The sequence below is a fragment of the Saccharothrix syringae genome (assembly GCF_009498035.1).
Lineage (GTDB): Bacteria > Actinomycetota > Actinomycetes > Mycobacteriales > Pseudonocardiaceae > Actinosynnema > Actinosynnema syringae.
Genome location: NZ_CP034550.1, coordinates 9,118,907 through 9,176,577 on the forward strand (window position 1 = coordinate 9,118,907; position 57,671 = coordinate 9,176,577).

45 protein-coding genes, 1 tRNA gene, 3 pseudogenes, 2 CRISPR repeat arrays and 2 riboswitches (1 of these 53 cut by a window edge) are annotated in these 57,671 nt (G+C 71.7%); of the genes and pseudogenes, 20 read left to right on the forward strand and 29 right to left on the reverse strand.

Annotated features, from left to right (window positions below):
- From EKG83_RS38065 to EKG83_RS38075, 3 genes are all read left to right on the forward strand, one after another.
- On the forward strand, nucleotides 1-201 hold the end of the coding sequence (locus tag EKG83_RS38065) for a pentapeptide repeat-containing protein (RefSeq protein ID WP_063741319.1). It extends 723 nt beyond the left edge of the window; 201 of the gene's 924 nt are visible here — the last part of the coding sequence; its start codon lies beyond the left edge, outside the window; the stop codon is at nucleotides 199-201.
- A 341-nt stretch (nucleotides 202-542) separates the two neighbouring features.
- The gene (locus EKG83_RS38070) at nucleotides 543-1,433 is read left to right on the forward strand and encodes a helix-turn-helix transcriptional regulator (RefSeq protein ID WP_051765530.1); all 891 of its coding nucleotides are present in this window, start codon (nucleotides 543-545) and stop codon (nucleotides 1,431-1,433) included.
- A 120-nt stretch (nucleotides 1,434-1,553) separates the two neighbouring features.
- Nucleotides 1,554-2,390 carry a dioxygenase family protein gene (locus tag EKG83_RS38075; protein ID WP_033430599.1) on the forward strand — a complete coding sequence of 279 codons (837 nt, stop codon included), beginning with the start codon at nucleotides 1,554-1,556 and terminating at the stop codon, nucleotides 2,388-2,390.
- Nucleotides 2,391-2,658: 268 nt separating this feature from the next.
- On the opposite strand, the gene EKG83_RS38080 is transcribed toward EKG83_RS38075, so the two are convergent.
- Both EKG83_RS38080 and EKG83_RS38085 read right to left on the reverse strand, forming a co-directional pair.
- Nucleotides 2,659-3,054 (reverse strand): TerB family tellurite resistance protein, encoded by a 396-nt coding sequence (locus EKG83_RS38080; protein ID WP_033430600.1) that lies wholly within the window; start codon nucleotides 3,052-3,054, stop codon nucleotides 2,659-2,661.
- Nucleotides 3,055-3,173: 119 nt separating this feature from the next.
- Nucleotides 3,174-3,323 carry a hypothetical protein gene (locus tag EKG83_RS38085; protein ID WP_153278703.1) on the reverse strand — a complete coding sequence of 50 codons (150 nt, stop codon included), beginning with the start codon at nucleotides 3,321-3,323 and terminating at the stop codon, nucleotides 3,174-3,176.
- 405 nt (nucleotides 3,324-3,728) lie between these two features.
- Nucleotides 3,729-4,489: a CRISPR direct-repeat array (repeat unit 28 nt; unit sequence GTCTTCCCCGCGCGAGCGGGGGTGGTCC).
- 237 nt (nucleotides 4,490-4,726) lie between these two features.
- Between EKG83_RS38085 and EKG83_RS38090 the strand changes: the two genes are divergently transcribed.
- From EKG83_RS38090 to EKG83_RS38100, 3 genes and pseudogenes are all read left to right on the forward strand, one after another.
- Nucleotides 4,727-5,014 carry an EF-hand domain-containing protein gene (locus EKG83_RS38090; RefSeq protein ID WP_051765533.1) on the forward strand — a complete coding sequence of 96 codons (288 nt, stop codon included), beginning with the start codon at nucleotides 4,727-4,729 and terminating at the stop codon, nucleotides 5,012-5,014.
- 72 nt (nucleotides 5,015-5,086) lie between these two features.
- Nucleotides 5,087-5,260: pseudogene (locus EKG83_RS38095) on the forward strand (IS630 family transposase); the annotation flags it as partial.
- Between the two features lie 278 nt (nucleotides 5,261-5,538).
- Complete coding sequence (locus EKG83_RS38100) at nucleotides 5,539-8,229, forward strand: phospholipase A2 (protein WP_033430602.1); 2,691 nt, start codon at nucleotides 5,539-5,541, stop codon at nucleotides 8,227-8,229.
- 103 nt (nucleotides 8,230-8,332) lie between these two features.
- Here the strand turns inward: EKG83_RS38100 and EKG83_RS38105 are convergent, their stop codons facing one another.
- From EKG83_RS38105 to EKG83_RS38130, 5 genes are all read right to left on the reverse strand, one after another.
- Nucleotides 8,333-8,947, reverse strand: coding sequence for a CHAP domain-containing protein (locus tag EKG83_RS38105; RefSeq protein WP_211269069.1), 615 nt, complete (start codon nucleotides 8,945-8,947; stop codon nucleotides 8,333-8,335).
- 105 nt (nucleotides 8,948-9,052) lie between these two features.
- Nucleotides 9,053-12,067, reverse strand: a complete 3,015-nt coding sequence (locus tag EKG83_RS38110; RefSeq protein WP_051765535.1) for an AfsR/SARP family transcriptional regulator — start codon at nucleotides 12,065-12,067, stop codon at nucleotides 9,053-9,055.
- A 734-nt stretch (nucleotides 12,068-12,801) separates the two neighbouring features.
- A CRISPR array of direct repeats spans nucleotides 12,802-13,073; the repeat unit is 28 nt; unit sequence GTCTTCCCCGCGCGAGCGGGGGTGGCCC.
- Between the two features lie 1,098 nt (nucleotides 13,074-14,171).
- A complete protein-coding gene (locus EKG83_RS38115) occupies nucleotides 14,172-14,444 on the reverse strand; it encodes a hypothetical protein (RefSeq protein WP_033430604.1) in 273 nt (90 codons plus the stop codon).
- A gap of 223 nt (nucleotides 14,445-14,667) precedes the next feature.
- Nucleotides 14,668-15,153, reverse strand: coding sequence for an IS3 family transposase (locus EKG83_RS38125; protein WP_153278704.1), 486 nt, complete (start codon nucleotides 15,151-15,153; stop codon nucleotides 14,668-14,670).
- A gap of 87 nt (nucleotides 15,154-15,240) precedes the next feature.
- Nucleotides 15,241-15,474 (reverse strand): transposase, encoded by a 234-nt coding sequence (locus EKG83_RS38130; protein ID WP_033430605.1) that lies wholly within the window; start codon nucleotides 15,472-15,474, stop codon nucleotides 15,241-15,243.
- 215 nt (nucleotides 15,475-15,689) lie between these two features.
- On the opposite strand from EKG83_RS38130, the gene EKG83_RS38135 reads away from it, so the two are divergent.
- Nucleotides 15,690-18,065 (forward strand): tetratricopeptide repeat protein, encoded by a 2,376-nt coding sequence (locus EKG83_RS38135; protein ID WP_084716330.1) that lies wholly within the window; start codon nucleotides 15,690-15,692, stop codon nucleotides 18,063-18,065.
- A gap of 154 nt (nucleotides 18,066-18,219) precedes the next feature.
- Here EKG83_RS38135 and EKG83_RS38140 read toward each other — a convergent pair whose 3' ends face one another.
- Nucleotides 18,220-18,519: a tyrosine-type recombinase/integrase gene (locus tag EKG83_RS38140; protein ID WP_322746694.1), complete on the reverse strand. Its 300-nt coding sequence runs from the start codon at nucleotides 18,517-18,519 to the stop codon at nucleotides 18,220-18,222.
- 6 nt (nucleotides 18,520-18,525) lie between these two features.
- Nucleotides 18,526-19,732: pseudogene (locus EKG83_RS49895) on the reverse strand (IS3 family transposase).
- A gap of 1,005 nt (nucleotides 19,733-20,737) precedes the next feature.
- Between EKG83_RS49895 and EKG83_RS49900 the strand changes: the two are divergent.
- A pseudogene (locus tag EKG83_RS49900) lies at nucleotides 20,738-21,982 on the forward strand (recombinase family protein); the annotation flags it as partial.
- Nucleotides 21,983-22,138: 156 nt separating this feature from the next.
- On the opposite strand, the gene EKG83_RS38170 reads toward EKG83_RS49900, so the two are convergent.
- The 3 genes from EKG83_RS38170 to EKG83_RS38180 all read right to left on the reverse strand — a co-directional run bounded on the left by EKG83_RS38170 (nucleotide 22,139) and on the right by EKG83_RS38180 (nucleotide 22,985).
- Nucleotides 22,139-22,420: a hypothetical protein gene (locus tag EKG83_RS38170; protein ID WP_153278707.1), complete on the reverse strand. Its 282-nt coding sequence runs from the start codon at nucleotides 22,418-22,420 to the stop codon at nucleotides 22,139-22,141.
- Between the two features lie 146 nt (nucleotides 22,421-22,566).
- Nucleotides 22,567-22,640 (reverse strand) — tRNA-Leu (locus tag EKG83_RS38175).
- A gap of 63 nt (nucleotides 22,641-22,703) precedes the next feature.
- On the reverse strand, nucleotides 22,704-22,985 hold the full coding sequence (locus tag EKG83_RS38180) for a metal-sensitive transcriptional regulator (RefSeq protein ID WP_033430610.1): 282 nt from the start codon (nucleotides 22,983-22,985) through the stop codon (nucleotides 22,704-22,706).
- A gap of 272 nt (nucleotides 22,986-23,257) precedes the next feature.
- Here EKG83_RS38180 and EKG83_RS38185 point away from each other — a divergent pair, with 272 nt between their 5' ends.
- Complete coding sequence (locus EKG83_RS38185; protein WP_033430611.1) at nucleotides 23,258-23,599, forward strand: histone-like nucleoid-structuring protein Lsr2; 342 nt, start codon at nucleotides 23,258-23,260, stop codon at nucleotides 23,597-23,599.
- 66 nt (nucleotides 23,600-23,665) lie between these two features.
- On the opposite strand, the gene pabB is transcribed toward EKG83_RS38185, so the two are convergent.
- From pabB to EKG83_RS38200, 3 genes are all read right to left on the reverse strand, one after another.
- Nucleotides 23,666-25,798, reverse strand: coding sequence for an aminodeoxychorismate synthase component I (gene pabB / locus EKG83_RS38190; protein WP_033430612.1), 2,133 nt, complete (start codon nucleotides 25,796-25,798; stop codon nucleotides 23,666-23,668).
- A 72-nt stretch (nucleotides 25,799-25,870) separates the two neighbouring features.
- A complete protein-coding gene (locus tag EKG83_RS38195; protein ID WP_051765539.1) occupies nucleotides 25,871-26,794 on the reverse strand; it encodes a hypothetical protein in 924 nt (307 codons plus the stop codon).
- On the reverse strand, nucleotides 26,791-27,294 hold the full coding sequence (locus EKG83_RS38200; protein ID WP_033430613.1) for a SigE family RNA polymerase sigma factor: 504 nt from the start codon (nucleotides 27,292-27,294) through the stop codon (nucleotides 26,791-26,793). Before EKG83_RS38200 ends, EKG83_RS38195 begins: the two co-directional genes overlap by 4 nt.
- 432 nt (nucleotides 27,295-27,726) lie before the next feature.
- On the opposite strand from EKG83_RS38200, the gene EKG83_RS38205 reads away from it, so the two are divergent.
- The 4 genes from EKG83_RS38205 to EKG83_RS38220 all read left to right on the forward strand — a co-directional run bounded on the left by EKG83_RS38205 (nucleotide 27,727) and on the right by EKG83_RS38220 (nucleotide 31,208).
- Nucleotides 27,727-28,626, forward strand: a complete 900-nt coding sequence (locus EKG83_RS38205) for a metallophosphoesterase (RefSeq protein WP_322746619.1) — start codon at nucleotides 27,727-27,729, stop codon at nucleotides 28,624-28,626.
- Nucleotides 28,627-28,724: 98 nt separating this feature from the next.
- A complete protein-coding gene (locus tag EKG83_RS38210; protein WP_033430615.1) occupies nucleotides 28,725-29,909 on the forward strand; it encodes a type III PLP-dependent enzyme in 1,185 nt (394 codons plus the stop codon).
- 49 nt (nucleotides 29,910-29,958) lie between these two features.
- Nucleotides 29,959-30,369, forward strand: a complete 411-nt coding sequence (speD, locus tag EKG83_RS38215) for an adenosylmethionine decarboxylase (RefSeq protein ID WP_033430616.1) — start codon at nucleotides 29,959-29,961, stop codon at nucleotides 30,367-30,369.
- Nucleotides 30,366-31,208 carry a spermidine synthase gene (locus tag EKG83_RS38220; protein ID WP_033430617.1) on the forward strand — a complete coding sequence of 281 codons (843 nt, stop codon included), beginning with the start codon at nucleotides 30,366-30,368 and terminating at the stop codon, nucleotides 31,206-31,208. The genes speD and EKG83_RS38220 overlap by 4 nt, the downstream gene beginning before the upstream one ends.
- An 800-nt stretch (nucleotides 31,209-32,008) precedes the next feature.
- On the opposite strand, the gene EKG83_RS38225 is transcribed toward EKG83_RS38220, so the two are convergent.
- On the reverse strand, nucleotides 32,009-34,069 hold the full coding sequence (locus EKG83_RS38225; RefSeq protein WP_033430741.1) for a S9 family peptidase: 2,061 nt from the start codon (nucleotides 34,067-34,069) through the stop codon (nucleotides 32,009-32,011).
- Nucleotides 34,070-34,149: 80 nt separating this feature from the next.
- Between EKG83_RS38225 and EKG83_RS38230 the strand changes: the two genes are divergently transcribed.
- Complete coding sequence (locus EKG83_RS38230; protein WP_033430619.1) at nucleotides 34,150-35,754, forward strand: hypothetical protein; 1,605 nt, start codon at nucleotides 34,150-34,152, stop codon at nucleotides 35,752-35,754.
- Between the two features lie 87 nt (nucleotides 35,755-35,841).
- Complete coding sequence (locus EKG83_RS38235; RefSeq protein WP_033430620.1) at nucleotides 35,842-36,474, forward strand: COG4315 family predicted lipoprotein; 633 nt, start codon at nucleotides 35,842-35,844, stop codon at nucleotides 36,472-36,474.
- Nucleotides 36,475-36,540: 66 nt separating this feature from the next.
- Here EKG83_RS38235 and EKG83_RS38240 read toward each other — a convergent pair whose 3' ends face one another.
- The 9 genes from EKG83_RS38240 to EKG83_RS38275 form a co-directional block, all read right to left on the reverse strand.
- Nucleotides 36,541-37,134 (reverse strand): malonic semialdehyde reductase, encoded by a 594-nt coding sequence (locus tag EKG83_RS38240; protein ID WP_033430621.1) that lies wholly within the window; start codon nucleotides 37,132-37,134, stop codon nucleotides 36,541-36,543.
- An 83-nt stretch (nucleotides 37,135-37,217) separates the two neighbouring features.
- Entirely contained in the window at nucleotides 37,218-38,483 is a 1,266-nt protein-coding gene (gene glyA, locus EKG83_RS38245; protein ID WP_033430622.1) for a serine hydroxymethyltransferase, read from the reverse strand.
- A gap of 18 nt (nucleotides 38,484-38,501) precedes the next feature.
- Nucleotides 38,502-39,602 carry a glycine cleavage system aminomethyltransferase GcvT gene (gene gcvT, locus EKG83_RS38250; protein WP_033430623.1) on the reverse strand — a complete coding sequence of 367 codons (1,101 nt, stop codon included), beginning with the start codon at nucleotides 39,600-39,602 and terminating at the stop codon, nucleotides 38,502-38,504.
- A gap of 108 nt (nucleotides 39,603-39,710) precedes the next feature.
- Nucleotides 39,711-39,798: riboswitch (glycine riboswitch) on the reverse strand.
- 1 nt (nucleotide 39,799) lies between these two features.
- Nucleotides 39,800-39,891: riboswitch (glycine riboswitch) on the reverse strand.
- A 62-nt stretch (nucleotides 39,892-39,953) separates the two neighbouring features.
- Entirely contained in the window at nucleotides 39,954-40,256 is a 303-nt protein-coding gene (locus EKG83_RS38255) for a DUF3817 domain-containing protein (RefSeq protein WP_033430624.1), read from the reverse strand.
- Between the two features lie 15 nt (nucleotides 40,257-40,271).
- Complete coding sequence (locus EKG83_RS38260; RefSeq protein WP_033430625.1) at nucleotides 40,272-40,697, reverse strand: hypothetical protein; 426 nt, start codon at nucleotides 40,695-40,697, stop codon at nucleotides 40,272-40,274.
- A gap of 393 nt (nucleotides 40,698-41,090) precedes the next feature.
- Nucleotides 41,091-41,576, reverse strand: a complete 486-nt coding sequence (locus tag EKG83_RS38265) for a hypothetical protein (protein WP_033430626.1) — start codon at nucleotides 41,574-41,576, stop codon at nucleotides 41,091-41,093.
- A gap of 191 nt (nucleotides 41,577-41,767) precedes the next feature.
- Nucleotides 41,768-41,929, reverse strand: coding sequence for a hypothetical protein (locus EKG83_RS47270; RefSeq protein WP_170191822.1), 162 nt, complete (start codon nucleotides 41,927-41,929; stop codon nucleotides 41,768-41,770).
- 722 nt (nucleotides 41,930-42,651) lie between these two features.
- The gene (locus EKG83_RS38270; protein ID WP_033430627.1) at nucleotides 42,652-43,779 is read right to left on the reverse strand and encodes a CaiB/BaiF CoA transferase family protein; all 1,128 of its coding nucleotides are present in this window, start codon (nucleotides 43,777-43,779) and stop codon (nucleotides 42,652-42,654) included.
- Nucleotides 43,779-44,927, reverse strand: coding sequence for an acyl-CoA dehydrogenase family protein (locus EKG83_RS38275; RefSeq protein ID WP_084716337.1), 1,149 nt, complete (start codon nucleotides 44,925-44,927; stop codon nucleotides 43,779-43,781). Before EKG83_RS38275 ends, EKG83_RS38270 begins: the two co-directional genes overlap by 1 nt.
- Before the next feature lie 175 nt (nucleotides 44,928-45,102).
- Here EKG83_RS38275 and EKG83_RS38280 point away from each other — a divergent pair, with 175 nt between their 5' ends.
- Both EKG83_RS38280 and EKG83_RS38285 read left to right on the forward strand, forming a co-directional pair.
- Nucleotides 45,103-46,305, forward strand: a complete 1,203-nt coding sequence (locus tag EKG83_RS38280) for an acetyl-CoA C-acetyltransferase (protein WP_033430629.1) — start codon at nucleotides 45,103-45,105, stop codon at nucleotides 46,303-46,305.
- Nucleotides 46,305-48,368, forward strand: a complete 2,064-nt coding sequence (locus tag EKG83_RS38285) for a 3-hydroxyacyl-CoA dehydrogenase NAD-binding domain-containing protein (RefSeq protein WP_033430630.1) — start codon at nucleotides 46,305-46,307, stop codon at nucleotides 48,366-48,368. The genes EKG83_RS38280 and EKG83_RS38285 overlap by 1 nt, the downstream gene beginning before the upstream one ends.
- Nucleotides 48,369-48,538: 170 nt before the next feature.
- Here the strand turns inward: EKG83_RS38285 and EKG83_RS38290 are convergent, their stop codons facing one another.
- The 3 genes from EKG83_RS38290 to EKG83_RS38300 form a co-directional block, all read right to left on the reverse strand.
- Nucleotides 48,539-52,075: a phosphodiester glycosidase family protein gene (locus tag EKG83_RS38290; RefSeq protein WP_228122366.1), complete on the reverse strand. Its 3,537-nt coding sequence runs from the start codon at nucleotides 52,073-52,075 to the stop codon at nucleotides 48,539-48,541.
- Nucleotides 52,076-52,179: 104 nt separating this feature from the next.
- Complete coding sequence (locus EKG83_RS38295) at nucleotides 52,180-53,169, reverse strand: AraC family transcriptional regulator (RefSeq protein WP_033430743.1); 990 nt, start codon at nucleotides 53,167-53,169, stop codon at nucleotides 52,180-52,182.
- A gap of 244 nt (nucleotides 53,170-53,413) precedes the next feature.
- Nucleotides 53,414-53,977 carry a DM13 domain-containing protein gene (locus EKG83_RS38300; RefSeq protein ID WP_033430631.1) on the reverse strand — a complete coding sequence of 188 codons (564 nt, stop codon included), beginning with the start codon at nucleotides 53,975-53,977 and terminating at the stop codon, nucleotides 53,414-53,416.
- 120 nt (nucleotides 53,978-54,097) lie between these two features.
- Between EKG83_RS38300 and EKG83_RS38305 the strand changes: the two genes are divergently transcribed.
- Nucleotides 54,098-54,493, forward strand: a complete 396-nt coding sequence (locus EKG83_RS38305) for a hypothetical protein (RefSeq protein ID WP_153278708.1) — start codon at nucleotides 54,098-54,100, stop codon at nucleotides 54,491-54,493.
- 470 nt (nucleotides 54,494-54,963) lie between these two features.
- Here the strand turns inward: EKG83_RS38305 and EKG83_RS38310 are convergent, their stop codons facing one another.
- Nucleotides 54,964-55,248, reverse strand: a complete 285-nt coding sequence (locus EKG83_RS38310; protein ID WP_033430633.1) for a hypothetical protein — start codon at nucleotides 55,246-55,248, stop codon at nucleotides 54,964-54,966.
- Nucleotides 55,249-55,349: 101 nt separating this feature from the next.
- Here EKG83_RS38310 and EKG83_RS38315 point away from each other — a divergent pair, with 101 nt between their 5' ends.
- Complete coding sequence (locus tag EKG83_RS38315; RefSeq protein ID WP_033430634.1) at nucleotides 55,350-56,438, forward strand: GNAT family N-acetyltransferase; 1,089 nt, start codon at nucleotides 55,350-55,352, stop codon at nucleotides 56,436-56,438.
- Between the two features lie 82 nt (nucleotides 56,439-56,520).
- Nucleotides 56,521-57,510, forward strand: coding sequence for a LacI family DNA-binding transcriptional regulator (locus EKG83_RS38320; protein WP_248782378.1), 990 nt, complete (start codon nucleotides 56,521-56,523; stop codon nucleotides 57,508-57,510).
- Nucleotides 57,511-57,671: the final 161 nt, after the last annotated feature.

The following is a 57,671-nucleotide window of genomic DNA, read 5'->3' on the forward strand; positions in this document are numbered from 1 at the left end:
GGCGCGTTCTACCTCACCCAGGCCCAGCTCGACTCGGCCCGCGGCGACCGGTCGACCCGCCTGCCCGCCGGTCTGGCGCACCCCGCCCACTGGGGCGGAGCACCAGCCCGGCAGGAAGCACGCCGGGAAGCCCCACCGCGAGGCGTCACCGCGTCCCGAGGCCGCCCGGCAGCGCGTCGACCGGGGCGACCCCGGCGTTGACGCGGCCCGGCTCCCGCTCCGCCGCCAGGTAGCCGCCCGGCGCCCGGCCCACCACCCGCGGTCCGGCGTCGCGCGCGCAGAGCGGCGCGGTGGGCGTCGAGCGGCGCCACCTGGAGGGCGGCTCCGTCCCTGCCGCGTCGCGAAGGAGCACCCGACCGGAAGCCCGCCGGTCGAGGTCGTGTCCGGGTTGACGACACAGCGTAACTTTCTGCTCATGTGCAATGACGGAGGGTCAGTGAACGCCTCCAGCCGTTCGACGCGTTCCGCGCCGGCACCCGGCGTGGCAAGGTGAAGATTCGATAATTGGTCTGGACCTCATTCCCCGGAGAGGACCTTCGACGATGCGCGGCACCACCGTGTTACCGGGAACCCCCTGCCAGGCACCGCGCGAGGGCGAGCTGCCGATGCACCGGCTGGAGGTGCCGGTGCCCGACGCGCCGCCGTTCGCCGTGGGCACGTTCGACGCGATGGGCCCGATGTCGCGGGCGGCGTTCCCCCACCGGCACACCTTCCACGAGATCGTCTACGTCACCGACGGCACCGGCGCGCACGTGGTCGACCTGGCCCGCTGGGAGCTGGCGCCGCCGCACCTGTGCGTCATCTCGCCCGGCCAGGTGCACCACTGGGTCGACGTGCGCGGCCTGGACGGTTTCGTCGTGCTGTTCACCGACGACTTCCTGCTCGACCACCCCGCCGACCGCGACCTGCTGCGCCGGCTGAGCGGGCGGCCGTGGCTGACGCCCGACGAGCACGCCCACCACCGGATGCTGGGGCTGCTGGCCGAGCTGGAGGAGGAGTACCGGCGCGGCGCCGACGGCGCGGGGTCGGTGCTGCGCGCCCTGCTGCACGTGCTGGTGGTGCGCGCCGGCCGGCTGTCCGCGACCCCCGCCGCCGCGCCCGCGCCCGCCGGGGCGGTGGCCGGCGAGTTCGCCCGGCTGGCCGACCGCACCGACCACGGGCTGTGGTCCGTGCGGGCCTACGCGGAGCGCATCGGCGTGACCCCGGGCTACCTGACCGAGGTGGTCAAGGCGGCCACCGGGCGCACCCCGTCCGCGCTGGTCCGGGAGGCGCGCACGCGCGAGGCCAAGCGGCTGCTGGCCAAGACGGACCTGGCCGTGCGGCAGGTCGCGGCCCGGGTCGGGTTCGCCGACCCGGCCTACTTCTGCCGGTTCTTCCGCCGCGAGACCGGCATGAGCCCGGGCGGCTTCCGCCGCGTCGCCGACGACCGTTAACACCTGGCAACAGCGCCCCCGAGGATCACCACGACGGGCCGGTTCCGTCCATCGTCCGCAGGTGAGCGGCCCTCGTAGGTTCGAGGTGATCCCCGAACAACGCCCCCACGAGGAGCAGTCATGGATGCATCCGCGGACGGCACCGACGAGCGCCGGTTCAGCCGTAAATCGGTGCTGCGCGCCGCGGTCGCGGCCGGCGTGGCGCTGCCCGTCGCGATGATGGGCGTGCCCGCCCTGGCCCGCACCGTCGGCCAGGAAGGCGGTCTGCTGGAGCCGACGCCCATGTGCGACGACGGTGACGACCCGACGCCGCCGCAGACCGAGGGCCCGTACTTCAAGCCGAACTCGCCCCGCCGCACGTCACTGGTCGACGCCGGCACGCCCGGCACCCGCCTGACCGTGACCGGCTACGTGTTCGGCCTGGCGTGCCAGCCGATCGCCAACGCCCTGCTGGACTTCTGGCAGGCCGACGTCAACGGCGTGTACGACAACACGGGCTTCCGCTTCCGCGGCCACCAGTTCACCAACGCCAACGGCGCCTTCACCCTGTCCACCATCGTGCCGGGCCTGTACCCGGGGCGGACGCGGCACATCCACGTGAAGGTGCAGGCCCCCGGCCGCCCGGTGCTGACCACGCAGCTGTACTTCCCCGGCGAACCGCGCAACCAGACCGACACGATCTTCGACCCGCGGCTGCTGATGACGGTGCGCAGCGTCGGGAGCGGCCGGGAGGCGGCGTTCGACTTCGTGCTGAACGTGCCGCAGAGCAGCACCAACCCCACGACGACGACCACCACCACCCCGTCCCAGCCGGGCGGCACGTGGGCGTCGGGCACCAACTACGTGGCAGGCGACCAGGTCACCTACGGCGGTGCCGGGTACGTGTGCCTCCAGGCGCACCTGGCCCAGCCGGGCTGGGAGCCGCCGAACGTCCCCGCCCTGTGGCGGGCGGCGTAGGCGCGCCCTCCGAGAGCGACCCCCGCGTGAGTCCTCGCCACGCGGGGGTCGCCGCGTGAACAGCGGGCGAACCCGGCTCTCCCGTGCCCGCGAGAACTACCGCGCCCGGTGTGACCGGGTGGTTGGTGACCGTCGCGGTGGGCGGCCGGTGGCTGTTCCGGGCGCCGCCGCCCAGCCGCGAGGAGGCTGAAGGTCTACGGCACGCTCCTGCCGGCAGCCAAGGCGGTGTCCGCGGGGTGTCCAGCGCGCCACGGGCCGACCGCCCGCTTCACCGTGCCGTCGTGAGCGCGGCCCGCACCTTGTCCAGCACCGCGTTCTCCGCCCGACCGACACGCCCGTCGGCCGAGGCGACCTCCCGGCACATCGCCACGACCGCGTTCGCGAACGCCTGCGCCTCCGCGGTCGACCGCGCGGACACCAGCGCGACGGACTCGCGCAACGCCTCCAGCACACCGATCTCCACGTCGGCCATCGAACCCGCCGGCAACTCGGGCGCACCCGCGTCCACCGCACCGCGAACCGCCGGCGGCAACATGGCCATGGCCCGGATGCCGGCGTGGCTCTCGCGGTCCACTTCCCCCTCGTCGGCGACCGAGACGAGGACCATCGCGCCGTAGACGGCCGTGCGCAGCGTCTTGCCCTCGGCGTCCGTGTAACCACCCATGTGGATCACCCTAGATGCCGCCGGGCGCGTAGGTCAGGTTCACCGGGCCGGACGGTGAAGCTGCCGTACACCACGATGTCCTTGCCCGGCCACTGCTTGGGCGCGGCCACGTCCCTCGATCACGCGCGCGTTCCCCCAGCGCGGGTGGTGGCCACCACCTTGGGCATGCGGTGCAGCAGTTCGGCGTACTCATCGGTGTTGCCGGACCAGGCACGCGCGAACGCCTCGTGGGACACGCGCCCGCACAGGAACAGGTCGCTGCCCCGCAACGCGTCAACGGCACCGCGCCTGCTGGTTCCGCCGCGGGTCGAGACCTGATTTGCGGCTGGGAGGAATCGCCGGGCACCACGGGCCCGACGGGGGAATGGGCGGGCGGCGCACCGTCCACAACGGCCGCACGCCCCCTGCCCGCCCGGCGGGACAGGAACGCGGTCCGGCGCGGTGCTGAGCGTGCCCCCGGTGCGACCTGTACCGCATTGACACCGGATTATCGGGCCGGTGACCTGGTATTTCGCGTCCGTCTGCCGCTCGACAGGACATCCCACCATCCGGTGACCAAATCATAAGTCGTCGGCCAGTGCTCTGGTGTGACGTCGCCTCACCGGAGCAGACTCCAGGCGGACAAACTGAAAGAAAAACGACGATCGGGCCTATATTGTGCCTGGTCAAGAAGTGTCTTCCCCGCGCGAGCGGGGGTGGTCCCACGTTGTCGTCGGCCCACTCGTCGGGGCGCAAGTCTTCCCCCGCGCGAGCGGGGGTGGTCCGGCGCAGTGCCAGAACTCCCGCCACGCCCGGTCGTCTTCCCCGCGCGAGCGGGGGTGGTCCGACCGCGCGCACACGCTCGCGGAACCCGGCCATGTCTTCCCCGCGCGAGCGGGGGTGGTCCCCCGCACGCGTCGCGACTGCCCGGCGGCGGTCGGTCTTCCCCGCGCGAGCGGGGGTGGTCCCGCCATGGGCGAGCTGAACGGAACTCCGGTGACGTCTTCCCCGCGCGAGCGGGGGTGGTCCGACCGCGCGCACACGCTCGCGGAACCCGGCCATGTCTTCCCCGCGCGAGCGGGGGTGGTCCCCCGCACGCGTCGCGACTGCCCGGCGGCGGTCGGTCTTCCCCGCGCGAGCGGGGGTGGTCCCGCCATGGGCGAGCTGAACGGAACTCCGGTGACGTCTTCCCCGCGCGAGCGGGGGTGGTCCGTTCACGTGGCACGTCACGCACGGCCCGTCCGTGTCTTCCCCGCGCGAGCGGGGGTGGTCCGGACACCACCCGCGACGCGGAGTCCCGGCTCAAGTCTTCCCCGCGCGAGCGGGGGTGGTCCAAGGTGAACTTCGCGGCCCGTCAGACCTGGGAGGTCTTCCCCGCGCGAGCGGGGGTGGTCCCTACAGCTATCAGATCGACGAGCGGGTTGCATCGTCTTCCCCGCGCGAGCGGGGGTGGTCCGGCGCCACCGGCCCCACCGGGTCAAGCGGTGCGCCCCTGGTGCTGTTGGTCACATGGGCGGAATGCCGGTCGAGCTGCGCCGCTGCCCACGCCGGGTCACCGCGATCATCGTGGCCGTCCTCGTCCTGCACCACGCCGAGACCCGCCGCCAACCACGGTGAGAGCACCTCGCTGCGGCCCACCCCGCGCCCCGTGCCGGTTCGGCAGGCACCACCACCGCAGATCACGACTACGCGGTTGACGTCGGTCCTGCCGGGCGCGTGGTCACTCATCGCAGCCGACAACTCCCGGAAGGACTGGTTTCGGCGAACGGACGCCGACGACATGATCAGCAAGGAGGAGTTCGGCAGGTTCCTGCGGGAGGTCTGGGGTACTACCGCACCCGAGGCGGTGGAGGTGTTCACGGATCTGGACGAGGACGAGGACGAACGCATCACCCGCCAGCAGTTCCTCCAGTCGGTTCGGGAGTTCTACCACTCCACGGACCCGGGTGCGTCGGGCAGCAAGTATTTCGGGCGACTCTGACACGGACGTGGAATCCATGTGACCCGATCGTGGCGTCGAGTCCGCCCTTGATCGTCGCGATATGTCGGGTGGATGAGGTATGCGCGGGGTAGAGGCATGACACCCCGCCAACAGCAGGCCCGGGAGCGCATCCGGCTGCGGGCCGGTGAGCGCTTCGCCCGGGACGAGAAGACCGCGGTGGTCGCCGCGGAGCTGCGGGTGGGTGTGCGGCAGGTGGAGAAGCGGCGCCGCAGCCGGCGCGAGGGCAGGTCTGTAACGACAGAACCGAAGTTATGACACCTGACGTGGACATCGACGCCTGCATACGGGCCAAGCCCCCGATGAGACCCGAGGTACGAGCGAGGAAATCCCGGCCCACTGGGGCCTGGGGTCGACCACCAGTGCACTGGCCACCACCCCTGAACCTCCTCGCCGGTTCCCGTTCAAGAATTGCCCAAGTCTTCCTCACGTCCCGCTGCGGAGCATCACGGAAATCCGGACACGGACAGAGGGGGAACGAGTTGTCAGCAAGATCGCGATTTCTGTTGTCCGCGCTCACCACGACCGTCCTGGCCGCTTCCGGCCTGTCGGTCGCCCCGGAGGCGACCGCGTCGGTATCGGAGGTGGACGCAGCGCTTGAGCAGAGCCGGCGCTCGGGTGAACCGGTCGTCCTGCCGTCGCGGACCACCGCGACGTCGGTCACCGCCGTCACCCCGGACGGGCGGTTCGTCACCGACATCACCGCTGCTCCGGTGCGGGTGCGGGCCGCGGACGGTACCTGGCGGGACGTCGACACCCGGTTGGTCGAGTCGGGCGGCGCGCTTCGCCCGAAGGCAGCCGGCCCGGACGTCCGCTTCAGCACGGGTGGCTCCGGTCCGTTCGCCGAGATCGGTTTCCATCCCGGGACGTCAGTGGCGCTGCGGTGGCCCGGCGCGCTGCCGCGGCCCGTGGTCGAGGGCGATAAGGCGGTCTACCGGGACGTGGCCGGGGCGGGCGGAGACCTGGTGGTCACCGCCCTGCCGGCCGGCATGCGGTTCGACCTGGTGCTGCGCGAACGTCCGGCGGCGCCGGTCGAGGTCAGGGTGCCCGTCACGGCAGTCGGCGCGGACGTGCGCACGAGCGGTGGCCGGTTGCAGGTCGTCGACGGTGACCAGGTGATCGTGGCCTCTTCCAAGGCCGCCATGTGGGACGCCGGGTCACCGATGCACCCCGACAAGACCGGCGACATCACCTCGGAGGTCCAGGACACCGCCGACGGCAAGACCCTGGTGCTTCGGCCGGCGATGTCCTTCCTCACCTCCCCGGCGACGGTCTACCCGGTCACCGTCGACCCGTCGATCGTCCTCCCCCTTACCGGGGACACGGACGTCAACAGCGTCTTCGACGGGAACAACGTCAGCGGTGAGTACCTCAAGGCGGGCACCGAAGCCGACGGCGAGAAAGCCCGCGTCTACCTCAAGTTCGACACCCGCGGCCTCACCACGCCCACCAAGGCCGAGCTCAAGCTCACCAACGTGGACGCCCCGCGGTGCGGCACCGCTGTCGGTGCGGGCCTTGAGGCGAGGAGGATCACCGATTTCTGGAGCCCCGAGACGCAGACGTGGACGCCCCAGCCGTCCAGCACCGGTGAGGACGCAGCGCTGAGCACCGAGGGATCCCAGCTCGGCAGCTGCGGCAGCGGCCGGATGACCTGGGACCTCACCCGCATGGTGACCAACTGGGCCGCCGGTGCGGCGAAGAACCACGGCATAGTGATCCAGTCACCGGCCGAAACGGCGACCGCCAACTACCGGGTCTTCACCTCGTCCGAGAACACCGAGGAATTCGGTACTCCGCCCACGCTCACCGTAACCACCGACATCCCGTTCATCCCCGGCGAAGGCGACGATCCGGCCGACCCCGGCCCCTCGCCGGCCGACCAGTGGCCGGGACGCGTGGAGCCGGAGACCGGCGCCTGGGTCACCAGCGGCACCGACGTGACGGAAGCCGGCCTGCTCGTCACCCGCAGCCACAGCGCGGGCCGGCGCGTCGACGTGACACGCCCCAACGAGAACGTACTGGGGCCCCACTGGCGGATGGAACCGCTGGGCGGAATGCTGGGCGACCGGCTGAAGGACTTCAGTGCCAACGGCTACGTCCAGATCAACCTCTCCAGCGGCACGGAGTCCAATCGCTACCTCGCCGATCCGGCCAGGCCCGGCACGTTCACCGCGGAGGACGGCAGCACCGTCGTCAAGAACGCGGACGGCACGTTCACCGAGCAGGGCACCGCGGACACCGGGCTCGTGCGCACCTGGACCGGGGTCGGGGCCGAGTACCTGATCACAGGCGTGACGACTGCGGAAGGTGGCACCACGACCATCACCTATGACGCTCAAGGGCGAGTCAGCGGCATGGCCTCCGCCGATGATCCCGCAGTCACGTGCACCGGCTCACCGGCTTGCGATTCGACGGTACTCCGCTACGCGACGACGACGACCGCCACGGGGACCCAGTTCGGGGATGTGGCGGGACAACTGAAGGAGATCGTCCACGACGCGGCAGGAGATGCGGCGCCCATCACGATCGTCAGCTACGCCTACGACAGCACCAAGCGCCTTCGCCAGGTCAACGACCTGCGCAGGATCGACGGAGAACCGGTCGCCACGTCGTCCTACACCTATGACGCGGCGGGAAACATCACTCAGCTGAGCACCCCGGCAGAAGGGGCGTGGACCCTCACCTACGCAGCGCCCGGGAAGCTGAGCAGCGCCACCAAGGCTCCGACGGCCGAGCTCCAAGCCCACTGCAAGTACGCGTCCCAGTACCTGTGGGGCAGGAACGGCTGCTGGGCGGGCCCGGTTCCCATGGAGTACGGCGGCAGAGGGCTCCAGCCGCGGTGGAAGAGGACGCCGGGCAACAAGGCGGTCGTCGGCGTCAACAATGACAACTGCACGTCACCGACCGGAAGCCGACCCAAGGGCTTCAACTTCGCAGTCGCCTGCGACATGCACGACTACGGCTACGGGATCATCTACCTGAAGACCAGGACGTGGGACAAGTCGAAGAAGCATGCCGTCGATTCGGTGTTCTACACCACGCTGCGTGATTACACGTGCAACGCCTACCCGGCCATTAAGCGCTACCCCGGGACCGTCTGGAGCTACCGACAGCTGTGCCGGAACTGGGCATACGCCTACTACACCGCCGTCAGGGTCAGTGGCGGTTTGAGCATGAAGTACTGGCGGGACTACTGATGTGACGCGGCCCGGCCGCCACCGCAGGCCGAGCCGCACCCACCTGCCGCACCTCGGACCGGTGCCACGCCACGGGGCGTGGCACCGGTCCGAGGTGATCGGCTCAGGAAACCGGGGACGCGTACCCCGAGACGGAGCCGTCGGGAGTGAACGTGCGGCTGGAGACCTGCTTCGAGTTCACGCCGCTGTTGCCCGAGATCACCGTGATCTTGCCGGTCTTGGTGCTCACCCCCGTCACGATGCCCACGTGCCTGGCCCAGGTGCCGGAGTTCTTCAACTCGTACACCACCGCGTCACCGACCTTCACGCCCTTGATGCTCGACCCGCTGTTCCAGGTCTTGTTGTTCTTGCCGTACGCGTACAGGCTCGCGGCCGCCGGGGTGATGCCGGAGGTCTTGGCCCCCGCCTGCTTCCACACGTACTTGAGGAAGTCCGCGCACCACGCCTCGGCCCGCCACCCCTTCGGGCAGCCCTTCGTCGAGCCCGAACCGGCCTTGCCGCTGTAGAAGTTGCAGTTGTTCGCCCCCTTCTCGTGGTTGCGGTCCTCGTTCGCCAACTCGCGCTTCGCGATCGCGGCGACCTTGGCCCCCAGTGACGCCTCGGCCTCGGCCGTCGACTCCTCGGCCGCCGACACCTGGGCCGTCGCGACCGCAGCGCCGGACGTGACGGCGAACAGCGCCGCGACCAGCGCGAACACCCTGATAACCCGTGACAACACCGTTGTCTCCCCCCTTGTCCTCGTGTTGCGTGGTCGTCGTTGACCAACGCCACCACTCTCGGGGGAGCACCGTGGGCGATCTTTGAGCGAACCTGGAACCACTGTTCAAGCCGGTACCCGCGCCGCCCGGTCCGTGTCGCCGATGCGCAGGTACACCTCGCGCGCCTCGGCGAACGCCCGCCGTGCGGCTACCGGGTCCACCTGCTCATACGCACGACCGAGCGATTCCAGCGCTGCGGCGTGGTAGGAGTGCCATCCCCGCGTGCGCCACAGCGTGACGGACTCCTCCAAGTGCACGACGGCGTCCTGCGGCCGTCCCTCCCCCAGCATGAGCAGCCCCAGCAGCTCCAGTCCCTGCGCGATGTGGTGGGTCATCCGGTAGCGGCGGCTCAGCGCCAGCGAGCGCTCGGCGTCGGCGCGGGCCCGGGAGGGGGCGACCTCCAGGTGCAGGCGAGCGGACGCGAGCAGGGACAGCACCTCGGTGTAGGAGTCCCGGTGGGCGCGGGCGATGACCAGCGACTCGTCCAGCATGCGCTTGCTGGTCCCGAACTCGCCCGCTTCCCCGTACCCGATCCCCGCGAACTGCAGCGCCGTCGCCACCACCCGCGGATTGCCCAGTCCGCGCGCGTGCCGGAGTGCCCGATGGGTGTGCCCGATGGCGGTCTCAAGCCGGCGGCTCTCGAAGAACGCCAGGGCCAGCGCGAGTTCGGCGCGGGCCGACCCGCCGACGTGGCCTGAGCGCTCGGCCAATGCCAGCCCGGCTTCGGCCACGGTGATCGCCTCGTCGTACCGACCCATGGCGGTCGACGCCCAAGAGTGCATCACGGCTGCGTCCGCGGCACCCTCGTCGTGGCCGAGTTCGACGAACAGGTCCCACAGCACGCGCGCCTCGACGCGCATCCGCTCCATCGCATCGCCCGGCCCGGTGGCGATCCAGGTCGTGACGTCGAGCAGCCCGCGCCGCATCACGGCTTCGCCGAGCCGGTTGCCGTGCTCGACGCACACGTCGAGCACCTCGCGACCGACGGCGAGCCAGTCCGCGTACATGCCGCGCAGGTCGAAGTACTTCTCCAGGCAGCCGGCGAGGTCGAACGCGAGGTCGGTCCACCCCAACCCGCACGCCTGGCGCACGGCGGCGATCAGTGCCGACCGCTCCGCGTCGAACCAGGTGTCCGACCACTCGGGGGACAGATCCGGAACCAGGTCGTCGACCGGCGGGCGGTGCGCGCCGCCACTGATGCGCGCGTAGCAGGGACCGGGTACGAACGCGGTCAGCCGTTCGGCGAGTGCCAGCCAGCCGCCGAGCGCCCGTTCGACGGCGCGCACGCGCTCGGTGGTGCTCTCCTCCTGGTCGGCGCGTTCGGCCGCGAACAACCGGATGAGGTCGTGGCAGCGGTACCGGTACTGCCCCACCGGATCGGCGTCGGACACGGTCAGCAGGTACGCGTCGACCAACGCCTCAGCGTGCCCGGTGGCCTCGTCGATGGGCAGTTCGAGCAGCACGGCGGGCAGCCACGGCGGGAAGTCCGGCACCGCGACCAGCGCGAGCAGGCGCAGCAACTGCCGCTCCGGCTCGGCCAGGCCCGCGTAGCTCATCGCGAAGGACGCGCGCACCTCCAGGTCGCCAACGGCGAGCCGGTCGAGCCTACGGCGCTCGTCGCCGAGCAGCCCGACCAGGTGGTCCAGCCGCCACGTCCGCCGCGAGGCGAGCCGGGCACCTGCGATCCGCACGGCGAGCGGCAGTCCGCCGCACAGCGCGACGATCCGCTCGGCCGCGGCGGGTTCCGCCGCGACGCGCCCGGCGCCAGCAAGCTTGCTCAGCAGCGCCATGCCCTCCTCGGCGCTGAACACGTCCAGCTCGACCCGCTCGACCCCGTCCAGCCGGAACGTCCCGGCCCTGCTGGTGATCAGGACCGCGCACTCGCCCACCCCAGGCAGCAGCGGGTGGACTTGGCGGGCCGTCGCGGCGTTGTCCAACACGATCAGCACCGCCCGACCGCGCAGCAGCGTGCGGAAGACATCACCGCGCTCGGCCTGGTCGACCGGAATGGCGCGGTCCGGGACGCCGAGCACGCGCAGCAGCCGGGCGAGCACGTCACCCGGCTCCGCGTCACCGAGGTCCACCCACAGTTGCCCGTCGGGAAATGAATCGGCGATCCGGTGCGCGACGTGCCGAGCGAGTGCGGTCTTGCCGATACCTCCCATGCCGAGCACCACCACGGCCCTCGCCCCGGTGACCAATCGCTCGGCCAGCAGCTCGACCTGCCCCTCCCGACCGGTGAAGTCGTGCACGTCCGGGGGCAGCGACGCGGGCGCGGACCACGTGATGGTCTCGACCGGCCCCGGCCCCGTCGTGCCCGCCTCGATGCGCAGCAGCTCCGGATCGCCGGCCAGCACGCGTCGGTGCAGCTCGACCAACGCGGCACCGGGGTCGACACCCAACTCCTCGGCCAGCAGCCTGCGGGTCCGGTCGAAGCACGCGAGCGCGTCGGCCGTGCGGCCCAGCCGGTACAGGGCCAGCATCACCTGACCCGCGACCCGCTCGTCGAGCGGGTCCGCCGCTGCCCGTTCCGAGGCGATGGTCAGCGCGTCCGCGTCACGGCCGCAGCGCAGCAGAAGGTCGCACAGGGCGAGTCTGGCGGCGACGTGCTCACGCTGCAGCGTGTCGCGGTGCGCGGTGAACCAGGAACTGGTGGCACCGCTGAACGGCTCGCCCCGCCACAACACCAGCGCCTGCTCCAGCAGACCCGCCATGTCGCCCGGGTGCCCTGTCGTCGACCGCGCCTGCGCGACCAGGCGCCGGAACCGGTGCACGTCGACGAGGTCCGGGTCGACCCGCACCGCGTATCCGCCCGGGTGCCGCTCGATGCGCACACTGTCGGCGACCGGCGCCAACAACCGGCGCAACCGCGACAGGTAGCTGTGCAGCGTGCCCTGCGCACCCACCGGAACCTCTTCACCCCAGATCCGCTCCAGCAGCCGCGCCGCGGGCACCACCCGGTCGGCGTCCACGAGCAGCGCCGCGAGCACGTGCCGCTGCCTCTGATGCCCCAGATCAATCGGTCGCGAACCGAACCACGCCTCGACCTGGCCCAGCAGGTTGAACCTGATCTCCTCCACCGCACCTCCCCCGTAAAGGCCAGGCTACTCATGTACCGCGAACATCCCACAGTATTTATGGGCATAGTTCAGGTCCTCGCCACGGGGAATAAAGGCAACCGGCACCCCGCAGTGCTCATCACCCCCGACACCGCTTACTCAAAGCAGTACGGTCATGACCCCATGACATGAATGCAGGCAATCTTAGAGCACGAGCGAAGCTTGTCTCCTGCTTTAGACCACGGCACGGACGGACGAAAAATAAACTGTAGTTTACATTTACCACCAGTGCGTATTATGGCGCACTAAGCGGCCGTTTCCGAGCTTGAGCAGGTGAAGGCCGTTTGGTGCGCAGACGGGGGAACTCATGGTGGATCGGACGTTGCCTAAGCGCCGCTCTGCCAGGAGTTCTGTTGTTATCGTGCCCCTGATGTCCGCGGGCGGCTCCACTGCGGGTAACCGTGTTGCCGTTTGGCCGCCTCCCACCGGCCCACCCTGCACACGGCTCGGTGTCCCACCAACGTCACCGACGCCCAGTGGTGCGACATGTACCGCATTGACACCGGATTCTCGGGCCGGTGACCTGGTATTTCGCGTCCGTCTGCCGCTCGACAGGACACCCCATCGTCCGATGATGGATGCATAGATCGATGGTTGGTCGCCGTCACCGCGCCGGAACCGATTCGCAGCACCTCCACGCGAACAAACTGAATGAGAAACAACGACCAGACCTGTAACGTGCCTGGTCAGCAAGTGTCTTCCCCGCGCGAGCGGGGGTGGCCCCCCGCGTTGCGGCCGGGCGGGCTTGGCCGGCTGGTCTTCCCCGCGCGAGCGGGGGTGGCCCGAAGGCGTCTACATCAGCGTGCCCGCAGGCAAGGTCTTCCCCGCGCGAGCGGGGGTGGCCCCCAGACGGCCGCGCGTCCGCGCTCCGTGTCCTCGTCTTCCCCGCGCGAACGGGGGTGGCCCGCGCTGCGCGACCCGGCCCGCTTCACGCCCGCCGTCTTCCCCGCGCGAGCGGGGATGGCCCCGTGGTGACCTGGCCCTTGGTGTTGCTGGCCGCGTGCTTCTCGCGCGAGCGGGGAGTGGTCCGTACTACCGAGTGTTGGCGATCGGCGTGGACAGGTCTTCCCCATGTGAGCGGGGGCGGCCCAACAACGGGCTCAGCCCCCGGAGAATTGACCATGGAGTCTTCCGGGGATCACGCCTACAAGGTCCAGCCCGGTCACGATGACGTGGTGTGGTGCGCCTGCCAGCCAAGGGAAGAGGACGTCCAGATTGACCCATACCGACGCGAGGACCGGTCTGCTTCCGTAGACGTTGTCGCCCTCCCGCATGAACGGGCTGTTGATCACGATGCGCCTGCCTACCTCGCACCGGCCGTCGTCCGCATGCGGTGGAGGATGAGTTCGCCGCAGGGTTCGTCGTCGAGTTCGGCACGGTCGGGGCTTGGGCGGCCGCTGGTCAACTTCGTGGAAAGGAGTGTTCAGCTGGAGTTCGGCCCTGTGAACACTTCATGACGACCTCGATCACGCTCTAGTTCACCCCTGATGCCACCGGCCTGATCATCGGCACCAACCGACTCCATGAACTTCGAGTAGGGCAGGCGAGTCACTGGCCTCCGCCTACCAAAGTCGACCGGAGTGCACAGGCCGTCGAGCCGCCACAGTACAACCGATACCGTCTCCTTTTAATTAACTTGCGATGGACCGCCGGTCCGCTACCGCGACAGTATCACCGATCCGGGGGAATGTTTCTCGAGCCATTTATCGGCATATCTGCACGCCGTCCGACACCGTCATGACGGTGCGGTGAACGGGAAAGGATTGTGATGACCGTGCGGAGGTTGCGTCCGGCATGCGCTCCGATATCGAACGAGTCGTCTCGGCGCCGGGTGGTGGCTGATGCCGACGAGGCGTCGGTGTACGGCCCGGGGCGGGCATCGGTGTTCCTCGCCGCCTGCGTCGAGCGCCTGGGACCGGACGCGTCGTGGTCGTCGGTGTCGCCGCTGGTCGACGCGGCGGGACGTCGGTTCAACGCCCGTCTGCTTGACGCTGCGAACGCATCCCGACACGGTGGGCCACACCTGTCGATGAGCGATCGAACGTCGGGTGCCGTGGTGCGTCGACTACCGGTTCGTCCCGGCCTGTCCGGTGGGGTCGGGGGCTTTCCCGGTGGGTTGTTCCACGATTTCGAACAGGTCGTCGAAGGACAGCGGGGCCAGGGCGGTCAGTGCGCCGGCGATGAAGGCGGTGCCGGGTTGCAGTGAGCCGGCGACGACCCGGGTCACGGTGGAGCGGTTGAGGCCCATGGCCCTGGCCAGGGCGTAGTGGGACGCGAAGTCCGCCACTTCGGTGATCTTGACGAAGGTGGTGGTCTTGAGTTTGACGGTGTGGGCCATGGCGTTCCCGTTTCTCGAGCGGCGATGTCCTTCTCGGCCTCGCCGCGGGTGCGCCAGGAGCGGCGGTAGACCAATTCGATCTTCAACGTGGAGAAGAAGTTCTCCATCAGGGCATTGTCATACGAGTCGCCGACCGACCCCATGGAAGGCAGAATTCTGTTGTCCGCCAACCGTTTTGCGAACCGGAAGGCCGTGTAGGTCGACCCGCGGTCGCTGTGGTGGATCAACTGGCCGTCGCGTACGTCGCGGGACCAGATCGCGTACTCCAGGGCACCGAGCACGAGGTCGGTGTCGCAGTACCTTCGCTGGTCTTCCAACCCACGATCCGGTTGGAGAACGCGTCGCGCACCGCCGCGAGCCAGAACACGCCCTCACCGGTCCGGATCCGGGTCGCGTCGGCCCCCCACAACCGGTCCGGCGCCGGCGCGGTGAAGTCCCGGTTCACCCGATCAGGGGCCGGTGCCGCTCGTGGATCCTGCCTGGTCGACGGTGTCCGCCAGGGTTTGCGCAGGAAGGCGCCCTGCAGGCCGGCCTGGCGCATCAACCACTCGACCCGCTTGCGCGACACGCGGATACCCCGACGCCGCAGCACCTGATGAACCCGCGGACTGCCGTAGGTCCCGCCGAAGACGGCGTGGATGTCGGTGATCTCGGCAGTAATCGCCTCGTTCTCGCGCTCACGGCGGGACGGGTCGGCCTGGCGGGCCACCCAGCCGTGATAGGTGGAGGAGGCGACACCGAGGACCCGGAGGACGAACTCGACCGGAGAAGCGGCCGCGAAGCTGCTCGACCAGCTTCACGACCGTCGCCGGGTCGGGTCGGGTTCCGCCGCGAAAAACGCGGACGCGGCCTTGAGGATCTCGTTGGCCCGCTTGAGTTCCGCGTTCTCCATGCGCAGCCGGCGCAGCTCCTCGGACTCGGTGGTCGAGGGCCGGTCGCCACGTTCGCCGCGGTCGGCCTCGTCCTGCCGAATCCAGTTCCGCAACGCCTCCGGGTGCACGCCCAACTGCTCGGCCAGGCGCCGGATCACTGGCTTGAGGTCCGACTCCCTTCAGGCCCTGTCGGACCATGCTTGGAAAGACTCCGGGCTACCGTGGGAAGCTCATGGCGATCTGCAGGAGTGCTCATGTCCCATGGGCGTCCGCTCGTAGCCAATGAAAGAGGACTATTCCGCGCAGAGCTTTCGCCAGGTGATCTGAGGTCATTCACCGTCATCGCCGTCGCTTCACCCGGCGGTGAGCCTTGGTGTTCGTTTCAGGCACGGTGCAGCCGTTCGGGTGGCTCGCCAGTACTCGTCGTCGGCTCGACGGCGTCCATGGCAGCATTTGGACGATGGGGAACCACCGTGATCCCGATCCACCCCACGTGGTGAACGCCATGGCCGGCGATGTGACAGGGTTGTTCGTCCAGGCAGGCAAAATTGATGGCGGGGTGCACTACCACCAGCCAGCACGTCCGGCGGTCGAATGGCCGTACAGGGCTGGGGTCGTGCCACCTCGCGCAGCGTCGTATCAGGAGCGCGCGGCCAGCGACTTGCTAGCACGGGCAGTAGGTGAGGGCGACGCGGCCATACTGACCACTGACAGGCCGGGCCGGACCAGCGTGATGTCGGGCCTGGGCGGGGTGGGCAAGACCCAACTGGCGGTCGACTACGCCGAGCAACTCTGGACTGCCAGTGAGCTGGATCTGCTGGCGTGGGTCACCGCGATCTCGCGAGACACGATCGTGTCCAGCTACGCCAGCCTGGCTGCGGACCTGACGGGGATTGAGGACCCCGACCCGGAACAGGGCGCACAGCGGCTGTTGGCATGGCTGGCAAGCACGTCCAAGCGCTGGTTGATGGTGCTCGACAACCTGCGAAGCCCCGCTGACCTGCGCGGAATGTGGCCACCAGCCAATCACTCGGGCAAGGTGGTGGTGACCACCCGGCGCCGCGACGCGGCACTGCACGGCCACCGTCGTCGGCTGATCGAGATCGACGTGTTCACCGACGCCGAGGCGATGGCATACCTGACGGCCAGGTTCGCCGACCACGAGCATTTGCTCGACGGCACCGCCGTGCTGGCACGCGATTTGGGGTATTTGCCGTTGGCCCTTGCCCAAGCTGCCGCGTTCATGCTCGACCGAAACCTGACTTGCACCGCCTATCAGGCCCGGCTGGCCGACCGGCGCCGCACTTTGACCTCGCTGCTACCGGAGGCAGATGGGCTGCCCGACGAACACCAAGCGACAGTGGCTGCCACGTGGTCATTGTCGATCGAGCAAGCCGACGCGCTGGAGCCAGCCGGATTGGCACGGCCGTTGCTGGAAGTAACCAGTGTGCTGGCTCCGGGCGGGTTTCCGATCGAGGTGCTTACCGCACCGCCCGTAACAGACATGCTCACTGCCTCGACCGGCCGCGTGATCCGCGCGGAAGAGGCTCGAGACACGTTGGGTTGTCTGCACAGACTGTCGCTGATCACCATGGACCCGCGGACAGCACATCGGACGGTGCAGGTGCACCCGTTGGTTCAGCGCGTAACCCGGGACGCCATGCCAGTCCGTCATACCCGGACCGTGGCGCGAGCGGCGGCTGACGCGTTGGTCCGGGTATGGCCAGACAATGAACGCAACCCGGCGTTGAGCGAGGTACTGCGCACCAATGCAACTGCTCTCAATGACGTTTGCGGTGAGCATCTGTGGCGACCAGGTGCGCATCTGGTTCTGATTTATGTCGGGTTCAGCCTGGACGCCAGGGGGTGGGCAGCACAGGCACGTGATCATTTTGAGGAAACACTCATTACAGCTGTCGACCGCTTGGGGCCTGATCACCCGGACACGTTGGACATTCGGATGAATCTCGCCGGAACGCGGGCAAAAGCGGGTGATCTGGCTGGCGCGATTGCCGAGTACGAGGCGTTGCTCGACGACCAGCAACGACTACTGGGTGCCGGTCACGTCAATAACTTGATTGTCCGCGGAAACCTCGCGTATTGGCATGGAGAGTACGGAAACCCATCAGGCGCGATCGCCGAGTACGAGTCGTTACGCAGCGATCTTCTGAGGGTGTTCGGAGCCGAACATCCCTTCGTCTTCAGCGTGCGCAACAACCTTGCTCGATTTCGTGGATCGGTTCTCGACTTGAACGGAGCGTTGGCTGAGTACGCGATGCTGCTCGATGACCTGATACGTGTCTTGGGTCGCGATCACCCATTTACCATGACCACCTTTGGTAACATCATCGGGCTGCGTGGCGTAGGCGGTGATCCAGCCGGTGCGTTCACGATGGCCCAAATGTTGCTCACTAGCCAGCTGAGCGTGCTCGGTCCCGACCATCCCGATACCCTCGCTACTCGCAGTACTATGGCCCGATGGCAAGGAATGGCCGGTGATCCCGTAGCAGCGGCCACAACGTGCGCACAGGTGCTGCGCGAACGGCAGCGGGCGTTGGGCTCTGATCACCCTGACACGCTGATGAGCCGCAGTAACCTGGCTTTCTGGCGGGGAATGGCGGGCGATGCCGCAGGCGCTGCCACCGCATGCGAGGAGCTGTTGGCCGACCAACTGCGGGTGCTTGGCCCCAACCATCCCGAGATCAAGAACACCCGCGAAATGCTTACCCGGTGGCGCAGTAGACGCTGATTTGACCACTGGCGCCGTACCGTGATTGACCGAAGTGCGGATTCGTGGGTTTCGGCCAGCATGCAGAATCCCGAAGGCACTCTCATGCAACGTTGGAGCACAGCTCTACGCTTCTGCTGGGCCGGCCGCTTACGAAATGACCGGTTGCGGGCGCTCAGAGGTTCTGGAGGAAGGCCAGGAGCGTGTCGGGTGGTTGGTAGCCGCCGGGTGCAAGGCCGAGCGGGGTGGTTCTGTCGAGGGCTTTCTGTTTGAGTGCCACGTCGGCGTGGAGGTAGACGTTCGTGGTCGTGGCGGTCTCGTGACCGAGCCAGAGCGCGATGACAGTGGTGTCGACTCCAGCGTGCAGCAGGCGCATCGCGGAGGTGTGCCGCAGAGTGTGCGGAGTGACGTTCTTGTCGACCAGGCTGAGGCAGTTCTCGGTGGACCGCCCCGACGAAGCTGGAGGCCGGATCAGTTGACTTCAAACCGCTGTGCCGGTGTCGACTGCCGTCCGGTGGAACTTCTCCTCGTACTCGACCGAAGGACTGTTTCCGCAAAAGGAATGTAACCTTTCCGAGTTATACCAGGCAACCCATTCCATCATGGCCAGTGTCACGCCCGTTGCGTTCTTCCAGTCCCCGTGGAAGTCGATGAATTCCTTCCTGTAGAGACTGTTGAGCGACTTGGTGGCGGCATGTCGTAGGAGTCGTCCTTGCTGCCGACGGAACGCGCGGCGCCGATCTGGTCAAGTCGTTCGGCGTAGCGGATGGAGGTGTATTGAACACCTCTGTCGGAATGGTGGACAAGACCGTCGACACTGCCTCCGCGTGCCCAGACCGCCATGTCCAAGGCGTCGAGCGCGAGGTCGGCGCCCAGGTGGTCGGCGACCTGCCAGCCAACGACACGGCGGGAGAACAGGTCCTGGACGAACGCGGTGTACACCCAGCCGGCCGCGGTGGCGACGTAGGTGATGTCGGCGCCCCACCGCAGATCCGGCGCGTCCGCGGTGAAGTCGCGTTCCAGCAGGTCAACGGGGCAATCGCGTCCGGGTAGGGTGGTGCGGGGCCGCTTGCGGGACGCGGTCACCCCGGCGATGCCCAGCTCGCGCATCAGCCGTTCGACCGTGCACCGCACCACGCCGACGCCCTCCCGGTTCAGCTGCCCCCACACCTTCCGTGCCCCGTACAGGCCACGCCCCGGTCCGTGCCACACCCGCAGGACCTCCTTTTTCAGCCATTCGTCCCGGACCGCACGAGCCGACGGAACCGACTCCCGCTCTTTGACCGCCCAAAACGTGGGCGGCGACACCTCCAGCACGGCACAGATCGGCTCCACACCGAACCGTCCGCGATGGGTGTCGATGAACTCGACCAGCGCGGCGGTTTGGGGTCGAGTTCGCGTGCGAAATACGCCGACGCCGCCTTCAGGATCTCGTTCGCCCGCCGCAGCTCACGATTCTCCCGTTCGAGCTCGGCGATGCGCTGGGCATCACTCGTCGACGTCCCCGGCCGTTTTCCGCCGTCGACCTCGGCCTGCCGCACCCATGTCCGCAACGCCTCCCGATGCACCCCGAGCTGGTCCGCGACCCGAGCGACCATGCCCGTCCGCTCGCCCTGGTCAAGCAACTCAAAGACCATGTGAACCGCGCGTTCCCGCAGCTCAGACGAGTACTTCTTCGGTGGTGCCATAGCTCCCCACCCTTCCAGGTATCAGAGCCTCCACCCCGGGGCGATCCAGTTCCGATGACACCGGCAGCCATGGACATGGCGGGTTCCCGACACGCCACGGCGGCAACCTCCGGTGGCGCAGACCTGGTTGTCACCAGCCTGCACCCGCAGGACTCCGGGAACCGTGGCGCGAGCACGGTCGCGCTGTTCGCGGCTCGTCTGCTGCGGGTCGACGGCATCCTCGTAGTGCTCACACGTTGTGACTGGACGGCGGGTGAACTGGCCGACCCGACCGGTGCCGTGGTCACCGCCGGGCAGAAGGCCGATCTGGGCTACCTCCAACACATCGTCGCCGTCCACACCCCCGTCCGTGATGGCCGCTCCCACCTCGCCGACCCGCCTCCGGACCACCAAACCGATGGCAGCGGGGGCAGCACCGGAGTTCGGCACGGTCCACGCTGTCTGACCCACCCGCGATGGACAACGGAGCTGGGGGCGCCACGCCCCCAGCGGCCGTGTCGCGGTCGAGCGCGCCCCGCACCGGGGCACACCCACACCCGACGGCCGGGCGCGGTGACGGGGCAACGCGAGTCCTGCTCGTCACCGCGCTTGACCCCCTCGGGTCTGCGGAGCGTGGGCACGGAGCGTTCCTCGACGGGACGAGAAGCTCCGGAAAGGGGCACCTCCTCCACATCGACGTGGCGACGCCGGGCTGCCGGCGACATCTCCCCACAGCGGTGATGGGCGGTGAGCGATGAACGGCACAGGCACGCCCGAGCCGCGACGACCGGCGGGTCGAAAAGATCGACGTGGACCGCAGGGCTTCAAAGCTTCTCGACAGCGGCGGACCGCAGGCGACGACGAAAACCCGTGGAACTTCGACGTCGACGTTCGTCGAGTCGGCGGCGCGGAGGGTGAGTGGTTGCGTCGCGAACTGGCTGCCGTCGTCCGAGACCTCCTGCGCTGGGCCAACTACGACATGTCCGTACAAGAAGGACCTGACCACGACCACGAGGAGTGGGCGGCATGAACGAGCATGGCCCCAATCCGCCCTCCCCCACCGTGCACGTCGGTGCGGGCCGCAGAGGACTGAGCAACCTGGCGGTGTCGCCGTTCGGCCTGCCGCTGGCCCTGCACGCGAAGGAGGTTCGCGTCGCGTGGGTCGGGCGTACCTCCACCGAGGAACACCAGGACCCCGGGCAATCACTGCTGCGGCAGTTGGAGCGCTCGAAGGTCGCCCTGCCCGAGTCGTGGTTGATCGCCTGCCACTTCTGCGACGTCGAATCAGGTCGGATGGAGTTGGACCGGCGTGGCCGTGGCAGCGACTACGAACGGTTCGACGTCGTGATCTGTGAGTCGACCTCGCGGATCGCTCGCAAGATGTACGAGACGCTGTCGGTGGAACGCGAGCTGGAGCAGGCCGGCGTGCCGGTGTTCGCCTCCAACGAGCCGATCCTGCTCACCGGTGGACGCGCGCAGCAGATCCTGCAACGGCGGATCAACCAGTCGGTGGCCGAGTACGAAGTGCTCAACATGCTGGAGCTGTCCTGGGGCGGCACCTGCACCCACGTCCGGGAGGGCTACAACATCGGCAAGGCCCCATACGGGTACAAGGCCAAGAAGCTGCGCCACCCCAACGCGGCGAAGGCCGAGAAGGGCCTGACCAAGACCCGCCTGGAGCCCGACGGGGCACGGGCGGAGACGGTGACCCTCATCGCCAAGTGGCGCTACCACGAGAAGCTCGGCTACGACACGATCGCCGAACGCCTCAACACCGACCCGCAGAAGTACCCGCCCCCGGAGCCGCCGGGCAAGGTGCGCGCACGCGGCGCGTGGTCGAAGTCCAGCGTCGCGGAGCTGTTGAAGAATCCCAAGTACACCGGCTACCAGGTCTACAACCGACGCGCCCGGCGCAGCCGGGGCGGGAACAACAAGCCGAACCCGCCGGAGATGTGGGTGTGGTCCACCGAGCCGGCCCACGAGCCCCTGATCCCGAAGTGGATGTTCGACGCGTTCAACGCCACCAGCAGTGAGCGCATGGGCTCACGCGACGGCAGCGAACCCAACACCCACCCCGCCACCAAGCGCACCTACCTGTTCCGCGGCCGCGTGGTGTGCGACTGCGGCAGGCGCATGATGGGGCACCCGCACAAGCAGGGGTACACCTACTACCGCTGCTGGCCGACCAACAACAACCGCGGCCGACCCGACAAGCACGCCGAACACCCCCGCACGGTCTACATCCGCGAAGAGATGATCATCACAGCGGTCGAGCGGGCCTACAGCGAGTTCCTCTTCCACCCTGGCCGGCGGACCATGCTCATCCAGGACATCGACCACGCCGAGCGACAGGCACAGCGGGAGCGGACCGAGCAGCAGGCCCGGCTGCAACGCCAGGTGGCCGACCTGGCCCGCCGGCAGGACAACCTACTGCGCCAAGCTGAGGGCGCCAACCCCGACGACCCGTTCACCCAGGGCCTGCGCCAGCGCTACAACGAGTTGCAGACCGAACGCCGCCTCGTCCTCGATCAACTCTCGGGACTCGACACCCGCGACGCCGACCAAACGAGACGACCAAACGAGACCGACCTGGACGTGCTGGACGCGCTGCCGCACCTGGCGCTCAACCTCCACGAGGCACCCGAAGCGCTCCAACGACGACTCTACGAACTGACCCAGCTGAAGATCGAGATCCACTACCGGACCCACGAAGCCACGCTGACGATCACGCTACCGGGGGACGACGTGGCGGCCGTGTCCAGCGCCGCCACCGCCCTGCAGCGGCTGGACGAGCGCGCCCACCACCGGGCCGCGACCACGAAACCGCAGGTAGACGCCAGTGTGAATGCTGGACGTGCCCCCGGTGCGACTCGAACGCACACTGGACGGATTTTGAGTCCGCTGCCTCTGCCGATTGGGCTACGGGGGCCGGCGGGAGCACTCTACTGGATCCGCCCCCGGAGCCGGCGCGCAACCCCGGGCCCGCGCGTCCTCAGGACTTGACCAGGCGACCGATCGCGGCGGAGGCTTCGGCGATCTTCTCGTCCGCCACCTCGCCGCCGGCGGCCACGGCCTGGGCCACGCAGTGCTTGAGGTGCTCGTCGAGCAGCCCCAGCGACACCGCCTGCAGCGCCTTGGTGGCGGCCGAGATCTGGGTCAGGACGTCGATGCAGTAGTCGTCGTTCTCGATCATGCGCTGGAGGCCGCGGACCTGGCCCTCGATGCGCCGCAACCGCTTGAGGTACGCGTCCTTGTCCGCCGTGTAACCGTGCATCGCTCCCGGCCTTCCCTACCCTGGGCGGGTATCTCCCCCCAGGATAGGCCACTCGACCGGGTGTGACCGGGGCCACGCGAGGTAGCTTCGGACATCCTCACATTTCGGCCTCGGCGGTTTAGCCCGCGAAATGACCCGTCCGGGGGCATCAGTCACATTTTCAGCGCGAAAGGTTAGGCGATATTCAGGTCGTGCACTATGGTGTCGTCGAAGCGTGTGGCGCAGCACAAGTCGAGGGCAGCACGCGCTATGCGAGCACACACGGAGGAACAGTGGCACAGCAGACCGTCGTCCAACTCATCGACGACCTCGACGGCAGCGAAGCCGCCGAGACCGTGACCTTCGCGCTGGACGGTGTGGAGTACTCGATCGACCTCTCCAAGGAGAATGCGGACAAGCTCCGCGACTCCCTGGCGGACTTCGTCGCCAAGGCGCGCCGCGCCGGCGGCCGCAAGCAGCGCAAGGGCACCGGCAAGAGCACGGTAAAGGCTGGTGACAAGGCCCAGGCGCAGGCGATTCGGGACTGGGCGCGCGCCCAGGGGCACCAGATCTCCGACCGGGGCCGCATTCCCCAGGGCCTGGTGGTCCAGTTCCAGGAAGCGCACGCGTCCTGACCGGCACCCCGGTTTTCCCCTGCGGCCACAGCACCCGACCGCAGGGGGAAACCGCAGGTCAGTGGTTCAACCACACCCTGGGAAAGGGCTGCCGAGCAGCCTGAGGAGGGCGGCCGCCTTGACCGTGGTCTCCTCGAATTCCGCCTGCGGGTCGGACAGCGCGATGACCGCCCCGCCGACCCCGAAACTCGCCTTGTCGCCGTCCACCACCAGCGTCCTGATGACGATGCTGAAGTCGGCCGTTCCGGACAGCGAGAAGTAACCCAGCGCCCCCGAGTACACCCCCCGGGGCCCGGCTTCCAGCCCGTCGACGATCTGCATTGTCCGGATCTTGGGCGCCCCCGTCATCGACCCCCCGGGGAACGCCGCCCTAACGGCGGACACGGCGGAACTGCCGGAACGGAGTCTTGCCCGAACCGTGCTGACGAGCTGGTGCACCGTCGCGTAGCTCTCCACGGCGAACAGCCGGGGCACCTCCACGCTGCCGACTTCAGCGTTTAGCCCCAGATCATTGCGGACCAGGTCGACGATCATCAGGTTCTCCGCCCGGTCCTTCGGGCTGGTGGCCAGGGACGTGCGCAAAGCCCGGTCCTCGGCCGGGTCGGCCCCGCGGGGGCGCGTCCCCTTGATTGGCTCCGATTCGACGACGCCCCGCCGGTCCACCCGGATGAACCGCTCGGGCGATGTGCTGAGCACGGAGAGCGCGCCGAAGCGGAGCAGCGCGCCGAACGGGGCCGGGCTTTCCGACCGCAGGAACCGGTACGCCTCCCACGGGTCCAGCGCGCCGCGCCAGGTCACCTCGTTGGTCAGGCACACCTCGTAGCTCTCGCCGGCCGTGATGGCCTCCTGGCAGGCCGCCACCAGCTTCAGGTACTGGGCACGGCCGTGCCGGGCGGTGGCGGGACCCGCCGGGCGGGGCGGGGCCGGCGGGGCGGCCGGGGTGGCCGGGGTGGCCGGGGTGGCGGGGAATTCGCGCAGGAATTGCGCCGTTCGGTCCAACCAGCCGTCGTCGGACAGCGCCAGCAGGTGGACGCGGCGGGAATCGTGGTCGAACACCAGGGCCCGGTCGGCGAAGACGAACGCCGCGTCCGGCTGCTCCGACCGGTGGGCCGCGTCGCCGCCGCACTCGGCCTTCAGCTCGTAGCCGAGGTAGCCCACCCAGCCCAGGGCGAACTCGAACGGCACGTCGGGCGGTGCCACCCGCCACGCCGCCAGGTCGGCCTCCAGCCAGTCCAGGAAGGGACCGGGGTGCTCGACACCGCCCACGGTCACCCGGCCGGTCGCCACGTCGTACCGCGCCACGCGCGCCAGGGGACCGCTCGCGTCGCCCATCACGGAGAACCGGCCCCGCGGCCCCGCCAGGCTGCTGTCCAGCCAGAACGCCTCGGCGGAGGTCCCGTAGAGGGCGGCGAACACGGCCTCGGGCGGCGGGTGGGCGTCCACCCGCCGCACCAGCACCTCGCGCTCACCCGATCCGGCGACGGGACCCACCCCGGGTGGGGCGAGGGGTTCGGGGTCGACGGGGCTCGGGGCGGCAGGGCTCGGGACCGCGGGTCCCGCCTCGGGCAGGGCGCCGGGCCCCGCTCCGAGCACCCCGGCGGGCACGACGGCCGCCCCGGCCGAGGCCCCCTCGGTCAGGTCGCGGAAGTTGGCCAGCAGCCGGTGGCCGTGCGCCGTGCACACCGACTCGGGGTGGAACTGCACCCCCCACGCCGGCCGCGACCGGTGCCGCACCCCCATCAGCACCCCGTCGGACCCCGACCAGGCGGTCGCCTCCAGCGACGCGGGCAGGTCGGACACGGCCAGCGAGTGGTACCGCACCACCTGCAGCGGCGAGGGCAGCCCGGCGAACAGGTCCTCCCCGGTGTGCCGGACCTCGTCCACCACCCCGTGCCGGGGCGTCACCAGCCCGACCGTCGCCCCGTGCGCCAGGCACAGCCCCTGGTGCCCCAGGCACACCCCCAGCAGCGGCAGCTCCGCGTGCTCGACCACCGCCCGGCACAGCCCGAAGTCACCCGGCTCCTGGGGGCGCCCCGGGCCGGGCGAGATCACCACGTTGTCGAACGACGGGAGCCAGGACAGCCGGAACCGCGGGTCGTCGTTGGCGATGACGACCGGCTCCCGCCCGTTCACCTCGGCCAGGTACTGGAAGAGGTTGAACGTGAACGAGTCGTGGTTGTCGATGAGCAGCGTCCGCATGGCAGCGAGGACGGTACCTGCAAGAACACCCGAACGGGGGAAGCCGGGCGCGCCGGCTCCCCCCGCGCGGCGCTACTCCAGGTGGAACCGCTGGTCGGCCGCGAGGGCGGCCAGCTGCCGCGCCGACAGCGGCACCTCGGCCATGCCCGGGAGCCCGGAGTTGCCGAACGCCCTGGACACGCCGACCTTCACCAGCGTGCCGTCGGGGTGCCGGTAGAACGCCGCCGAGTCGTAGGTGTCGCGCTGGCGGTCGGCCCCGGCGCCGGTCACCACGCCGACGCGCCTGCCGTCGACCTCGACGACCTCGCACGTGCCGCCCGAGATCGGGTAGGGCTCCTGCGTGGCGGCCTCGCACGCCTCGCCGCGGATGGTGTTGTTGCCCTTGGTCTCGACCTCCACCCGCAGCTTGGCGACACCCGGTTCGCCCAACCGGACGAGCGGCGTGATCGCCGTGTACTCCCAGACCTGCACGCCGTCGACGGTGTCCGCGTACTGCCCCTGGACCCGGGTCATGGGGCCGTGGTCGGGGTAGCCGACCCGCTCGCGGTCCTCGGCCCTGAGCCCGGCGGGCAGCGCCGCGCCCACGTCGGCCAGCAGCTTCGTGGCCCGGTCGGCGTGGGGCCCGCTGGTCGCGGTCCGGTCGGTCTGACCGTCCGGCCACGACGGCTTGGTCTCCGACGTCGACGACGAAGCCGACGACGGTGCCGACGGTGCCGACGGCGGTGGCGCCCCGGTGAGGGTGACCGACGGCGGTGCCGGGTTCGACGGCCCGGCGCCCACCCCCGGTCCCGCCCCGCCGCCCGCGGTGGGCACCAGCGCCGCGCCCACCGCGATGCCCACGACGGCCAGCCCGGCGACCCCGGCACCCCACGTGGCCCGGCGGCGGCGGTCCGCCCGCCTGCCCCGCTCCAGCGCCGCCGCGACGTCCATCGGCGGCGGCGGGCTGCTCGCCACCACCGCGTCGCGCAGCGCGCCCTTCAGTTCGTGCTCGTTCATCGCACCTCTTCTCCCAGCTGGGGGGCGACCAGGCCGCGCAGCGTCTGCAGCCCCCGCGCGGCCTGGCTCTTCACCGTCCCCTCGGAACAGCCCAACGCCCTGGCGGTGTCCTCCACCGACAGGTCCTCCCAGTACCGCAGCACGATCACGGCGCGCTGCCTCGGCGGCACCCTGGCCAGTGCGTCGAGCAGCACCAGCCGGTCCTCCGGTGAGCCGCCGCCGACCGCGGGCGCCTCGGCGGCCGGCACGCCGACGCGTTCCCTGCGGAACCACCCGCGGCGCAGGTCCGACACGAAGGTCCGGACCAGCGCCCGCCGGGTGTAGGCGTCGAGTGCCTCGTGCCGGTTGACCCGCCGCCACGCCACGTAGAGCTTGGCGAAAGTGGCCTGCACCAGGTCCTCGGCGCGGTGCCAGTCGCCGCACAGCAGGTACGCCGTGCCGCGCATGGCCTCGGACCGCGCCGCGAAGTACGCCGCGAACGCGGTGTCCCGATCACTCATCCGTCCTCCCCACTGCGGTACGCGGTACACACGCCCGCGGGGCCCCGGCGGGTTGCACCCCGGTTCCGGATTTCGTGGAAACTGGGGTGCACACCACTGGGGAGGCTTGGCTTGTTCGGGTTGTTGTTGGCCGTCGTGTTCGGTGCGGCGCAGTACTACTTGTGGAAACGCCTGGTCAGGGACACCACGCGGCCCGGGCTCGCGCGCCGGGTCGCCACGGTGGTGTTCGTGGTGCTCTACGTGCTGATGATGGGCGCGGTGGCCGTGTCCGGCACGAGCAACTGGTTCGCCACCGCCCTGTCCTGGCCCGGTTACGTGTGGCTGGCCTGCGTGTTCTACGGCGCGATGGTGCTGGGCGTGCTGGAGGTCCCCAGGGTGCTGCTGGTCCGGGCGGCCCGCGGGCGAGAGGTATCAGTAGCCGTAGGACCCGAAGTGTCCGAAGGTATTCCCGAAGCCTCGGCCGAGCCCGTCCCGGAGGCCCCCGGGGTCGACCCGGGCCGCCGGCTGTTCCTGGCGCGCTCGCTGGCCGTGGCCGGCGGCGTGGCCACCGCGGGCGTGGTCGGCTACGGCCTCTCGGAGGGCCTGGGCGGCCCGCAGCTCAAGCGGGTGCCGATCACGCTGGCCAAGCTCGACCCGCGGCTGAACGGCTACCGGATCGCCGTGGTGAGCGACATCCACCTGGGACCGCTGCTGGGCCGCGGGCACACCGAGCGCATCGTGCGGCTGATCAACGAGCAGCAGGCGGACCTGGTGGCCATCGTCGGCGACCTGGTCGACGGCTCGGTGGCGGAGCTGGGCGAGGCGGCGTCGCCGCTGCGCGACCTGGTGAGCACGCACGGCAGCTTCTTCGTCACCGGCAACCACGAGTACTACTCGGGCGCGCAGGAGTGGCTGGCCGAGGTGGAGCGGCTGGGCGTCAACCCGCTGCGCAACGAGCGGCTGACGATCGAGCGCGGCGGCGCGGCGTTCGACCTGGCCGGGGTGAACGACGTCAACGGCAAGTCCTTCGACGACGCGCCGGACTTCGCGCGGGCCCTCGACGGCCGCGACACCAGCCGGCCGGTGGTGCTGATGGCGCACCAGCCGGTGCAGGCGCGCGAGGCCGCCAAGCACGGCGTCGACCTCCAGCTGTCCGGGCACACGCACGGCGGGCAGATGTTCCCGTTCCACCTCGTGGTGGGGTTGCAGCAGCCGGTGCGCAGCGGCCTGGAGGTCATCGACGGCACCCAGGTCTACACCACCAACGGCGCGGGTTTCTGGGGTCCGCCGGTCCGCGTGGGCGCCCCGCCGGAGGTGACCGTCGTGGAGCTGCGTCACAACTTCGCCGGCTGATAGCGCGTTTTTCACCTTCAGCGCCTAGAGTGGACGGCCGTGCCTGAAGACGGTCAGACCGTGCCTGCTCACGGTTGCGGAGGGGGACCCCTAGCGAGATGACGAAGAGCTTTGCCGATCACCGGCTTGACGAGGCAACAGCTCGTATTCGTCATTTCCTGGACCGAGATCGCCCGGACACGCCCTGCCTGGTCATCGACCTGCCGACCGTGCGCGAGCGGTTCACCGCCATCCGCGCCGCGCTGCCGCGGGTCGGCGTCTTCTACGCGGTGAAGGCGAACCCCGCGCCCGAGGTGGTCGAGCTGCTGGCCGCCGAGGGGTCGAGCTTCGACGTGGCCTCGCCCGCCGAGATCGACCTGTGCCTGGCGCGGGGCGCCGCACCGGGCGCGATCTCCTACAGCAACCCGATCAAGAAGGCGCGTGACATCGCGTACGCGCACGAACGCGGCGTGCGACTGTTCGTGTCGGACAGCGAGCAGGACGTGCGCGCGATCGCCGCGCACGCGCCCGGCGCGTCGGTGCTGCTGCGAATCCTGGTCAACAGCAAGGGTTCCACGTACCCGTTCGGGAAGAAGTTCGGCTGCGCGCCCGAGATGGCGGCGGATCTCCTGCGGCTGAGCCACGAACTCGGGCTCGTTCCGCTCGGGGTGGCCTTCCACGCCGGGTCGCAGCAGCTCGACCCCCACGGCTGGGACGGCGCGATCGCCGACGCCGCCGGGGTGGTGCTCAAGCTGCGCGCCGAGGGGCTGCCGCTGACCACGCTGAACCTGGGCGGCGGCCTGCCCGCCGGCTACCTGGAGCAGCCGCCGCCGCTGGCCGACTACGCCGCGGCCATCACCGCGTCGATCGAGCGCCACTTCGGCGACTTCTCCCCCGAGGTGATGGTGGAGCCGGGCCGCGCGGTCGTGGCCGAGTCCGGCCTGCTGCGCTCCGAGGTCGTGCTGGTGTCGCGCAAGTCCTATTCGGACGAGCGGCGCTGGGTCTACCTGGACGCGGGCCGCTACGGCGGCCTGGCCGAGACCGAGGGCGAGGCGATCGCCTACCCGCTGGTGGCCTGCCGCGACGGCGTGCCGCTGCCCGAGAGCCCGGCCGGGCCGGTCGTGCTGGCCGGGCCGACCTGCGACGCCGACGACGTCCTCTACCAGCACACCCGCTACGAGTTGCCGCTGGACCTGCGCGCGGGCGACCACGTCGACCTGCTCGGCGCGGGCGCGTACACGGCCAGCTACTCGTCCGTGGCCTTCAACGGCTTCCCGCCGCTGGCCACCTACTGCGTGCGATGAGCGCGCCCACGGTTGTCCCTGTAACTCCTGCAGATGTTTGGAGTGATTGATGTCCGAACTCCCGTGCGGACCCGAGCCGGTCGGCTTGTTCGCAGGACAGCACGTGCTCGCCGAACTGGAAGGCGTGAGCCCGGAACTGCTGGACGACGAGCGGTTCCTGCGGCACGCGCTCGGTGAAGTGCTCACCCAGGCTGATGCCACGGTGTTGGAGGTGGTCTCCAAGCAGTTCGAGCCGCAAGGGGTCACCGTGCTGGCCCTGTTGTCGGAGTCGCACGCGTCCATCCACACCTACCCCGAGGTGGGGAAGGTGTTCGTGGACGTGTTCACGTGCGGCACGCGCGCCAAGCCCGCGCTCGCGGTGCAGCTCCTGGCCGAGGCGCTGGGTGCGGTGTCCGCGCGGACGGACGTGATCAGCCGGGGCACCCGCGTCCCCGCGCTCGTCGGTGAGGAGAAGTCTTGATCCGCGAACCGCTCGCGGCCGGCCTGACCAGGCACTGGGACGTCGACGAGGTGGTCGTCGACACCCGGACCGCGTTCCAGCACCTGGTGATCGCCCGCACCGCCCAGGGCCTGTCGCTGTTCTGCGACGACGACCGGCAGAGCACCGAGTTCAGCCAGCTGACCTACCACGAGGCGCTGATGGTCCCCGCGCTGCTGCTCGCGGACCGCGTCGACCGGGTGCTGGTCATCGGGTCGAGCGAGGGCGTGGTGTGCCAGATGGCGGTGGCCGCCGGCGCGTCGGTGGTCGACCACATCGACATCGACGAGCAGGCCGTCAAGCTGTGCGCCGAGCACCTGCCCTACGGCTACACCCTCGACGAGCTGGCGCTCGCCGAGAAGGGCGAGGGCCCGGTGCGGGTGCGCTACATCGACGGCTACGAGTACATCCGCACGACCTCGGAGCGCTACGACATCGTCCTGGTGGACCTGCCGGACGAGCGCGAGGAGGAGGCGCAGCACAACCGCCTCTACGGCGAGGAGTTCCTGCGCATGTGCAAGGCGCTGCTCACGCCGGGCGGCGTCGTGGTGTCCCAGGCGGGCTGCCAGACCATGTGGCGCAACACCACGCTGGTCCGCATGTGGCAGCGGTTCAACGACGTGTTCGGCACGGTGGCGTACTACGGCTCGGACGAGCACGAGTGGGCCTACCTGTTCGGCCGGGCCGACGAGGTGGCCGACCCGACCGCGCTGATGGTCGAGCGGCTGCCGGCGTGCGGGTACCGGCCGGAGTCGATCGACGAGCTCGCGCTGCGCGGCAACTCGATCCCGCCGTACCGGGTCCGGCACGCCGGGGCCTGAGCCTGGTCGCACCGGGGGCCGTTCCGCTTCGCGCGGGGCGGCCCCCGGTCGTTCTTCCGGCTCTCGAAGGTGAACCGGTGCAGGTTCAGGGCGATGAGCTTCTTGTCACCCGTGGCCACCTTGAGGTCAAAGTTCTCCCGGAACCGGTCGTTCATCATCGTGGAGGTGGAGCCGCGCCGCCGCGTGCGCGCGCCGTGGTCGACTGCCGCCCGATCCCCGCGGCCGAGGCCGCCTCACCGGGACTCGTGTCCTCCAGGAAGGTCCCCGGGGCGTCGGGCTGCTCCAGGTCCAGGTCCGTGCCCAGCAGTTCATCGTCCTGGACGACATGGCGCACCACTGCGGGACGGCGGAGCTTTTTCCACTGGCGCGGGGGACAGCCGCCCGGAGGTGACGTCACGCCCCGGCACGATCCGGAACAATGCCCCGGAACCGGCGTGGGAGATCGTCACGCGGGAGAGGAACCAGGCGCCTCCCGTAACCGCGTTCGCGGTGGACCGCCTTGCCGGAGGTCGGGCGCGTCCTGCGCTTCCCGCGTGATCCAGCGGTGCAGGTGTTCCGGGAGCACTTCGAACGTCCGGTCGGCCGTGGTCCCGTCTGCGGGGAAGACCTGTACGTCCACCGCCTGCACCGCGACCTCCCGACCGGATCCGGGGTTGACCCGTCGACCGGCCGGGCGGCGACCGGCGTTGGCACCGATCGGGCTAGCGGCGGAGTCAGCGCGGTTCCGGCTCGGCGGAGGTGACCGCGTGCTCCCGCCGGGGGCCGTTCCGCTTCGCGCGGGACGGCCCCCGGTCGTTCTTCTACGCCAGCGCCCGCTTGAGGAAGTCGACCTGGAGCAGCAGCAGGTTCTCGGCCACCTGCTCCTGCGGCGTCATGTGGGTGACGCCCGACAGCGGCAGCACGGTGTGCGGTCGGCCGGCGGCCAGCAGGGCGCTGGACAGCCGCAGCGTGTGGGCGGCCACCACGTTGTCGTCGGCCAGGCCGTGCACGATCATCAGCGGGCGGGCCAGTTTCGGCGCGTCGGCGATGAGCGAGTTGGTGTCGTAGACCTCGGGCTTCTCGTCCGGGTGCCCGAGGTACCGCTCGGTGTAGTGGGTGTCGTAGAGGCGCCAGTCGGTGACCGGCGCGCCGGCGATGCCCGCCTGGAAGACGTCCGGACGGCGCAGCACGGCCAGCGCCGACAGGTAGCCGCCGTAGGACCAGCCGCGGATGCCCACGCGGGTCAGGTCCAGGTCCGGCTGGGTCTCGGCGACCGCGTGCAGGGCGTCGACCTGGTCCTGCAGGGTGGCGCCGGCGAAGTCGAAGGCGATGTCGCGCTCCCACTCCGGACCGCGCCCCGGCGTGCCGCGGCCGTCCACGACCAGCACGGCGAAGCCCTGGTCCGCCAGCCACTGCGAGGTCAGGTAGGCGTTGCGGGCGGCGAGGACGCGCTGGGCGTGCGGGCCGCCGTAGGGGTCGAGCAGGACCGGGAGCCTCGTGCCGGGCACGTGGCCGCTCGGCAGCAGCAGGGCCGCCCGCAGCCCGCGCTCGCCGACGGTGAGCAGCCGGACCTCGGGGGTCAGCACGGGCGTCTCGGCGAACGTGGCGATCCCGCCGCCGGTGGACACGGTGACCTTCGACCCGAAGTGGTCCAGGCCCGCCGAGACCAGCACCAGCACCCCGCCCGCGCGGACCGCGCTGTGCACACCGTCCTCAGTGGACAGTCGGGTGGCGCCGTCGGCGGTGACCAGGTGGACGTGGGTCTGCGTCGGGTCGTCGGCGGAGGCGGTGACCAGCACGCCGTCCTCGGCCACGTCCAGCACCGCGCGCACCTGGAGGCCGTCCGGGGTCCACGCCTTGTCGCCGACCACGAGGCGGTTGGCGCCGTCCACCGGCAGCACGCGCAGCAGCTCGCCCGACGGCGTCCAGCGCGGCGTGCCGGGCACGACCTCCAGCCAGTGCGGGTCGCTGTCGTCCGCGACGACCTCGGTGGCGCCGGTCCCGACGTCGACCGCGAGCACCCGGACGCGGCGCTGGTCGCGGGACTGGACCTGGAGCAGCGGCGCGCCGTGGGAGGTCCACGAGGCGGTGTTGAGGTAGGGGAACGCCTCCCGGTCCCAGGTGACGTCGACCCGGGCGCCGTTGAAGATCGAAACCGTCACGTCGGCGTTGGCGGTGCCCGCGGCCGGGTAGGCGATCTCGCTCGCCGGGGTGCCGGGGTTGGCCGGGTCGGCGATGTACCAGCGCGCAACCGGCGCGTTGTCCACGCGCGCGGCCAGCACGTGCTCGCCGTCCGGGGAGAACCAGTAGCCGCGGTGGCGGCCCATCTCCTCGGCGGCGATGAACTCGGCCAGGCCCCAGGTGACGTCCGGGCCGTCGGGCGCGGCGACCACGCGGTCCACGCCGGTCTCCAGCTCCACCACGTGCAGCGCGCCGTCGACGACGTAGCCGACCCGGCAGCCGGTCGGGTCCAGCCGCGGGTCGACCGCGGCGCCGTCGACCGGCAGCTCGCGCACCTCGGCGGTGGCCAGCTCCACCACGAACAGCCGCCCGGACAGGGTGAACACCGCCTGGCGCACGGCCGCGTCGGTCGCGTAGCCGACGATGCCGGCGGCCTGCTCCCGGGTCCGCTCCCGGCGCGCCCGCTCCTGCGGGGACAGGTCCTCGGGGTCGGTCAGCAGGGTGGCCGGGTCGACCAGCAGCGACTCGGTCCGCGAGGCGGTGTCGAACGCCCACAGCCCGTTCGCCCGGCCGGTGGCCGCGGCGGTGCGCAGGAAGTACACCTTGGCCCCGTCGGGTGCGACGGTGAAGGTCCGGGGTGCGCCGAGGGTGAAGCGCTGGGTGCGCGCGTGCTGGCGCGGGAAGGAGATCTCGTTGCCCACCCGCACACCTTACGCGTGCGGGGTCGGCCGCGACCGTACTGTGGTCGGTGGGGTCCGGGGCCGACCCGAGGAGGTTCGCGATGAACCACGACGATGCGATGGACGAGCCGCGGCAGACGAACCAGCCGGGCCGGACGAACCAGCCGGGCCAGGCGAACCAACCGGGCCGGGCGAACCAGCCGGGGCGGTTGGGCGAGCGGCTGGCCGCGGCGGTCGCCCGGGGCGACTACCGCGCGGCGAGCCTGCTGGCGGGCGAGCTGGCGGCCGACCGCCTGCGGGCCGGTGACCTGGGCGGCGGCCTGGCGCTGACCGAACGGCAGCACGAGTACGCCGAACGGGCCGGGACCGGCCCCTGGACCCGGCTGGCCATCCGCTGCCGCCCCTTCCCCGCGCTGGTCGCCGCCGGGCGCGCGGACGCGGCGCTGGACGGGGCGCTACGCCTGCTCGCCGAGGCGGACGGCCTGCCCGAGACCTCCGACCGACCGGAGGACTTCGCGCCGTGGCAGGTGCGGGAGGCCGTGCTGGACGTCGCCGCCGACGCCGCGACCCGGCTCGCCGACTGGGAGCGGGCGCTGGAGCTGCGCCGGCGGGCCGCGGCGTCGAAGGCCGACCGGGGCGCGCCGCCGCGCGAGTGGCTGGCCGTGCTGTTCGAGGGCACGCAGGCGCTCACCCGATTAGGTCGCCTGGACGAGGCGCGCGAGGTGCTGCACCGCTGCCTGACCGAGGCGGAGGGCGACCACGCGCTGCACTCGCGGGCGTTCAGCGCCCTCGCGGGGCTGGAGGCCGAGCCGGACCTCGCGCTGCGGTACGGGCGCAACGCCCTGCGCTACGCCTACCGCTCCGGGGCGGTGCCCCTCGTCTCGGCCTGCCACGACCGGCTCGGGTTCCACCTGGCCACCCGGGCCGGCCTGCCCGAGGAGGCGCTGGCGCACAACCTGGTCGCCGCGGTGCTCGACGCCCTCACCGGCACGCCCGGTTCCCCCGACTGGGCGGTGGCCGCGTTCGGGCTGCTGCCGGGCGACTCGGCCGTGCCGGCGCGCTGGGAGCGGGTGCGGGAGCTGGTCGGCCGGGTCGACGGCGTCCCGCTGGGGCCGCTGGTGGCGTCGCTGTCCGACGACCCGGCGGCGCCGCAGCGCGCCCTGGACGCGGTGCTGGTCGAGGTGCGCAGCCGCGACGTCGCGCTGCTGAACACCTACCTGAGCCTGTGGCTGCCGGTGGTCGACGGCATCCGCGCCGCCCGCGCCGGGGACGGCGCGGCCGAGGGCAGCGTGCGCGAGGTGCTGGCCGGGCCCGGCGCGCGGGGCGGGTGGCGGACGCTGGCCGGTGGGCTGCGCCGGCTGCTCGACGACGGCGCCGCGGCCGGTCCCCTCCGGTCCGACGACCGGGTGGACCGGCTGGTCCTCGACCGGGCCGTCGAGGTGCTGACGGGCGCGCGGCGGCTGCCCGGCGGCCTGTGGCGGCTGATCCCCGACTGCGCGGTGCTGTCCGAGGCCCACACCGCCGCGGTCCGCCGGCTGCCCGCCGGGTCGGTGCCGGGGTTGGCGGCCCGGGGCGACACCCCGTTCACCAGGGCGCTGCGCCGGCTCGTCGCCGGGGAGCGGGAACCCGACGTGCTCGACGGGGTGGCGCCGCCGCACGACGCGGGGGTGCGGCTGGTGCTGGAGCTGCTCGCGGAGGACCGCTGACCCCTGTCTTCGGCCACGCCTGAACCGCCGCCGTGACGGGTCCGTAATCGTCGGTGGAGCGATCGACGGACCTAGGAGGAGTTGAGCGTGATCCGACGAAACCGCGTCGCCATCGCCGTCGGGGCCGGCATGGCAGTCGTGCTGGCGCTGGTCATGTGGACGTCCAACACCACGGTGCTGCGGGGCACGACGGTGGCCCAGACCGGGCAGGTGGACGCCGCCGCCCAGGACGGGTACGAGGTGCCGCTGGCGCCCGCGACCAGCGAGGAGGCCGCGACACCCGAGGCCGCGGCGGCGCCCGAGGCCCAGGCCGCGCCGGCGGGTCCGCAGGTCACCCTGGTCGGCAAGACCGTGCCCAAGATGGGCGAGGTCGTGCAGGACGGCGACGGCCGCACGCTGTACCGGTTCGACAAGGACGCGCCGGACCCGGCGAAGTCCAACTGCGAGGGCCAGTGCGCGGTCACCTGGCCGCCCCTGCTGAGCAACGGGGGCAAGCCCCTGCTGCAGGGCGTCGACCCGGACCTGGTGTCGACGGTCAAGCGCGCCGACGGCTCCGAGCAGGTGACCCTGGCCGGCTGGCCGCTCTACACCTACGCCAAGGACGAGGCGCCGGGCCAGTGGAAGGGCCAGGGCGTCGGCGGCACGTGGTTCGTGGTGCAGCCGAACGGCAAGCGCAACGTCGAGTGCCTGCCGCCGGGCGTGGCCGCGCCGGCCCAGTAGTCCACTGTGGAGCGCCTTGATCCCCCGGCTGGGGTTGGCCGGGGGATTTGGGCGTCCCGCAGCGGGTCAGAGGACCCGCGCGGCCTGCTCGAAGTCCAGGCGCGGGTTGCGCGGCCGGTAGCCGGCCTCGTCCGGGTGCCCGATGTTGACCACCACCAGCGGGACCACCCCGCTGCCGGCGAAGAACTCCCGGCGCACGCCCTCGGCGTCGAAGCCGGTCATCGGGCCCGCGGCCAGCCCGACCGCGCGCACGCCCACGATGAAGTAGCCGACCTGGAGCAGCGCGTTGGTCCGGGCCACCTCGGCGCGGCGGGCGTCGTCGGCGAACGCCTCGCGGGCGTTCGCGAAGTGCGGGAACGTCACCGCCATGTGCTCGGGGAAGTCGGTGTCCGCGGCCAGCACCGCGACCACCGGGGCCGAGCGGGTCTTGGCGCGGTTGCCCTCGGCCAGGTGCGGCACCAGCCGCTCCTTGGCCTCGTCCGAGCGCAGGAACAGCACCCGCAGCGGCTGGCTGTTCATGGCCGTGGGACCCCACTTGACCAGGTCGTAGACCGCGCGCAGCTGCTCGGGGGCCACCGGCTCGTCGGTGAACGCGTTGGCGGTGCGCGCCTCGCGGAAGATCAGGTCCTCGAATGCCCGCGTGTCGAGTGCCGAGGTCATGGGCCGCACCTCCTGGTTGTCCCGTGCGCTTGCCCACGGGACAACCAGGGGCGCGGCGGCGCTATTTCGTCAGGTGGCGACCTTCACAGGTTCGGGTACAGCGGGTGCTTGGCCGCCAGCACGTCGACGCGCGCCCGCAGCTCCGCCAGGTCCGACGAGGGCTGGAGGGCGAGCGCGATGATGTCGGCCACCTCGGCGAAGTCCGCCGCGCCGAACCCGCGCGTGGCCAGGGCGGGCGTGCCGATGCGCAGGCCCGAGGTGACCATCGGCGGGCGGGGGTCGTTGGGCACCGCGTTGCGGTTGACCGTGATGCCCACCTCGTGCAGGCGGTCCTCGGCCTGCTTGCCGTCCAGTTCGGACGCCACCAGGTCGACCAGCACCAGGTGCACGTCCGTGCCGCCGGTGAGGACCTTCACGCCGGCCTCGGCCGCGTCGGGCCGGGACAGGCGCTCGGCGAGGATCTTCGCGCCCTCGACGGTGCGGCGCTGGCGGTCGGCGAACTCCGGCGACGCGGCGTGCTTGAACGCCACCGCCTTGCCCGCGATCACGTGCTCCAGCGGACCGCCCTGCTGGCCCGGGAACACCGCCGAGTTGATCTTCTTGGCCAGGTCGGCCTCGTTGGTCAGGATCACGCCGCCGCGCGGGCCGCCCAGCGTCTTGTGCGTGGTGGTGGTCACCACGTGCGCGTGCGGGACCGGGCTGGGGTGCAGGCCCGCGGCGACCAGGCCGGCGAAGTGCGCCATGTCCACCATCAGGTAGGCGCCCACCTCGTCGGCGATGCGGCGGAACTCGGCGAAGTCGAGCTGCCGCGGGTAGGCCGACCAGCCCGCCACGATCAGCTTCGGCCGGTGCTCGGTCGCCAGCCGCTCGACCTCGGCCATGTCGACCCGGCCGTCGGCCTCGGAGACGTGGTAGGGCACCACGTTGTAGAGCTTGCCGGAGAAGTTGATCCGCATGCCGTGCGTCAGGTGGCCGCCGTGCGCCAGGTCCAGGCCCAGGATCGTGTCGCCGGGCTGGAGCAGCGCGAACATCGCGCACGCGTTGGCCTGCGCGCCCGAGTGCGGCTGCACGTTGGCGAAGCCCGCGCCGAACAGCGCCTTGACCCGCTCGATGGCCAGCCGCTCGATCACGTCGACGTTCTCGCAGCCGCCGTAGTAGCGCCGCCCCGGGTAGCCCTCGGCGTACTTGTTGGTCAGCACCGAGCCCTGCGCCTGGAGCACCGACACCGGCGTGAAGTTCTCGGAGGCGATCATCTCCAGCGTGCTCTGCTGCCGGTGCAGCTCGGCGGCGACGGCGTTCGCGACCTCCGGGTCGAACTCCGCGAGGGAGGTGGTGAAGTGCTCGGACATGTGGATCTTCTCCCTGGGTCAGCTGGATCGCTTGTAGAACGGCAGTGCGACGACCTCGACCGGCTCGTGCCTGCCCCGGACGTCGACGGACAGCTGCGTGCCCGGCGCGGCGTGGTCGGGTGCCACGTAGGCCATCGCCACGGAGTAGCCCAGGGTCGGCGACAGCGCGCCGCTGGTGACCTCGCCGACCGGGGTGCCCGCCGCGTCCAGCACCGGGTAGCCGTGCCGCGGCGCCCGGCGCGAGGTGGTCTTCAGGCCGACCAGGGTCGCGTCCACGCCCCGCTGCGCGACGGCGGCCAGCGCGTCGCGGCCGACGAAGTCCCCCGGCTTGTCGAGCTTGACCACCCGGCCGAGGTTCGCGTGGAACGGCGTGCGGTCGCGGCCCAGCTCGTTGCCGTACAGCGGCATGCCCGCCTCCAGGCGCAGCGTGTCGCGGCAGCCCAGGCCCGCGGGCCGCAGGTCGTGCGGCGCGCCCGCGGCCAGCAGCGCCCGCCACACCTCGACGGCGTCGCCGGGCGCGACGAACAGCTCGAAGCCGTCCTCGCCGGTGTAGCCGGTGCGGGCCAGCAGCGCGGGCCTGCCCGCCACCTCGGTCGGGTAGGAGGCGTAGTACTTGACCGTCGACAGGTCGGTGGGGGTGAGCCCTTCGAGGATCGCGGTCGCCTTCGGGCCCTGCACGGCCAGCAGCGCGTAGTCCGCGGACCGGTCCTCCACGGTCGCGTCGAAGCCCTCGGCCCGCTCGACCAGCGCCCCGTGCACCACGGCCGCGTTGGAGGCGTTGGCCACCACCAGGTACTCCTGCTCGCCGGTGCGGTAGACGATCAGGTCGTCGACCACGCCGCCGTCGGCCTCGCAGATCATCGTGTAGCGGGCGCGGCCGACGCCGATCGCGGAGGCGTGCCCGACCAGGGCGTGGTCCAGCGCGGCGCCCGCGGCGGGACCGGTGAGCACGATCTCGCCCATGTGCGTCAGGTCGAACAGGCCCGCCGACGCGCGCACCGCCCGGTGCTCGGCCAGCTCGCTGTCGTAGCGCAGCGGCATCCGCCAGCCCGCGAAGTCGGTGAACATGGCACCCAGCGCCTCGTGCTCGGCGTGCAGGGGCGTGCGGCGGCTTTCCATCGGGCGGGGTCCTCCCTGGGTGCGGGCATGCCGGTAGCGCCGACCGGTCGGGTCGGCGGGCACGTGAAGGATGACACGGTCCATCGGAGACTCCTCGTCGAGTGAGCCTCCCCCTCTGTCATGGGCCTGAGAGCTTCGCCGCTGCGCGGCTTGCACCGTGGGCGAGGCGCGCCGGGGCGCCTGCTTTCCAGAGTTGCCTTCGTCGGCGGTAGCTGTGCCTGAGAGATTCCGGGGAGGGGTTGCTCCTTCGGCGCCCCACCCGGGGTGGGGACTCTCCCGCGCGACGTCGACGGCCGTGTTCAGTTGGTACCGCCAGACGCTAGGCGGGCCCGGGGGCCCGGTCAACCCTGCTCACAGGGCCTTGCCCGCGTGGAGGCTCGCGACCACCCTGCGCTCGGCGATGAACGACACGAACGGGATCGTGCCCGCGAGCAGCACCAGGGCCGTGCCCTTGATCGACCAGCGGGCCTTGAGCGCCAGGTCGACGGTCAGCACCAGGTAGACCGCGTAGAGGAAGCCGTGCACGGGGCCGACGACCCGCATCATGCCGGCGCTGTCGCCCACGTACTTGACGAGCATGGCGACCACGAGCAGCAGCAGGCCGACGCCGACCACGTAAGCCATGAACCGGAACCTGGTCACCGCGCCGCTCATCGCCCTACCTTCGCCTCACCGCTGGTCCCGCGCGTGCAGCTCGGCGAGCATGCGGTTGTAGGCCGCCAGCTCGTCGTCCTCGTCGTGGTGCGCGGGTGCTCTTACGGGCTCAACGGTAACCACCGGCTCGACCGGCTCCGCGACCGACCCGCCCCCGGGCCTGTTCACGGGCTCCTCGGCGGTGCTCCCGGCGGTCTCGTCGGCGCTGTCGTCGGCCGCCTCCGCCCGGCGGCTCGCCTCCAACTTGCGGAAGCGCCACACCATGAACGCGGGGAACAGGCCGAACAGGGGCCACTGGAAGACGTAACCGAGGTTCTGGAACGTGCCGCCCGCGTGGGAGAACCGCTCCCACTGCCAGTAGGCGAGGCCGCAGCACACGACCAGGGAGACCACGCAGGTCAGCGCGATGGCGGCCCGCTTGGGGGTGATGGTGCCCGGCACGCCTCCAGGGTACTTCGCACCCCGGGCGACCCGGCGCGGCGGCTCACCGCCGCCCGGTCCCGCGCTCAGCCGATCCGCGCTCGACCGCCGCTCGATCCCTGCTCGATCCGGCCTGCTCGATCCGGCCTGCTCGATCCGGCCTGCTCGATCCGGGCCTGATCCCTGCTCGATCCGGCCCGCAGTCCCGCGATCCCGGGTTCCACGCCTCGGGTCCGCGCTCTCGGGCCGGTCTCGCATCTCACACTTCGGGCATCTCACACTTCGGGCGGCTCGCGCTGTCGAGCGAGCCACACCTCCGGGCGAGCCACACCTCCGGGCGAGGGCTCCTCCCACCGGAGCCCGCCCTCGGGCAGGGGCTCCTCGACCACAGGAGCCCGCCCCTCTCGTGCCGGACTAGGCGACGCCGTCCCGGCGTTGCCTCTGCAACCTGGCCACGCACCAGGCCGCCGCACTGCCCCGACGCAGGTGCTGGAGCACCGTCATCGGTCCGAGTCGACGACCGAGGTCGGCGGGCGTGAGCCCGGCCGCCCGGTAGTCCAGAGCGCGCTGGTCCAGCGGGCTGATGCCGGCGTCCCACCACTGCTCCGCCTCCGACAGGTCTCCCACCAGCTGCCAGTAGCTGGCCGCGGCCGCGAGCAGGGCCTCGGGCACCTCGGGTGCCCGCTTCCGCATCGCCGCCACGTAGGCGGGGTCCGCGGACTCGACCCGCATCAGGCCGCGGTGACCGCCGTTCGCCCGCTGCACGGGGATACCGGGGGACGGCGGGGCTTCCGCGAGCCACGCGTCCTTGATCCGGTTGACCTCGCGCAGCTCGGCGTCCTCCGAGCGCTCAGCCGCCCACTGCCGCAGCAGCTCGTCGACTCCGGAGTCCTCGACCATTCTGCCTCCTCGTCGGTCGAAGATCAGCCAATGCAGCGCACCGTATTAGCGGGTACCGACAACCGCTAGACCCCGGTTTGTCAAAAACCCTGTTACCAGCGCGTTATAGCCCTCATTCCACCCGTACGGTGCAACGTCGAGGGCCGTTTGCTACTCACAGTCACCGCACGGATCGGGCCTCGCGAGGTGGACTAGGCGAAGAGGCTGCGGACGAAGGTGATGATCGACTCCGCACCCTGCTGGAGCCACCCGAGACCCGTGCGCACCCCTTCGGCGGACTCGTTCGGCTGGGTGATCAGGAGGAACAGCACCAGCGCGACCGCCGCCAGCGTCACCACCTTCTTGACGTTCACTGATCGGTCTCCGTCCGTTCACTGGGCAGGGGTTGGCGGGCGCCGCACCCGTCGCGTCACCCGACATGGTCTCGCATTCACCCGGATGACGAGCACCGAACCCGCCGGCATCCCTCGACCGGGCGCTGTTCCACCCACGCAGGCCCGCACCGAGCGACCCCCACGTCACCTGATCGGACTATCAAGGGGACCGGCGGTCCCGCCGATCACCTAGGTACGGGCACTCGCCCACCCCCCTGGCACGGACCCCGGAGTTGAGCGACACCGTCACGTCTCCACTGCTCATCACCTGTTTGCGGCGGCTCACGCACCGAGCGTGACAAAGACCCACGACGCCCGCCGGCATTTCTTCGCCACCTCTTCAGGTGATTTTTCGCGCTCATTTGCGATCACCGGACGACCCGGAACACCCGGACCGCCCGGAACACCCCGAACCCCCACCCGAAGCACCCCCACCATTCCCCCCAACCCGCGAGTCCTCCACTCCAACACCGCGAGTCCTCCACCCAGACACCGCGAGTCCTCCAGTCCGACACCGCGAGTCGAACCCCCAGACCCGTCGTGTCGAACCTCCAGACCCCCCGAGTTCCACACTCAGCCCCGGCGTGTCATGCGCTCAAGCCGCGCGTGTCATGCGCTCAGCTCCGGCGTGTCACGCGCTCAGACCCGGCGAGTCACGCGTCCAGACTCGCCGAGCCGAACGCCCGAGCCCCACCCCGGCGTCAGCCGACCACCCCGGCCCGCCGCAGCTCGGCGATCTCGTCGCCACCCAGCCCCAGCTCCTCCAGCACCTCCACCGTGTGCTCCCCCACCCCGGGCGGCGGCGCGGGCACGTCGGCGGGCGTCCGGTCGAACCGCGGCGCGGGCGCCGGCTGCGCCACCCCGCCCACCTCCACGAACGCCCCCCGGGCCGCGTTGTGCCCGTGCCGCGGCGCCTCACCGGGCGCCAGCACGGGCGCCAGGCACGCGTCCGTCCCCTCCGCCAGCCCCGCCCACTCGTCCCGCGTCCGGGTGGCCACCGCCGCCGCGATCCGGGCCCGCAGCTCCGGCCAGTTCGCCGGGTCGTGCCTGCTCGGCACGTCACCCTCGGCCAACCCCAGCACCGCCAGCAGCTCGGCGTAGAACTTCTCCTCCAACGCCCCGACGCTGACGTACTTCCCGTCCGCCGCCTCGTACACGTCGTAGAACGGCGCACCGCCGTCCAGCAGGTTCTCGCCCCGCCCACCGGGCCACGCCCCCGCCGCCGACATCCCGTGCAGGAACGTGGTCAGCAGCGCCGCACCGTCGACCATCGCCGCGTCCACGACCTGCCCGCGCCCCGACCGCTCCCGCTCGTACAGCGCGGCCAGCAGCCCCAGCGCCAGCAGCAGCCCGCCACCGCCGAAGTCGCCCACGACGTTGAGCGGCACGGTCGGCGGCGCGCCCGCCCGGCCGATCGGCTCCAGCGCCCCGGCCACCGCGATGTAGTTGATGTCGTGCCCGGCGCGGTCGGCCAGCGGCCCGGTCTGCCCCCACCCGGTCATCCGCCCGTAGACCAGCCGCGGGTTGCGGGCCAGGCACTGCGCCGGCCCGATCCCCAGCCGCTCGGTCACCCCGGGCCGGAAGCCCTCGACCAGCACGTCCGCCCCGGCCACCAGCCGCAGCACCAGCTCGGCGCCCTCCGGGCGGCGGACGTCCACGCCGACCGACCGCCGCCCGCGCCCCAGCACGTCCGCGGGCCCGGCCGGGCCCGACACCCGGTCGACCCTGGTCACGGACGCGCCCAGGTCGGCGAGCACCATGCAGCCGAACGGCGCGGGCGCCAGCCCGGCCAGCTCGACGACCTTCAACCCCTCCAGCGGCCCGGGCACTAGAGCGACCTCGCGATGATTTCCTTCATGATCTCGTTCGTCCCGCCGTAGATCTTCTGCACGCGCGCGTCCGCCCACGCCCGCGCGATGGGGTACTCGGTCATGTAGCCGTAGCCGCCGAAGAGCTGGACGCACTCGTCCACCACCCGGCACAGCCGCTCGGTGGCCCACCACTTGGCCATCGCCGCCGTGGGCACGTCCAGCCGGCCCGCCAGGTGCTCCGACACGCACTCGTCGACGAAAGCCCTGGTCACGCGGGCCTCGGTGGCGCACTCGGCCAGCGTGAACCGGGTGTTCTGGAACTTGATCAGCTCCCGCCCGAACGCCGTGCGCTCCTTGACGTAGGCCAGCGTCAGGTCCACCGCCGCCTCGATGCCCGCGATCGAGGCCACCGCGATGATCAGCCGCTCCTGCGGCAGCTGCTGCATGAGCTGGATGAACCCCTGGCCCTCGCCGGTGCCCAGCAGGTTCGCCGCGGGCACCCGGACGTCGTCGAAGAACAGCTCGGCGGTGTCCTGCCCCTTGAGCCCGATCTTGTCCAGCACCCGGCCGCGGCGGAAGCCGGGCGCGTCCGCGGTCTCCACGACCAGCAGCGAGATGCCCGTCGCGCCCTGCGAGGGGTCGGTCTTGGCGACCACGACCACCAGGTCGGCCTGCGCGCCGTTGGTGATGAACGTCTTGGAGCCGGACAGCACGTACCCGTCGCCGTCGCGCCGGGCACTCGTCCTGATGTTCTGCAGGTCGGACCCGCCGCCCGGCTCGGACATGGCGATCGCGCCGACGTACTCGCCGGAGGCCAGCTTCGGCAGCCAGCGCCGCTTCTGCTCCTCGGTGCCGTACGCGAGGATGTAGTGGGCGACGATCCCGCTGTGCACGCTGTTGCCCCACGAGCTGTCGCCGGCGCGCGCCTGCTCCTCCAGCAGCACGGCCTCGTGCGCGAAGGTGCCGCCCCCGCCGCCGTACTCCTCGGGGATCGACAGGCACAGCAGGCCCAGCCCGCCCGCCTTGTTCCAGAAGTCGCGGTCGACCTGCTTCTGGGCGGCCCAGCGCTCCTGGTGGGGTACGGCCTCCTTGGCGAAGAACGTCCGGGCCAGGTCGCGCAGCTGGTCCAGGTCCTCGGTCATCCACGGTGATCGGCGAGTCGGCATGCCCCGACGGTGCCACCGGCGGGGCCGCGCCGCCATGACCGGGGCGCGCCAGGCGGGCGGCCGATCGTGAGCGCAATGGTCATGTCGACGACACGAACGTGTGAACTCGGTTGAGCTAATAAGTCACCTGCGGCGGTCATGGGCGCGGCGGCCGGCGGACCCTACCGTTGAGTACATGAGCGAAGCCTTGATCTTCGACGCGGTGCGCACACCGCGTGGCAGGGGAAAGCGCGGATCGCTGCACAGCGCCAAGCCGATCACCCTGGCCTCCGGGGTGCTCGGGGCGCTGGCGCGGCGCAACGACCTGGACACCTCGGCCGTGGACGACGTGGTGTTCGGCGTGGTGTCACCGGTCGGTGAGCAGGGCGCGGACATCGCGCGCACGGCGGTGCTCGCGGCGGGCTGGGACCTGCGGCCGGCGGGCGTGCAGCTCAACCGGTTCTGCGCCTCGGGCCTGGAGTCGGTGAACCTGGCCGCGGCGAAGGTGGCGTCCGGGTTCGAGGACCTGGTGGTGGCGGGCGGCGTCGAGTCGATGTCGCGGGTGCCGATGGGGTCCGACGGCGGCGCGTGGATGGCCGACCCGGAGACGAACATGGCCACCAACTTCGTGCCACAGGGCGTGAGCGCCGACCTGATCGCCACGCTGGAGGGGTTCACCCGCGAGGACGTCGACGCCTACGCGCTGCGCTCGCACCAGCGGGCGACCCTGGCCCGTGACAAGGGCTACTTCGAGCGGTCCCTGGTCCCGGTGGTCGACCAGAACGGCGTGGTGCTGCTCGACCACGACGAGGCGATCCGCCCGGAGACCACGATGGAGGGCCTGGCCAGGCTCAAGCCGTCCTTCGCGTTCCACGGCGAGCTGGGCTTCGACGCGGTGGCCATCGACCGCTACCCCACCGTCGAGCGCATCGAGCACGTCCACACCCCGGGCAACTCGTCGCAGATCGTGGACGGCGCGGCGGCGATGCTGATCGGCAACGCCCGCGCGGGCCGGGAGCTGGGCCTCACCGCCCGCGCCCGGGTCGTGGCCACCGCCGTGGTCGGCACCGAGCCCACGATCATGCTCACCGGGCCCGCGCCGGCCGCCCGCAAGGCGCTGGACAGGGCGGGGCTGACCGTCGAGGACATCGACCTGTTCGAGGTCAACGAGGCGTTCTCGTCGGTGGTGCTGAAGTTCCGGCGCGAGCTGGACCTGCCCGACGAGAAGGTCAACGTCAACGGCGGCGCGATCGCCCTGGGCCACCCGCTGGGCGCGACCGGCTGCATGATCCTCGGCACCCTGCTCGACGAGCTGGAGCGCCGGGACCTGCGCCGGGGCCTGGCCACGCTGTGCGTGGGCGGCGGCATGGGCATCGCGACGATCATCGAGAGGGTCTGATGGCAATCCACTTCGAGCGGGACGACGAGGGGATCGTCACCCTCACCATGGACATGTCGGGCTCGGCGAACGTGATGAACGCCGAGTACCACCGGGCGATGGGCGAGGCGGTCGCGCGGCTGGAGGCCGAGCGCGACGAGATCACCGGCGTGGTGCTGACCTCGGCGAAGAAGACCTTCTTCGCCGGCGGCGACCTCAACCTGCTGGTCCGGATCACCCCGGACAACGCCGGCGAGGCGCTGGAGTTCGTCGAGGAGGTCAAGGCCCAGCTCCGGCGCCTGGAGCAGCTCGGCAGGCCGGTCGTGGCGGCGATCAACGGCTCCGCCCTGGGCGGCGGGTTCGAGATCGCGCTGGCGTGCCACCACCGGGTGGTCCTGGACGACGACCGGATCAAGCTCGGCCTGCCCGAGGCGACGCTGGGCCTGCTGCCCGGCGGTGGCGGCGTGACGCGCATGGTGCGGCTGCTGGGCGTGCAGCCCGCCCTGCCGCTGCTGATGGAGGGCAGGCAGCTGCGGCCGGCGCGGGCGCTGCAGGCCGGGATGGTGCACGAGCTGGCGGCCACGCGCGAGGAGCTGGTCGAGAAGGCGCGGGCGTGGATCAAGGCCAACCCGGAGCCCGTGCAGCCGTGGGACCGGCCCGGCTACGCGGTGCCGGACCTCAAGCCCGGTGACCCGAACGTGTACGGGCTGCTGGCCGCGGCGCCGGCCGTGCTGCGCAAGAAGACCCACGGCGCGTACCCGGCGCCGGAGAAGATCATGGCCGCGGCCGTCGAGGGCGCGCTGCTGGACTTCGACACGGCGTTGCAGGTCGAGGCGCGGTACTTCGTCGAGCTGGTCACCGGCCAGGTCGCCAAGAACATGATCACCACGTTCTGGTTCCAGCTGAACGAGATCGCCGCCGGCGGCTCGCGCCCGGACGGCGTCGCGCCGTCGAAGGTGACCAAGGTCGGCGTGCTCGGCGCGGGCATGATGGGCGCCGGCATCGCGCAGGTCAGCGCCAAGGCGGGCATCGAGGTGGTGCTCAAGGACGTGACCCGGGAGGCCGCCGCGCGCGGTGCGGCCGACACCCCCGGCATCACGCCGACCGACTCCGACGCCGACCTGGCGGGCTGCGACCTCGTGATCGAGGCCGTGTTCGAGAACCGCGAGCTGAAGAACCAGGTGCTGCCCGCGGCCGAGGCGGCGGCGCTGCCCGACGCGGTGATCGCGTCCAACACGTCCACGCTGCCGATCACCGGCCTGGCGTCGGCGGTGCCGGACCCGACGCGGTTCATCGGCCTGCACTTCTTCTCGCCGGTGCCGAAGATGCGGCTGGTGGAGATCATCCGCGGCGAGCGGACGTCGGACGAGACGCTGGCCCGCGCGTTCGACTACGTGCTCCAGATCGGCAAGACCCCGATCGTGGTCAACGACAGCCGCGGCTTCTACACGTCGCGGACGTTCGGCACGTACGTGACCGAGGCCGTGTCGATGGTCGCCGAGGGCGTGTCGCCCGCGCTGATCGAGAACGTGGCGCGGCGCGCGGGCATGGCCGTGGGGCCGCTGGCGGTGTCCGACGAGGTGACGCTGACGCTCCAGCTCAAGATCCGCGACCAGACGCTGGCCGACGACCCGGCGGCGGCCGGCGCGCTGGGCGACCACCCGGCGTTCGCGGTGCTGGAGGAGCTGGTGGCCGAGGGGCGCACCGGCAAGTCCGGCGGCGCCGGGTTCTACGAGTACCCGGAGGGCGGGAAGAAGTTCCTGTGGCCGGGGCTCAAGCGCTACGCGCGGGCCGACGCCGGGGTGACCGAGCAGGACGTGGCCGACCGGCTGCTGTTCATCCAGTCGCTGGAGACGGTGCGGTGCCTGGACGAGGGCGTGCTCACGTCGGTCGGTGACGCGAACGTGGGCAGCGTCTTCGGGTTCGGCTTCGCGCCGTGGAGCGGCGGCACACTCCAGTTCATCAACTCCTACGGCCTGACCGGGTTCGTCGAGCGCGCCGACTACCTCGCCGACACCTACGGCGAGCGCTTCCGCCCACCCGCCTCCCTCCGCGACCGCGCCGCCACCAACACCCCCTACTGATCCACGCGAGTCGAACCTCCAGACCCCGCGTGTCGAACCTCCAGGACCCCCGAGTTCCACATTCGCGACCCCTTGACCGGGTGCGAATGTGGAACTCGGGGGTCCTGAGCGTTGAACTCGGCGGGGTTGAAGGTTCGACACGAGGGGGCTGGAGGTTCGACTCGCGGGGGTCAGGCGGTGGTCGTGGTGGTTCGGGTGGTGCTGTTGACGGTCAGGGAGAGGGTGATGCGGCCCGGGCGGAGGGCGGTCAGGGTGCCGGTGGCGGGGTCGAGGTGGGCGGTGTGCCAGGGGCGCAGGCCGGTGCGCGGGCCGATGTGCAGGTTCGGCGAGCCGGTCCAGTCGGCGGTGACGGGGTAGGTCACCGGCACGGTGCGGGTGCCCTGGGTGAGGGTGGCCGACACGGGGACCGGGGTGTTCAGGGGGACGGTGGGCGGGACGGTCAGGGTCAGGGCGTCCACGTGGGGGCGGACCTCGGCGGCGATCCACTCGTCGCCGGGGTGGCGGGCGCCCACGCCCAGCAGGGTCCAGCCGGTGAAGGCGTCGTCGGCCGCTGGGGTCTTGGCCGAGTTGCCGTTGACCAGGTAGGGCACGCCGTCCACGCGTGAGGCGTGGAACACGCCGACGTGCGCGCCGATGAACGCCGCGCCCTTGCCGGTGGTGCGCCGGAACTCCGCGAGCCAGTCCTCCACCAGGTCGGCCTCCAGGCGGTCGGACAACTGGCTGGTTCTGGTGGGCGTGGGGTCGCGCGGCGGGTGGTGGTGCACCACGACGACCGAGTCGATGCCCTCGTGGTCGCGCAGCGCCTCGCGCAGCGCCACGGCCTGGTCGAACCCGCCGCCGCGCAGGGTCCCGGTGGACGAGTCCAGCAGCACGAACCGCGTGCCCCGGTGGTCGAAGACCCGGTGGGTGGCGCCGAACTCGGCGCGGAAGTTCCCGATCGTGCCCGGTCCCATGATCTCGTGGTTGCCCGGCGCGTAGTACCAGGGCACCGCGTCGCCCAGCTCCTCGGTCAGCACGCGGTGGGCCAGCGCGAGGTCGGCGGGTGCCGCCTCGTCCACGAAGTCGCCCGCCACCACGACGAAGTCGGGTCGCTGCGCCCTGATCTCGCGCAGCGTGCGGCGGGCGGCGCGGACCAGCGCGCTGTCGGGGTCGCGGGCCACGAACTGGGCGTCGGACAGCACGGCGAACCGCCAGGGCCGGTCGGCGACCGCGCCGTCGCGCACCACCAGCCGGTCCTCGGTCGGCGGGACGACGGGCAGCTCCGCGTCCGGCGGCACCTCGGCCACGATGTCGTCCACCAGCACCTCGCCCGAGTACTGGCGGTCGGCCTTGACCTCGATCGTGTAGAACCTGTTCACCCGCAAGGGGAACACCAGCCCGGCGGGCACCGGCACCTCCAGGCGCCCCCACCCCGTCCACGTGAGGTACGGGCCGTAGAGCGACCGGCTCTGGCCCGTGCCGTCGGTGACGGTGAACGCGGTCCACTCGCCCCGGCCGTGCCCGTAGACCCAGGCACCGAGGGCCAGCGGCTGGCCGGGCACCTCGATCGGCGCCGGCGGGATCGCGTACGCGGTCCGCGTGCCGGTGGACAGGCTGAAGTCGTAGGTCATCCGCAGGCCGGCGCCGGTGCGGCCCTGCGCGGGCGCGACCGAGCCGGAGCCGCGGGCCGAGCCGAACGTCCACGACGCCGCGTCGTCGAAGCCCGCGACCAGCCGCTCCTCCAGGCCGACGGTGACCGGCACGCGCACCTCGTGCCCGCCGACCCGCGCCACCACCGTCGTCGCGCCGGGCCCGCGGGCGGTGATCCGCACGGAACCGCCGTCCGGCGCGGCGTCGACGACCGAGCGGTCGAACTCCAGGGCCAGGTCGCCGGGCTCGACGGGCGCGGTGAACCCGTCCGCGTCGCGCCCGACCACGCCGAACGACCCCGCGCCGCCCACCTCGGGCAGGCTCAGTCGCGCGGTGGTCGCCTCCAGCCCGGCCAGCGGGCCGAGCACGGTCAGCTCCAGCCGCCCCGCCACGTCGCCGCGCCGGGCCACCGCGGTCGTCGTGCCCGGCCGGCGGGCGCGGAAGACGCCGTCGGCGTCGACCCGGCCCACGTCGGCGCGGGAGGTGTGCCACTCGTGCCGCTCGTCGCGCGCCGGGCCGTAGGTCTCGTCGTAGCCCTCGGCGACCAGCCTGCGGGTCAGGCCGGGGAAGACCCGGTCGGGCCGCCCGCCGGGGACGGTGCCCGTGCCGGGCGCGGTGCGCGGGTCGACCGCGGTGCGCACCCAGAACCCGGTCAGCTCGCCGCTGCCCGCCGGCGCGTAGAGGGCCAGGCCGTTGGGCACGGGCCGCTGCACGCCGTCGGACGGGGTGTTCTCCAGGGTGACCGCCTCGTCGCCGGGCACCCGGGCGAGCATGGTCGAGGAGCCGCCGCCGTCGAGGTTGAGGGCGTTGTGGGCGCCCATCTCCTTCAGGACCGCGGCGACGTCCATGAGGGTGAGGCCGAGCAGGAACTGACCCTGCCGGCCGTCGACGGTGAGCACGAACATCCGCTCGCCGGTGGCGTCGAAGCCGACCGCGGTGCGCGGGTGCAGCGCGTCGTCGGGTGCGACGACCACGCCGTCGCGCAGCAGCAGCTGGTTGCCGCCGAGCGCGGTGCGCGGGGTGGCGCCGTCGTCGGCCCTGGTGGTGTGCTCGACGGTGACGCGCTCGCCGGGCAGGAGGGTGCCGAGCAGGTCGGCACCGGCCTCGCGGCCGACGAGCACGAACCCGTCGGCGGGGATCGGGTCGTCGCCGGCGTGGTCGCGCCGCTCGACCACCGCGCCGCCGCGCACCACCACCTCGGTCACGCGCGTCGCGCCCCGCACCGCCCGCGCGCGGCTGTAGGTGCCCCACAGCGGGTCGAACACGCCCACGCCGCCGCTCTCGACCGCGGCGTTGTTCAGCTGGTCGAGCCGGAACGAGGTGCCGTCCTGGCGGAGGACGCGGCCCTCGAAGAAGACCTCCATGACGCGGCCGACGCCGGCGGCGTCCAGGCCGACCGCGCGCCGGTGGTCGGGGTTGGGCGACTTCACGGCGCGGCCGCCCTGGACGCCCACGCCCTGCGGGGCGTTGGAGTTGTTGATGTCGAAGAAGTCGCCGTTCACCGCGGCGACCGCCCGGGTGCGGTCGGCCTGGGCGGCCAGCGGTTCGGCGGAGGAGACGGCGCCGGGGTGCAGGTACTCGACGCGGGTGCCGGCGGTGAGGTCGACGGTGAGGGCGTCGCCGCGCACCCAGCCGCCCGCTTCGCCCGGTTCGTACCAGTCGAAGGAGTCCAGGGAGACGCCCGGCGCGACCGGTCGGGTGGTGCGGGAGGTCTCGATGCGGTGGGCCGGGTCGACCGCGGACGCCGTGCCGACGCGGTCCGCGCGCGTCGACGGGGTGACGCCCGATTCCGGGCCGAACCCGGTGGTGGGGTCGGGTGCGTTCGGGAGGAGGTCGGGCGGGGTGGCGGGAGCGGGAGGAGTGGAGGCGGACGGGGTGGCGGTAGTCGGGAAGGCCGCAGGCAGAGCGGCGGCGGGCAGGGCGGCGGGTCGGGTGGCGGCGGGTCGGGTGGGCAGCGCGGTGGCGGGTTCGGCGTTCGCCGCTGGGGCGAGGGCCGGCACCGCGGCTGCGAACAGGGTGGTGACCAGGGCGGCGACCAGGGCGGTGAGCCGGGTCGCGCAGGCAGGGCGTGGGAACACGGGTACTCCCGCGTGGTGGGTGGCGAACTTTCGCGAAATCAGTCCACCGCGTGGAGGATTTGCCGACCACGGCCGTTCGGCGGCAGTTGCCCACCCCGCCCGGCCTAACCGCCCCCCGCCCGGTAGGTACCCGGGCTGCTGCCGGTCCACCGCTTGAACGCCCGGTGGAAAGCGCTCGCCTCGGAGAACCCCAGTCTCAGCGCCAGCTCCTCCACCGACTCACCGCCGCGCACCAGGCCGGCCACCGCCTGGTCGCGCAGCAGCTGCTCGCGCACCTCGCGGAACGACGTGCCCTCGGCGGCGAGCTTGCGCCGCAGCGTGGGAGCGCTCACGCCCAGCCGCGCGGCCACGTTGTCCAGGCCGACCACCCCGCCGCCGAGGATGCGGCGCACCTGGCTGGAGGTGTCGGCGCCGTAGTCGCGCCGCGACAGCAGCTCGGCGGGCGAGCCGCGCAGGAACCGCTTGAGCGCCGCCTCGTCCTGGACCACCGGCATGCGCAGGAACCGGGTGTCGAACCGCAGCGTGGTGGTGGGCGCGCCGAACCGCAGGGGCGCGCCGAAGATCAGGTGGTACTCCGCGGCGTGCGGCGGCTCCGGGTAGGCCAGGTCGACGCCGCGCAGCGGGATGCGCCGCCCGATCAGCCACGACGAGAACCGGTGCCACAGCACCAGCAGCGACTCGACCAGGAACCGGTCGGGGTCGTCCACGCCCGCGGCGTCCAGGGTGAACGCGGCGGCGCCGTCCCGCTCGCCCAGCGCCATCACGGGCCGCACGTCGAACAGCGCGTAGAACGCCAGGCCGCGTCGCAGCGCCTCGTCCAGCGAGGCGCAGTGCACCGCGAGCAGGCACATCGTGGGGAACGTGCCGCGCTTGCTCGGCTGCGGGCCCAGGCCCATGAACTCGTCGTCCAGCACCTCCCACAGCGTCTGGACGAGCTTGGTGTACTGGGCGGGGGTGACGCGGGCGCGCTCGTCGGCCAGCAGCGCCTCCCCGATGCCGGCCGGGCCCAGGAACTCCCCGGCGCAGTGCCCCCGGCGCACGGCTCCGCGCAGGGCGGCGCGGACGTAGTGGATCGCGATGGTCCTGGTGAGCATCACCCGACAGTCTGCCCGACTGCCGTCGGCGACGGCGCGGCGCGGGGAGAGAGAGGTGGTGCCGCGCCGCCGCCAACGGTTGGCCCACCCCAGTGAGCCGGCTCCTCGCGGATGGGGCTTCCGCCCGCCCATCTGCGAGGGACGTTGTGGTACCTACCACTTTAAGTGGTCTAGACCAGATGCGTCAATACGGCGAAAAGGCTAGGCGTGGCACGAACCACCCCTCTCGTGTTTCGACCGCGTGTCACCCCTGTACCAGCGGTGCTACGCCGAAGCCCGCGGAGAACCTCTTGCACCAGATCACGACGCTGCGGACCCCTGAAACGTCCGTGCCGGCGGGCACCTCGTAGACCTGGTTGCCCTTGTTCGCCCGCAACTTGCCGAGGTTCGTGAAACCGGAGCCGAACGCCGCCTCCTCCGATTCCGCGGGCGCCGGCGACAGGTACACGTACAGGTCCGGACCATCGGAGGTGTCCAGCGCCTCGAACTGGACCGCGTGCCCACCGCCGGGCAGCCGGACCAGCGAGGCGCTGCCCGCGGTGTCGTGCTCCAGCGACCGGAACGCCCCCGACGCCACCACCACCGGGCCCGCCGGCGGCGCGGTCGTGCCCGAAGGGGTGATCATGGACTCGGCGGTCATGGACTCGGCGGTCATGGCACCGGTGGTCGTCGCGCCGGCCTGCACCAGCAGCGCGTCGTCGGCCGTCCGGTCGGTCCACAGCCGCCACGGCTGGAACAGGTACAGACCCACCACGAGCGCCACCACCAGGACGCCCGCCACCCCGACCACCACTACCCGCTTGGACATCTCGCGCCTCCCGCAGTTCCGCTGTCGCCGACCACCCTGGCGAAACGGGGGCGCTCGCGCGGCGGAAATCGCCTTACGAAGTTCTGACGTGCGGCGGGCGGGCGTTGTTAGGGTCGCCGGGTGGATGAACGGGCCGGCTTGGTGGTCGTGTGCGCGCTGATGGTGTCCTGCGCCGCGTTCGGGCCGTTCCCGCAGCCGGTGCCGCTGATGTTCGCGATCGCCGCGGCCGGCGCGGTCAACGCCGCGTTCCCGCTCATGCGCACCTTCGGCTCGGCCCTGCTCGGCGGCGTGGCCGCGGCGGGCATCGGGCTGGCGCCCGTGGCGTACGTCACCTGCTCGACCGAGCGGTTCACCGACGTCTTCGCCTGCACCGACGACGCGCCGACCTGGCACATGACCGGGTCGGTGCTGGTGGCGGGGCTCGCCGGGGCGGGCCTGGTGCTGGCCCGGGTGCTGGGCACGGCCGCGCTGGAGCGGCAGTTGGCCGCCCTGCGGCACGAGGTCGAGCGGCGCTGAGCCGCAGGTTCACCCGTCCGATCAACCGTTCACGCTCGGTGCGTCCCCCGGCGACCGTTCACCCGCAGACGTGTCGCACTGTGCACCGTGCACTTGCCCGATGGCGCGTCCCCCGAAGGAGTGCATCGGACGCCGAAGCGGCTCTGCCCGGCACTCCGGGTGAACTTCCTGGTAGCAGGGGTGACCAAGACCTCCCGATCACGCCGGCGGGCCGCCGTCACCGCCGCGCCGGTCCGCTCGTTGTCCGCAGGAGAGCGGAGAACGGTGCTCGAACCGGGTGGTCTGGGTGGTCGAACGGGCCCGGGTGCACCGCTGGGGCGCGACCGCCCCCGGTGGGCGGTACTGTTCAGCCGCTCATCGTTGCGCCACGGGTGCGATCTGCTGAGGAGGCCGGCTGTGCGGCGGGTGCTGTGGGCGACGTGCGGGCTGGCCGTGGCGGCATCGGCCCTGACGGGCGTCCTCATCGGGGTCTACCTCGACGGGCGGGACCGCGAGGGGCGGGCCGAGGTGCCCGCCTCGACCTGGGTCACCCAGCGCCCCTCGACCACCAGCAGCAGCGCGCCCGCGTCGTCGAGCCCGGTGACCACCGACGCGGTGTCCTCGCCGCCGAGCTCCCGGACCACGACCAGGACCACCACGACCACCAGGGCACCGGCCGCTCCCCCGCCGCCACCGCCGCCGACCACCGAGGCGCCCCCGACGACCACGACGACCACGTCCGCGCGGAGCACCGCCTGGCCGTGCAGCCCGCTCAACCCGCTGCCGCCACCGCACTGCAACGACTGAGCCGGACCCGTCAACGGAGCCGAAACGCCCACGTCCCCGCCCGGCAACGTCGGCCCACCAGCCTGGTCCCATGGAGCCCACACCGAAGACCTGGCGGTTGCGCGTCGAGCTGGACGACAGCCCGGGCGCGCTGGCCCGGGTGACCACCCGGCTGGCCGAGCGGGACTGCAACGTGCTGGCGCTGTCCGTGATCCCGGTGCCCGGCGGCGTGCTCGACGAGCTGGTGGTGCGCGCCGCGCCCGGCCTGCTGCCCGCCGACCTGCTGGCCGCGGTGCGCGCCGAGGGCGGCCGGTGCGCCGGCATCACCGCCGCGGACGTGCGGGACCTGGTCGACGCGCCGACCGCGGCGCTGCGCGCGGCCGCGCGGGGCCTGGACGACCCGGCGGCCGCGTGCGAGGCGCTGCGCGCGGTGCTGGCGGCGGACTCCGTGGTGACCGCGCCCGACTCGCCGGACGAGCAGGTCGAGCCGGACGGCCACCACGCGCGGCTGGTGGCGCGGGACGGCGTCGCCGTGCTCGCCCGACGCGGCTGGGCGCCGTTCACGCAGGTGGAGCTGGCCCGCGCGCAGGCGCTGCTGGACCTGCTGGCCGCCGGCGGGGCACCGGCGCCGCAACCGGTCGGGGTGCTGACCACCGACGGGGTGGCCGTGGTGCTGCGGCCCGGCCGGTCCGGTGACGAGCGGGCCGTGGCCGACCTGCGCGCCCGGTGCTCGATGGGCACCCTGTTCAACCGGTACCACTCGGGCACGCGGACGGTGCCGCGGCGGTGGCTGCACCGGCTGCTCAGCCCGCCGCGCGGCACGACCTCGGTGGCGCAGTGCGCGGACCGGGTGGTGGCGCTGGGCCAGCTCATCCCCACGTCCACTCCGGACAGCGCCGAGGTGTCGCTGCTGGTGGAGGACGCCTGGCAGGGCCGGGGCGTGGGCACGGCGCTGCTCGGCGCGCTGGCCCGCACCGCGCGGGCCGCCGGGTACCGCGAGCTGGTCGGCTGGTGCCTGCCCGACGAGCGGGGGCTCCCGCGCACCGCGGCGCGCGCGGGCCTGGCGCACTCGTGCCGGCGGGAGGACGGGCTGCTGCGGGTGTCGATCTCCACCGGCGGCGCGCCGATCACCGGCGCGACACTCCCTGAGAGCGCTTCCCGGCAGTTCGCCTCCGGCTAAGCTGGGGTGGGGTGAGCGAAGTCGAGGAGTGGTGCCCGTGTCGGTCCAGTCGCACTCAGGCGCCAGGCCAACGCTGGAGGACGTGGCGGCGAGGGCGGGCGTGTCCCGGGCGACGGCGTCGCGGGTCCTCAACGCCTCGCCCCGGGTGAGCCCGGAGGCGCAGGAGGCCGTCACGGCGGCGGTGGTGGAGCTGGGCTACCAGCCGAACCACGCGGCGCGGGCGCTGGTGACCCGGCGCAGCGGCGCGGTGGCGGTGGTGTTCTCCGAGCCGGAGCCGAAGATCTTCGACGACCCGCACTTCGCGTGGCTGATCCGGTCCGCGGCGCGGGCGCTGGCCGACGCCGACGTGCAGATGGTGCTGATGCTGGTGCACTCGCCGCAGGACCAGGCGCGCGCCGAGCGGTTCCTGGCGGGCGGGCACGTGGACGGCGCGCTGATGTTCGCGCCGCACAAGGGCGACCACCTGCTCACCGCGGCCCGCAAGCTGCCGCTGCCCGTGGTGTACGCGGGGCGGCCGTGGGGCTCGCTGCGCGGGATGCACCTGGTCGACCACGACAACGAGGGCGGCGGCCTGCTGGCCACCGAGCACCTGATCTCGTTGGGCCGCAGGAGGATCGTGTCGGTCACCGGGCCGCTGGACGAGCACTCGGCGCGCGACCGGCTGACCGGGTGGCGGCTGGCGGTCGGCGCGGACGACGAGACGACCGCGCTGATGACCGAGGACGGCGGCTTCTCCCGCGAGGGCGGCAAGCGGGCAATGGAGGCGCTGCTGGCGCGCGTGCCCGACCTCGACGCGGCGTTCATCGCCTCGGACCACATGGCGGCGGGCGCGCTGGACGCCCTGCGCGACGCGGGCAGGCGGGTGCCCGAGGACGTCGCCGTGGTGGGTTTCGACGACCACCCGATGATCGCGCCCCACACCTCGCCGCCGCTGACCAGCGTGCGGCAGGACACCACCGCGCAGGTGCGCCACATGGTGACCCACCTGCTGCGGCTGCTGCGCGACGAACCGATCAAGGCCAAGCGGGAGGTCCTGCCGACCACGCTGGTCAAGCGGGCGTCGGCGCCGTAGCCGGGCGGTACCCGAACCCGTCGCGGTGCTCCGGGGCCCACTGGCGGAACGCGCGCGGCCGGTGGACGGTGGGTGTTGTCGACCGGCGCGGGCACGCCGACGGACGCCGCGGCCACGTCGAGCAGGTGCGCCGGGACCGCCTCGGGCATCCGCGGCTCGCG

Coding starts and splice junctions, on each gene's coding strand:
- EKG83_RS38070 (WP_051765530.1), top strand. CDS start 543: ATGCGCGGCACCACCGTGTTACCGGGAACCCCCTGCCAGGCACCGCGC.
- EKG83_RS38075 (WP_033430599.1), top strand. CDS start 1,554: ATGGATGCATCCGCGGACGGCACCGACGAGCGCCGGTTCAGCCGTAAA.
- EKG83_RS38080 (WP_033430600.1), bottom strand. CDS start 3,054: ATGGGTGGTTACACGGACGCCGAGGGCAAGACGCTGCGCACGGCCGTC.
- EKG83_RS38115 (WP_033430604.1), bottom strand. CDS start 14,444: ATGGCCCACACCGTCAAACTCAAGACCACCACCTTCGTCAAGATCACC.
- EKG83_RS38180 (WP_033430610.1), bottom strand. CDS start 22,985: ATGCACGGTTACACGGCGGACAAGGACGCGTACCTCAAGCGGTTGCGG.
- pabB (WP_033430612.1), bottom strand. CDS start 25,798: ATGCGGACGCTGCTCATCGACAACCACGACTCGTTCACGTTCAACCTC.
- EKG83_RS38195 (WP_051765539.1), bottom strand. CDS start 26,794: ATGAACGAGCACGAACTGAAGGGCGCGCTGCGCGACGCGGTGGTGGCG.
- EKG83_RS38200 (WP_033430613.1), bottom strand. CDS start 27,294: ATGAGTGATCGGGACACCGCGTTCGCGGCGTACTTCGCGGCGCGGTCC.
- EKG83_RS38210 (WP_033430615.1), top strand. CDS start 28,725: ATGACGAAGAGCTTTGCCGATCACCGGCTTGACGAGGCAACAGCTCGT.
- speD (WP_033430616.1), top strand. CDS start 29,959: ATGTCCGAACTCCCGTGCGGACCCGAGCCGGTCGGCTTGTTCGCAGGA.
- EKG83_RS38230 (WP_033430619.1), top strand. CDS start 34,150: ATGAACCACGACGATGCGATGGACGAGCCGCGGCAGACGAACCAGCCG.
- EKG83_RS38240 (WP_033430621.1), bottom strand. CDS start 37,134: ATGACCTCGGCACTCGACACGCGGGCATTCGAGGACCTGATCTTCCGC.
- glyA (WP_033430622.1), bottom strand. CDS start 38,483: ATGTCCGAGCACTTCACCACCTCCCTCGCGGAGTTCGACCCGGAGGTC.
- gcvT (WP_033430623.1), bottom strand. CDS start 39,602: ATGGAAAGCCGCCGCACGCCCCTGCACGCCGAGCACGAGGCGCTGGGT.
- EKG83_RS38255 (WP_033430624.1), bottom strand. CDS start 40,256: ATGAGCGGCGCGGTGACCAGGTTCCGGTTCATGGCTTACGTGGTCGGC.
- EKG83_RS38265 (WP_033430626.1), bottom strand. CDS start 41,576: ATGGTCGAGGACTCCGGAGTCGACGAGCTGCTGCGGCAGTGGGCGGCT.
- EKG83_RS38275 (WP_084716337.1), bottom strand. CDS start 44,927: ATGCCGACTCGCCGATCACCGTGGATGACCGAGGACCTGGACCAGCTG.
- EKG83_RS38280 (WP_033430629.1), top strand. CDS start 45,103: ATGAGCGAAGCCTTGATCTTCGACGCGGTGCGCACACCGCGTGGCAGG.
- EKG83_RS38285 (WP_033430630.1), top strand. CDS start 46,305: ATGGCAATCCACTTCGAGCGGGACGACGAGGGGATCGTCACCCTCACC.
- EKG83_RS38295 (WP_033430743.1), bottom strand. CDS start 53,169: ATGCTCACCAGGACCATCGCGATCCACTACGTCCGCGCCGCCCTGCGC.
- EKG83_RS38300 (WP_033430631.1), bottom strand. CDS start 53,977: ATGTCCAAGCGGGTAGTGGTGGTCGGGGTGGCGGGCGTCCTGGTGGTG.
- EKG83_RS38315 (WP_033430634.1), top strand. CDS start 55,350: ATGGAGCCCACACCGAAGACCTGGCGGTTGCGCGTCGAGCTGGACGAC.